Annotated in this window: 41 protein-coding genes and 1 riboswitch (2 of these 42 cut by a window edge); of the genes, 13 read left to right on the forward strand and 28 right to left on the reverse strand. The window is 54.7% G+C overall.

Annotated elements, in window-relative coordinates:
- Positions 1-7,389: the 3' portion of a tandem-95 repeat protein gene (locus tag FYC48_RS15145; RefSeq protein WP_149497556.1), read on the forward strand. 32,145 nt of this gene lie to the left of the window's left edge; 7,389 of the gene's 39,534 nt are visible here — the last part of the coding sequence; its start codon lies off the left edge, out of view; it ends in the stop codon at positions 7,387-7,389.
- Positions 7,390-8,291: 902 nt separating this feature from the next.
- Positions 8,292-8,657 (forward strand): GxxExxY protein, encoded by a 366-nt coding sequence (locus tag FYC48_RS15150; RefSeq protein WP_149497557.1) that lies wholly within the window; start codon positions 8,292-8,294, stop codon positions 8,655-8,657.
- A gap of 220 nt (positions 8,658-8,877) precedes the next feature.
- On the opposite strand, the gene FYC48_RS15160 is transcribed toward FYC48_RS15150, so the two are convergent.
- From FYC48_RS15160 to FYC48_RS15170, 3 genes are all read right to left on the reverse strand, one after another.
- Positions 8,878-9,090, reverse strand: coding sequence for a transposase (locus FYC48_RS15160; RefSeq protein WP_149497559.1), 213 nt, complete (start codon positions 9,088-9,090; stop codon positions 8,878-8,880).
- 61 nt (positions 9,091-9,151) lie between these two features.
- Positions 9,152-9,619, reverse strand: a complete 468-nt coding sequence (locus tag FYC48_RS15165; protein WP_149497560.1) for a hypothetical protein — start codon at positions 9,617-9,619, stop codon at positions 9,152-9,154.
- A 185-nt stretch (positions 9,620-9,804) separates the two neighbouring features.
- Positions 9,805-10,764 (reverse strand): hypothetical protein, encoded by a 960-nt coding sequence (locus tag FYC48_RS15170; RefSeq protein ID WP_160149545.1) that lies wholly within the window; start codon positions 10,762-10,764, stop codon positions 9,805-9,807.
- A gap of 504 nt (positions 10,765-11,268) precedes the next feature.
- Here FYC48_RS15170 and FYC48_RS15175 point away from each other — a divergent pair.
- Together FYC48_RS15175 and FYC48_RS27825 are read left to right on the forward strand one after the other, a co-directional pair.
- Positions 11,269-11,556, forward strand: coding sequence for a GxxExxY protein (locus FYC48_RS15175; protein ID WP_235034266.1), 288 nt, complete (start codon positions 11,269-11,271; stop codon positions 11,554-11,556).
- Positions 11,557-11,745: 189 nt separating this feature from the next.
- Positions 11,746-11,901, forward strand: coding sequence for a hypothetical protein (locus tag FYC48_RS27825; protein WP_160149546.1), 156 nt, complete (start codon positions 11,746-11,748; stop codon positions 11,899-11,901).
- Positions 11,902-12,019: 118 nt separating this feature from the next.
- Here FYC48_RS27825 and FYC48_RS15180 read toward each other — a convergent pair whose 3' ends face one another.
- The 3 genes from FYC48_RS15180 to FYC48_RS15190 form a co-directional block, all read right to left on the reverse strand.
- Positions 12,020-12,487 (reverse strand): hypothetical protein, encoded by a 468-nt coding sequence (locus FYC48_RS15180; protein WP_149497562.1) that lies wholly within the window; start codon positions 12,485-12,487, stop codon positions 12,020-12,022.
- Entirely contained in the window at positions 12,453-13,916 is a 1,464-nt protein-coding gene (locus tag FYC48_RS15185; RefSeq protein WP_149497563.1) for an AHH domain-containing protein, read from the reverse strand. Before FYC48_RS15185 ends, FYC48_RS15180 begins: the two co-directional genes overlap by 35 nt.
- 326 nt (positions 13,917-14,242) lie before the next feature.
- On the reverse strand, positions 14,243-14,995 hold the full coding sequence (locus tag FYC48_RS15190; RefSeq protein WP_149497564.1) for a 3-keto-disaccharide hydrolase: 753 nt from the start codon (positions 14,993-14,995) through the stop codon (positions 14,243-14,245).
- A gap of 244 nt (positions 14,996-15,239) precedes the next feature.
- Here FYC48_RS15190 and FYC48_RS15195 point away from each other — a divergent pair, with 244 nt between their 5' ends.
- Positions 15,240-15,620 carry a DUF3127 domain-containing protein gene (locus FYC48_RS15195; protein WP_149497565.1) on the forward strand — a complete coding sequence of 127 codons (381 nt, stop codon included), beginning with the start codon at positions 15,240-15,242 and terminating at the stop codon, positions 15,618-15,620.
- On the opposite strand, the gene FYC48_RS15200 is transcribed toward FYC48_RS15195, so the two are convergent.
- From FYC48_RS15200 to mutL, 6 genes are all read right to left on the reverse strand, one after another.
- On the reverse strand, positions 15,621-15,968 hold the full coding sequence (locus FYC48_RS15200; RefSeq protein WP_149497566.1) for a P-II family nitrogen regulator: 348 nt from the start codon (positions 15,966-15,968) through the stop codon (positions 15,621-15,623).
- A gap of 376 nt (positions 15,969-16,344) precedes the next feature.
- Positions 16,345-17,778 carry an ammonium transporter gene (locus FYC48_RS15205; protein ID WP_149497567.1) on the reverse strand — a complete coding sequence of 478 codons (1,434 nt, stop codon included), beginning with the start codon at positions 17,776-17,778 and terminating at the stop codon, positions 16,345-16,347.
- 639 nt (positions 17,779-18,417) lie between these two features.
- Complete coding sequence (asnB, locus tag FYC48_RS15210; protein WP_149497568.1) at positions 18,418-20,325, reverse strand: asparagine synthase (glutamine-hydrolyzing); 1,908 nt, start codon at positions 20,323-20,325, stop codon at positions 18,418-18,420.
- A gap of 9 nt (positions 20,326-20,334) precedes the next feature.
- Positions 20,335-21,321, reverse strand: a complete 987-nt coding sequence (locus FYC48_RS15215) for a serine/threonine-protein kinase (protein ID WP_149497569.1) — start codon at positions 21,319-21,321, stop codon at positions 20,335-20,337.
- A gap of 189 nt (positions 21,322-21,510) precedes the next feature.
- Positions 21,511-22,224: a ligase-associated DNA damage response endonuclease PdeM gene (gene pdeM, locus FYC48_RS15220; RefSeq protein WP_160149547.1), complete on the reverse strand. Its 714-nt coding sequence runs from the start codon at positions 22,222-22,224 to the stop codon at positions 21,511-21,513.
- 28 nt (positions 22,225-22,252) lie between these two features.
- Entirely contained in the window at positions 22,253-24,325 is a 2,073-nt protein-coding gene (gene mutL / locus FYC48_RS15225; RefSeq protein WP_149497571.1) for a DNA mismatch repair endonuclease MutL, read from the reverse strand.
- Between the two features lie 222 nt (positions 24,326-24,547).
- Between mutL and FYC48_RS15230 the strand changes: the two genes are divergently transcribed.
- Positions 24,548-27,502 carry a hypothetical protein gene (locus tag FYC48_RS15230; protein WP_149497572.1) on the forward strand — a complete coding sequence of 985 codons (2,955 nt, stop codon included), beginning with the start codon at positions 24,548-24,550 and terminating at the stop codon, positions 27,500-27,502.
- A gap of 93 nt (positions 27,503-27,595) precedes the next feature.
- Here FYC48_RS15230 and FYC48_RS15235 read toward each other — a convergent pair whose 3' ends face one another.
- Both FYC48_RS15235 and FYC48_RS15240 read right to left on the reverse strand, forming a co-directional pair.
- A complete protein-coding gene (locus FYC48_RS15235) occupies positions 27,596-28,492 on the reverse strand; it encodes a lysophospholipid acyltransferase family protein (protein WP_160149548.1) in 897 nt (298 codons plus the stop codon).
- Positions 28,493-28,521: 29 nt separating this feature from the next.
- On the reverse strand, positions 28,522-28,827 hold the full coding sequence (locus tag FYC48_RS15240; RefSeq protein WP_149497574.1) for a hypothetical protein: 306 nt from the start codon (positions 28,825-28,827) through the stop codon (positions 28,522-28,524).
- Positions 28,828-29,002: 175 nt separating this feature from the next.
- Between FYC48_RS15240 and FYC48_RS15245 the strand changes: the two genes are divergently transcribed.
- Positions 29,003-30,358: an alpha/beta hydrolase family protein gene (locus FYC48_RS15245; RefSeq protein WP_149497575.1), complete on the forward strand. Its 1,356-nt coding sequence runs from the start codon at positions 29,003-29,005 to the stop codon at positions 30,356-30,358.
- A gap of 139 nt (positions 30,359-30,497) precedes the next feature.
- Here the strand turns inward: FYC48_RS15245 and FYC48_RS15250 are convergent, their stop codons facing one another.
- From FYC48_RS15250 to FYC48_RS15280, 7 genes are all read right to left on the reverse strand, one after another.
- On the reverse strand, positions 30,498-31,523 hold the full coding sequence (locus tag FYC48_RS15250) for a ribonucleotide-diphosphate reductase subunit beta (RefSeq protein ID WP_149497576.1): 1,026 nt from the start codon (positions 31,521-31,523) through the stop codon (positions 30,498-30,500).
- Between the two features lie 280 nt (positions 31,524-31,803).
- Complete coding sequence (locus FYC48_RS15255) at positions 31,804-34,656, reverse strand: ribonucleoside-diphosphate reductase subunit alpha (protein WP_149497577.1); 2,853 nt, start codon at positions 34,654-34,656, stop codon at positions 31,804-31,806.
- 239 nt (positions 34,657-34,895) lie between these two features.
- A riboswitch (cobalamin riboswitch) is annotated at positions 34,896-35,163 on the reverse strand.
- 214 nt (positions 35,164-35,377) lie between these two features.
- Positions 35,378-36,607, reverse strand: coding sequence for an RNA polymerase sigma factor (locus FYC48_RS15260; protein WP_149497578.1), 1,230 nt, complete (start codon positions 36,605-36,607; stop codon positions 35,378-35,380).
- 36 nt (positions 36,608-36,643) lie between these two features.
- Positions 36,644-37,117: a VOC family protein gene (locus FYC48_RS15265; protein WP_160149549.1), complete on the reverse strand. Its 474-nt coding sequence runs from the start codon at positions 37,115-37,117 to the stop codon at positions 36,644-36,646.
- Positions 37,107-37,490: a YciI family protein gene (locus FYC48_RS15270; protein WP_149497580.1), complete on the reverse strand. Its 384-nt coding sequence runs from the start codon at positions 37,488-37,490 to the stop codon at positions 37,107-37,109. The genes FYC48_RS15265 and FYC48_RS15270 overlap by 11 nt, the downstream gene beginning before the upstream one ends.
- Before the next feature lie 54 nt (positions 37,491-37,544).
- Complete coding sequence (locus tag FYC48_RS15275; protein ID WP_149497581.1) at positions 37,545-38,390, reverse strand: YciI family protein; 846 nt, start codon at positions 38,388-38,390, stop codon at positions 37,545-37,547.
- Positions 38,387-38,797 carry a YciI family protein gene (locus FYC48_RS15280; protein ID WP_149497582.1) on the reverse strand — a complete coding sequence of 137 codons (411 nt, stop codon included), beginning with the start codon at positions 38,795-38,797 and terminating at the stop codon, positions 38,387-38,389. Before FYC48_RS15280 ends, FYC48_RS15275 begins: the two co-directional genes overlap by 4 nt.
- Positions 38,798-39,283: 486 nt before the next feature.
- On the opposite strand from FYC48_RS15280, the gene FYC48_RS15285 reads away from it, so the two are divergent.
- Positions 39,284-41,215, forward strand: coding sequence for a preprotein translocase subunit SecA (locus FYC48_RS15285; protein ID WP_149497583.1), 1,932 nt, complete (start codon positions 39,284-39,286; stop codon positions 41,213-41,215).
- Between the two features lie 37 nt (positions 41,216-41,252).
- On the opposite strand, the gene FYC48_RS15290 is transcribed toward FYC48_RS15285, so the two are convergent.
- Positions 41,253-41,744 carry a ubiquitin family protein gene (locus FYC48_RS15290; protein WP_149497584.1) on the reverse strand — a complete coding sequence of 164 codons (492 nt, stop codon included), beginning with the start codon at positions 41,742-41,744 and terminating at the stop codon, positions 41,253-41,255.
- Between the two features lie 222 nt (positions 41,745-41,966).
- Between FYC48_RS15290 and FYC48_RS15295 the strand changes: the two genes are divergently transcribed.
- Positions 41,967-42,593: a hypothetical protein gene (locus FYC48_RS15295; protein ID WP_149497585.1), complete on the forward strand. Its 627-nt coding sequence runs from the start codon at positions 41,967-41,969 to the stop codon at positions 42,591-42,593.
- Between the two features lie 258 nt (positions 42,594-42,851).
- Here FYC48_RS15295 and FYC48_RS15300 read toward each other — a convergent pair whose 3' ends face one another.
- The 4 genes from FYC48_RS15300 to FYC48_RS15315 all read right to left on the reverse strand — a co-directional run bounded on the left by FYC48_RS15300 (position 42,852) and on the right by FYC48_RS15315 (position 47,329).
- Positions 42,852-43,955 (reverse strand): Gfo/Idh/MocA family protein, encoded by a 1,104-nt coding sequence (locus FYC48_RS15300; protein WP_149497586.1) that lies wholly within the window; start codon positions 43,953-43,955, stop codon positions 42,852-42,854.
- Complete coding sequence (locus FYC48_RS15305; RefSeq protein WP_149497587.1) at positions 43,952-45,274, reverse strand: Gfo/Idh/MocA family protein; 1,323 nt, start codon at positions 45,272-45,274, stop codon at positions 43,952-43,954. The genes FYC48_RS15300 and FYC48_RS15305 overlap by 4 nt, the downstream gene beginning before the upstream one ends.
- Positions 45,275-45,473: 199 nt before the next feature.
- Positions 45,474-46,397, reverse strand: coding sequence for a universal stress protein (locus tag FYC48_RS15310; protein WP_149497588.1), 924 nt, complete (start codon positions 46,395-46,397; stop codon positions 45,474-45,476).
- Between the two features lie 44 nt (positions 46,398-46,441).
- Positions 46,442-47,329 (reverse strand): universal stress protein, encoded by an 888-nt coding sequence (locus FYC48_RS15315; protein WP_149497589.1) that lies wholly within the window; start codon positions 47,327-47,329, stop codon positions 46,442-46,444.
- A 249-nt stretch (positions 47,330-47,578) separates the two neighbouring features.
- Here FYC48_RS15315 and cmk point away from each other — a divergent pair, with 249 nt between their 5' ends.
- Together cmk and FYC48_RS15325 are read left to right on the forward strand one after the other, a co-directional pair.
- Positions 47,579-48,244 (forward strand): (d)CMP kinase, encoded by a 666-nt coding sequence (gene cmk, locus FYC48_RS15320; RefSeq protein ID WP_149497712.1) that lies wholly within the window; start codon positions 47,579-47,581, stop codon positions 48,242-48,244.
- An 85-nt stretch (positions 48,245-48,329) separates the two neighbouring features.
- Complete coding sequence (locus tag FYC48_RS15325) at positions 48,330-49,706, forward strand: sulfatase (protein WP_149497590.1); 1,377 nt, start codon at positions 48,330-48,332, stop codon at positions 49,704-49,706.
- 256 nt (positions 49,707-49,962) lie between these two features.
- Here the strand turns inward: FYC48_RS15325 and FYC48_RS15330 are convergent, their stop codons facing one another.
- Positions 49,963-50,673 carry a helix-turn-helix transcriptional regulator gene (locus FYC48_RS15330; protein WP_149497591.1) on the reverse strand — a complete coding sequence of 237 codons (711 nt, stop codon included), beginning with the start codon at positions 50,671-50,673 and terminating at the stop codon, positions 49,963-49,965.
- Between the two features lie 636 nt (positions 50,674-51,309).
- On the opposite strand from FYC48_RS15330, the gene FYC48_RS15335 reads away from it, so the two are divergent.
- Positions 51,310-53,487, forward strand: a complete 2,178-nt coding sequence (locus tag FYC48_RS15335) for a sulfatase-like hydrolase/transferase (protein WP_149497592.1) — start codon at positions 51,310-51,312, stop codon at positions 53,485-53,487.
- Here the strand turns inward: FYC48_RS15335 and FYC48_RS15340 are convergent.
- Complete coding sequence (locus FYC48_RS15340) at positions 53,471-55,453, reverse strand: hypothetical protein (protein WP_149497593.1); 1,983 nt, start codon at positions 55,451-55,453, stop codon at positions 53,471-53,473. The two genes, FYC48_RS15335 and FYC48_RS15340, sit on opposite strands and share 17 nt — an antisense overlap.
- Positions 55,454-56,314: 861 nt before the next feature.
- Between FYC48_RS15340 and FYC48_RS15345 the strand changes: the two genes are divergently transcribed.
- Positions 56,315-57,671, forward strand: partial view of an ammonium transporter gene (locus FYC48_RS15345; protein ID WP_149497713.1) — the 5' portion only. Its footprint extends 164 nt past the window's final position; 1,357 of the gene's 1,521 nt are visible here — the first part of the coding sequence; the start codon lies at positions 56,315-56,317; its stop codon lies off the right edge, out of view.

A 57,671-nucleotide genomic window follows, 5' to 3' on the forward strand; every position in this document is an offset into this window, starting at 1 on the left:
ACGACCAATCAAAGTCTGACTCGCAATCAGCAATCAAGCTCTGAATCCACCAATGAGTCAACGACCAGTGGCAACGCAGTTTCAGGGCTGTTCAGTTCGCAAACGATCGTCTCTTCAGCCACGCAATCGACGACCCAGCTTGAAAATCAAACCACCACTCAAACCGGGACCACGGAAACTCTGTCGCAATCGACAACCGAATCGTCCACCAACCGGATCACCGGTGCAAGCCAATCGAATCAGGTAACGACATCGACCAGTGAGTCACAATCAGAAACCAACAACCAATCCAAGACCACTCTGCAAACGTCAAATTCGACCACGACGGCAACGCTGGTGAGCACCGGCAATTCGAACAACGGAACCTTCAGCGAATCCCGTTCAGCATCCAGCTTAATTTCTAAGACACTCGATCAGTCTGTGGGAAGTCGCCGAATCACCGGCTCGGAAGCGATCCAATCAAGCATCACTAGTCAGTCGGATGGGAACTCCGTTTCCGGCGTTTACTCCACCGATGAATCGCTTACACAATCATCAATCGCGTCGCAGAGCGAATCGGCACAAACGCTCTCGATCGCAACCGAGTCACAAACCGAGGTCGCAACGACAACGCAGAAGTCAGGGAACTCCGTACTGGGCAACTATACGGAATCTTGGACAACATCCAGCGAATCGGATGAAACACAACTCGTAACCAATCAAACGCGCCGGACTGAATTGACCTCCGCCGGGTCGTCCGATCGTTCGGGAACAGTGACGGGAAACTTGTTGAGCGGCGACTACTCGCGGAATGAATCGGAACAAACACAATCCGTCCGTTCCGATTCGACAATCAACGGACCATTGATCGTTGCCGCTTCGATCGAACTGAACACTGAATCGAGCACTCAGACGGAGGGCAATTCGGTGACGGGGATCTCGAAAACAACGACAAACTTTACAGAGTCTTCGATTCAAAATGACACTTCGACGATCGAGTCCGAATCGAATGTGGTCCAAGTAATAGACACAACCACCGGGACGATGGTGCAATCGAATCAAGAGATCATCGGGACATACAACATCGAATCAAGCACCTCGATTCAGACACTGCGTACCACACAGAAGGAAAATCAAACTGAGTCAGTTTCAAATACGACCGAGGTTTCGATTACCAACGCAACAACCGAAACTGGCAACAAGATCGAAGGGACGTTTTTACGCGACACCGAAACAACCACCGAGTCCGAAACCAACGAAACGATTTCCAATCTGAACTCGACGACTACCGTTGTCGGCACGAAATTGATCGTCGCTGCAGAATCACTTCACGGCAATTTGATCGACGGAAACCGATCGGGCGAATCGCTTTCAACAACCACCGGGATGCTGGATTCGACCTTCGTCAACCAGGCACTGACGGCGCGATCAACGATCGACGAAAAAATCACTGTTGAATCCGAGTTCGAAGGCAACGTGGTCGAGGGAACGTCCGTCTCGACCACCGTCAATCAAGGGGCTCGAACCCGGGACGAGACGGTCGACAACGGAACATTGGACGCATCGATCGAGGAAATCACGCAATTCCAGTCCGTCGCCGAGCGATCCGAAAACGCTTTGACAGGACTCTATACCGAAACGGTCACCGGATCACAGTCTTCGAATCTCACTGGCGATGATATCAACAAAACCCTGAAAGTTGATTACCAAACGGAGGAAGCGACCGTCTATCAAAACGCTTCCGAAGGCAACCAAGTCAGCGGGCATTTTTCCAGCCAGTCTCAATCGGAAACCACACGCTCGCAAACGTCGACACGAATCAACGGCCCCTTGACCAGCCAAGTTGAACTGACCAGCGACGAACAGATGGAAGAATTCATCAGCGGCAATACCATCACGGGAAACAGCGATTCAGAACTGTCGATCGACACCACGTCAACGATTAATCAGACCGATTTGAATCAGACATTGACTGTCACCATCGTCGAACAATCCGTCAGCGAGTCGGAAACGGAATCGAGCAACCACCGCTATCTGGGCACTTTCACGACCGAAACAACAGGGACTCAAACGACGTCTCGAAACGAAGTCAGCGTGAACCAAGGTTACCAGTCGCAGGTATCGTCGACCTTGACCTCGGCAACCCAGTCTCACTCGTCCGGCAACACCTTGACTGGGGACTCTACCGTTTCGGAAAGCGGATCATCAACTGAAGCGGTGAACGCGGAAAGCAGTGTGGAATCCGAGACGATCGAAGAATCCACCACCCACGAAACAACGTGGACTTCCGAGCGGTCCGGCAATCAAATTTCGGGGATCTTCGCGTCCGAGTCGCAGCGTTCGGTTGAGTCCAATTCTTCACAGCGACTGGAAAACCAAACACTCGTTGTTGTATCACAATCGACCAATGCCAGCTCAACGAGCAACAGCGAAACGGGGAATGATGTCTCCGGTGATTACACCTTACATTCGGTGACAAACTCGGCCGGTGAAACAACCTCGCAGGACACCAATCAAGTATTGGTGGTCGATTCAACGTTCTCAGTCGCATCGCAAATCGAAACCGACGAATCAGGAAACGCGATCTCTGGAACCTACGCCAGGACCACGTCGCAAACATCAACTGCCGAGTCGACCGAATCCAACCAGATTGGCCCGGTGTCAACCTTACAGACAACCGATGCAAGCAGCATGACAAGCTCATCGCTGGGGGATCACATCACGGGCGAGTTTACCGCCAGTTCAAGGTCGACCACCGCATCGACTGCCAGTGAGACCTTCGCCTACTTGGATTTATCCTCGTCGGCAACGTCAAGTTCGACATCGGAAACGGAGGCAACTTCGTCGGGCAATGAAATTTCTGGAATGCTGCTCGCCACCAGCGAAACGGTAACCAGCATCGCCGGAACTTCACAAGAGAACAATCAAGACACCGTCTTTGTCGATTCCGCCTATACATCTTCGTCGACATCCGAAGTCAGCGAACAGTCCAATGCCGTCACCGGTTCCTATACAACAGAAACGTTCGTGACGAGCAACGAATCGACGAGCGAATCCAGTCGCAACCAGACGCTCGAGATCGAGTCGATGGGGGCAATGACAACGACAAGCGAAAGCGAACGGATTGGCAATCGAGTCACAGGACAGTTTCAGCAAACCGGCGAGACAACCTCACAGCAGACACTTGAAACAACCAACACCAATCAAACACTGACCACGGTCATTGACGTCGATGTCGAATCGAATCATCAATCGACTTCAACCGGCAATGATCTAACGGGAACCTCACAGTCACAATCGACTTCGTCGACAACGACGACAACGGATCAACGATCGACCAATCAATCATTGACGATTCACACCGTCGTGATGTCGACCGCCCAGACGGTAGCCGATGCCAGCGAAAATGCGATCACGGGGATTTACCAATCGGAATCCTCTGATAATTCCACGTCTTCACTTGAGGAAACACAAACCAATCAAACCGTGACGGAGCAACTTCAACAATCCACGTCGACTTCTGCGACGACCGCTGCGTCCGGGAATTTTCTAACCGGTGATTATGAATCATCGTCGTCGCAAACTTCTAATCTGCAGTCGTCAGGATCCAGTGAAAATCAGACGTCGTTGGTCAGCACGACCGATCAGACGGAAAGCTTCACTTTGAACGTCAACGAAACCGGAAACACGCGGTTTCAAACCTATTTGACGGACGCCGAATCAACTCGACAAACGACGACGGTTCAGGAATCGAGCAACCAAACCCAGGCGACCTTGGCAAACCTGACGGTGACCGAACAATCACAGTCAACGCGTTCTGGAAATCGAGTCAGCGGTGACTACACCGAGGACGTCACCCGATCGTCCACATCGTCCAGCACGGGACAATCGACCAACCAGACACAAGCATCCGGCCACGCCTCAACCGAGACGGTCGACGAAGTGTTCCGGGACATCGGCAACGATCTCACGGGGTTGTACTCATCAACATCAAACAGCACGTCAACCTCCTCAAGCGAATCAACTGAGACGAACACCGATCGCAGCGTCACGGCCATAAACTCATCTACGGCATCGATCGACAACGAACGCAGCGGAAATACGATCAGCGGTGTTTTCTCGGAGAACGTTCAGTCGTCTTTTCAGTCGAATCTTGAGCAAACGGGAATGATCGCCGACCGGTCGTTTACTCTCGAAGAATCATCCTCCGGATCCACCGTCGCTAATACATACGGCAACGAGGTTACTACCGACACAACAACGACGACAGAATTCGATGGCGATTCCAGCTTGACCAAACAGGTGACTTACACCGATGGAAGTGATTCAAAGCAGATTTTGCTTTCTAGTGAGGGGCAATCGACAGCTAGCAGCAATGCGATCACTGGAATCTATCAACATCACTCGTCATTGTCGGATGTAAGCGACATCACCGAGTCAGGCACACGATCGGAAACTTATACCGCAATCGCTCGTTTGGAAACGTCGCATTCGTTTGCCGAAGAAGGCAACTCTATCACGGGAACGTTTGAAAACAGCAGCACCAGTGAAACCGAAACAGAGGCCACTCGGTCGGTGAAAGATGCCACAGGCAATGAACTCTCAATTAACCAATCATTTGATCAACAAACCAGCGTTGATCGGCAAGGCAATCATGTGACCGGTGTTTACTCCAGTGATGAACAAGTCACCGCGGGTGAGTCAACAACGCAAACGATTGTCCCATCTGACCACGCACGCCAAACCACCGTCGTGAACATGATTCAGTCTCAGTCGACAACGGAGACCGATGGAAATGCGATTACAGGCAGCCTGTCGTCGGTATCACAAGCGACGATGGAGGCTACGTTGTCCCAGGATGGAATTATCGATTCAGCGACCGTCGATTATGATTCGATCGCTAGCGATCAGGTCACAGCAAACAGCAATGGGAATCTCATCACCGGTGTCCTGCAAACAACAGCGAACGCGACCCAAAGCTATTCGTTTTCGCATGTCATCGATCGAGGGATCGATGGACGAAGTGAGCTTAGCGGAAACGGAACGAAAATTAGTCAATCGACGACCGACCAAAATGCATTGACCGGGGAAGCTGCCTATTCATCCAGTGGCACAGATACCTACCAATTGATCCAGGTCGGGGAAGACACTAGCGGACTGTTTGAAACAAATTTGACCGGGACCGATCAGTTCACTGAGACGGAATCTAGCAACAGCCAAACCGGCACATTCGAGCGGCGTGTCGACTTAACGGGCGATGTCACTGGGACGCTAACGACCAGTAGCGGAACGACTCCGATAACGGAGGCAATCGATCGAGTTGTCTCGCAAGAGGGTAACCACATCGACGGTGACATCGAGTTCAACGCCTCTGGGGCAAGTCGCTACGATTCGCTGATCGATTTTGTGGACACCTCCGATGCGACAGCTGGAATACCGGGTAATCTCGATCACTCCGCCACCGGTGCCCCGTTGATGTTTGGTCGACCACCGGCCATCCCGACCGGGGGATCCGAAGAAACGGTGAGCACGGCGTCGGCGTCACCGATCGCCTCTACGGCGATCTCCGCCATGTCGAGCATGAACATGGCCGCCTTCCGCGGATCGCAAGCGACACCGGTTGCAGGAGTCGCGTTAGGAAGTGAGTGGTCGGGCAGTTCGAGCGTTGATGCCTATTCCATGTTGGGCGATGAGGCTGCTCGAAAGTATTGCTTCCCAGCCGGGACAGAAGTCCTCTTAGCCAACGGCCGAACCAAGTCGATCGAGACAATTGAAATTGGCGATCGAGTTGCATCTCGATCGGTTTGTTCAGCCGATTCGGGTCAGATTGCGAACAAGGGCACCATCGATTTGCACGATCAGATCGCGACAGGAGTTGTTTTTCAAGTCTTTCGCAATGCTCCGTCGACTTTATTGCGACTGACGATCGGTGACAGCGAACTGCTGACGACCGAGGGGCATCCATTTTTTGTTGTGAACCGTTCGGGCACGGATGCCGGCCTACGAGGTTGTTGGACGCTCGCAAAAAATCTCCGCAGCGGTGATCGACTTTTGGACAACGCGGGACACGCCTTGGTGCTCGACGCAATCAAGACCGATGAAGGTGTCGCGCAACCAGTTTATAACTTTGCCGTTGCCGAACGACACAATTATCACGTGCGTTTGCCGGGAACCAATGCGTTTGTCCTCGTGCACAATGATTCGTTCGGTACCTTCACATACGGCAGCGCACTCGTACCGGTCATTCAAGAGGCTTATCAAAGTAGCGGACTCGCCGACGTCGTCGATCTGACCAGTGCGATGGTCGAATCGGTGGTCAATGCCGCTCAGCCGTTGCTCGATGCCGGGGCGGCAGTGGGGCAGTGGATCACGGCCCCGCTAGAGCCGTTCGAAGACGAGATCTCGGCATTTGCGCAAGCCGTCAAGAATGACGTCGTCGGCTTTCTTGATGCTCTTGGGCGCGGGACAGTCCGGACGGTGAACTTCGTTTCCGATGTTGCTAACACGGTGATCATCGGGGCCGGAATGGTGGCGAATTATTGGGTGGGTGAAAGTGCCGGTCAGTGGCTCGTTGATTATGGAAACGATGGATTAGAGAACAACACGGTCTTTGGAGTCCGGGCCGCGACGGTGGCCGCGACAACCGTGTTGATCGTCGCCAGCACGGCCGCGTTGGTGGCCAGTGGTGGCACGGCCGCGCCCGCCGTGATCGGATTGTGGGCCGGTGCGATTGACGTCTATATCCAAGGCGAATTGTCTGGTCACCCGGCGGGGTTCTGGCAAATGATGATGGGAGCCGGACTGGGGGCGATTGTTCCGGCCGGAGCCGTGGCCGGCCTCGCCGGTGGTGCGTTGGGAGCGGCGGTAGCCAGCGAAAACGGCTGGGACATCGCCAACGGTTACACCGCAGGCAGCATGCTCGGTGGATTCTATGGCACCGGCGCGGTCGCGTACGCCCGCAAGGTCGCGTCGTCATCCAAAGGGGCCGCGCTGCGGTACGCCAGCAAAGCGGTCGGCGTCGATGCCAGTGGCGCCGCGGCCGGTTTTGCGTACGGAATGGCGACCGGCCAAGACTTTCAAACCAGTATGCAATACGCGTTTTACGGCCAGATCGCGACTGGGATGACCGGCGCCATGACCGTCAAGTGCTTCGTCGCCGGCACACCGGTCCACATTCCGCAGTCGGGTGCGTCTCTAAGTCAGTGGTCCGCCCAAACGCAGCTGCTTCCATCTCAAGCGAACACTGTTCACGCCGGAGCAATCCCAGCCTGGGCACCGGGCGTGATCATCGCCATCAGCGGAGTTTTGATCCTCCAAACGTTCAACAAGGAACCTCGCGAACGAACGTATCCCCTCACCGATCAATCATTAAACGTAAGGACAACCAATCCGCACTGGGGCATCGAATAGCTACCACGAGAAGCGTTTCTAAACAACGATAAGATCAGCCGCATGACATTAGCCTTGGTTCCCGAGCAATAATCACGGCTAACGCTCGCCGGCGGAAGACTCGCACCCAATCTATCTTCCTCGACATGTTCGACGATCCGGCGGCGAAGACTCCGAGCCACCAGTTACGCAAGCTAGGGACTGTCTTTCGTCAGCCACTTCAGAACGGCGTTCACTACCCCAAAGACAAGTATTCAGCCGACGCAGGTACGGAGAAGGTACATATGAGTGATGCATTCTATGTGAACGTAGAACGAGGAAACTTCAAACGCGTTGCTGCAGATGCCAAAGACATCACGAAGTACCAGTTGACGTCGTCCGACCTATTGGTGGCTCGTAGATCTCTAACCATTGAAGGAGCTGCAAAGCCTTTCATGACCTCAGAAGCCAACGAGTCTCTGATTTACGAATCTTCATTCATTCGCGTGTCACCGGACCCGGAGTTTTTATCCCCGCTCCACTTATTCCATTTTCCATAGAACGATCGTGTCCGTCGCAAGTTCGTTAATCCGTTTATCACTCAATCAACAATATCGGGGATCAATCAGACGAACCTGGGCAGGTTGCCAACGCGCTGCCCACCGATCCGATTGCCACGCAGTTTTGAGCAGCGTATTGGAACATTCGCGATCATTCGAGAGAGAATAATCGGAATGGAAAAGGCAAATGAAAACCTGTTTGCTTCACTCCAACAACGAGCATTTCGAGTTGAACTGTGATGACGGAGGGCACCCGATGAGCGGCTTTGATTTCCTATCCACCGAGTGGAAAGACTTTCACTCACCGGCTCTGATTAGTGTCCCATTGGTGCCGATCAGTGCTCCCAATTCCCAACCACTAATAAAGCTCGCGGGGCGACAAGCATGTTAAAACAAGAAGGTTACGATCTAATGGGAGCGGCATTCGAGGTGTACAACGTGCTGGGATATGGCATGGCGGAGGAGATCTACCAGCAAAGCCTCGAGATCGAACTCGGCCTCCGCAAGATCCCCTTCCTCAGCAAAGCTGAACACCAGGTCAAATACAAGGACCAGCTGCTGACGACCGTCTATCGTCCTGACTTGCTGGTTTTCAACGAAATCGTCGTTGAATTGAAAGCGACCAAAGCTCTTGCCCCGGAACACGAAGCCCAACTATTCAATTACATGCGAATCAGCAAGATGAGGGTCGGGTACTTGATCAACTACGGATCGTCAGGGGAACTGGAATGGAAACGAATCGTTTTGTAGGGAGGAGGAGGGAAAACCACTAATCTTCACTGATCGAACACTAATGGCCTGGCTGGTCTGCTCGTCTGGATTAGTGTTCCATTAGTGCAGATTAGTGTTCAAGAAATCACCATGAGCAACTTTGATTTCCTGTCCGCCGAATGGAACGACATCCGCGAAACGGCCACGAAAGCCGAGCCGACAGCGATTCCCAACCCGCGACGCCCTGCTTCTACGCTCGTCAGGCTTTGGAATTGGCAGTCGCGCGCAAGCCTTCGACATCGTCTTGGGCGGAGCAGCCAACGGCCATGGCAAAAATACGTTCACGAATCAATTCGTTGATGCGGTATCGAATGCGATCTGAGCGTCTCGGGTCGCGAATGTCTTTGGAAATCGCATCGAACAGCCGAAACTGATGTTCGGTCTCGCGAAGCAAGATGACTGTACGACTCAATCAAAACGTCACATACAATCCTTTTCTGGAGTTTGCAGCGTCTTCCAATAAGTCAACCGCTTCACTTAGTTCTTCGCTCGGATGCATTTTTCGAATGCATTTCCAGACTGGCAAGACTCTCCTGAACTCGTTCCGCAATCTGGAAATAGGAACCTGCTTTTCCAGGATCAAATGGTTCCGATGCAGGCCCAATCGTCAAACCACGAATCGGTGAGATTGGAATCTCGCCGAGGCTTGCGAGTAGTTCCTGGACAACATTCCAAGACGAACCAAGGCCAATGTCTTTTTGGGGAGAATAGTAACGAGTTAAGGAAAAGTCTCCATATTGGTGTGCATCTTCGATTTCGATCATTCTCTTACAGTCATCATCAAGCGGTTCGCCTTCATACGGATCAGACAAAGACTCTTTGTTGTTGCTAATGAACGAAAGCAATGCATCACAGTCACCCGTAGTCAATGCTACTTCCAGCGTCATTCGGAGTTCTTGCTCAAACGATTCGTAGTCAAAAATGAATGCTTTGTGTTCCATGTTTTCCAACTGCTATGGTAAGAATTCATCAGACGTGTGCAGGTCTGTGTGTAAAGCCTCACTCGTTTTTGGAGAGTACCGCTGAATTCCATTCCTACTCGACAGTTGTCGCTCTTTCCATCGAAACACTTCGATACCCCTTGCAACTTCGGGCGATCACTTATGGAACGACATTGAGACAACGCCTATTTGTTTTCCGACAACAAAGGGGCATCGCTATCGCGAACCTGCCAGGACGCCTCAAATGTGTCCTTGAAGGGCGAACGCCAATCCTTTGAGTTTGGATCAATCTTTGCTTGGATTTCTTCCCCAAACTTCCAGTCGAACTCAATTTCCATTTGCAGTTTTGAACTTGATGGAGCAAGAGGCGGATTCACCAACCGTATCGCACTGGGGACATGCAACTCATTTTTCTGCAACCAGTCGACCTCAAGAATGCTCTCAGTCTTCTTTTGCCCACGCAAAACAATTGATCGAACGACTTTGATAGGGAAGTAGTCGCATTGCTTGCTAAAGAGTATCTCCATAGAGAGAGGAAAATTTGACTCAAGACTGAATTTAGCTGTGATGTCTCTGTCTTTGGTAAAAGTGCATTCCAATAGCTCGGCTTTATCGCTCATTAAAAATTCACTTCCACTCGAACTATTGACATCCGACCAGTATGAATAACCGTGAGTCGTTCGTAGCAGGTGCCTCAGCGGTTGTGGCACCGACAGGAATAGCCTGTCCTGCTTCCAGTAGTCCTCGTTGTTCTTCCATTCTTCGCTCGCAATATCGATCGTTACATCACTTTCCAAGCTAGGACGGTACGACGACCTCCCGTCATAACGCAGGAACTGCTTCCACGATTCGATGTACCTCCCAGTTGCATGGCTAACCACAATGCTGCTAGCGTCCAATCGGCGCGCATTTGATTCATGCACGCTGAGGAACCACCGATCCGAAACCGACGTGGCACCTCTTTTGTCACGAACCTGAATGCCTTTCCCAAGAAATGCAAATTTCGACTTGTAAATTTGATCTTGGTTGACTTGGTAGTCTGCCAGCAAGTCAACTAAGCGTCCCGTTTTATCCGGGTCAGTTTCGCACATCGCGCTTGCCGAAAACCGGCACACGATGATCAGGCATAGCGCTATGATTCTCATGGTCGAACTCTTAATAGGGATTGAAGTTCTGTCGCTCCCACAGAGAGAGCGTGTTCTCCCACCATCCTCTCTGCCAATCGAATTTTAACAAGAATTCAGCTCGTCTTTGCCGCAAAATTTCTACAGTGGACGATGCCGCCGAGCCGGATCTCTGCACACTCAAAAAATGCGTGATGTTGGTGGCCACCGACCAATAGCCGAACTGGGAATTCACCATCGTGCACCACCCCGTAATTGATGGTCGATGCAGGCTTGGATCATAGGGGTTGCTTCATCCCTGGATAAAATGGCGGAATTCATAAACCTCTCGGATGGACCTTCTTTTCACTCCAACAACGAGCATTCCGAGTCGAACTGTGATGATGGAGGGCACCCGATGAGCAGCTTTGATTTCCTATCCACCGAGTGGAAAGACTTTCACTCACCGGCTCTGATTAGTGTCCCATTGGTGCCGATCAGTGCTCCCAATTCCCAACCACTAATAAAGCTCGCGGGGCGACAAGCATGTTAAAACAAGAAGGTTACGATCTAATGGGAGCGGCATTCGAGGTGTACAACGTGCTGGGATATGGCATGGCGGAGGAGATCTACCAGCAAAGCCTCGAGATCGAACTCGGCCTCCGCAAGATCCCCTTCCTCAGCAAAGCTGAAATCCAAGTCAAATACAAGGACCAGCTGCTGACGACCGTCTATCGACCTGACTTGCTGGTTTTCAACGAAATCGTCGTTGAATTGAAAGCGACCAAAGCTCTTGCCCCGGAACACCAAGCCCAACTATTCAATTACATGTGAATCAGCAAGATGAGGGTCGGGTACTTGATCAACTACGGATCGTCAGGGGAACTGGAATGGAAACGAATCGTTTTGTAGGGAGGAGGAGGGAAAACCACTAATCTTCACTGATCGAACACTAATGGCCTGGCTGGTCTGCTCGTCTGGATTAGTGTTCCATTAGTGCAGATTAGTGTTCAAGAAATCACCATGAGCAACTTTGATTTCCTGTCCGCCGAATGGAACGACATCCGCGAAACGGCCACGAAAGCCGAGCCAACAGCGATTCCCGATCCTCGCACGTCATGCTTCTACGCTCGCCAGGCTTTGGAATTGGCGGTCGCTTGGGCGTACATGGAGATATGATCATTCCTTCAAAACACCGCTGGTGACGCTGATACAGCTCTCCATCTTGCGCGGCGTTTCTCCTTTAGGGAGAATCCTGCCAAACCCACGAGCCTCCTGGGTTAACCGCGTTCGCCACCTATTTAAGGGGTTTGTCGGAATCGGTGTCGAAGTATTTCACGGGAATTGCAGGCGCCTGTCGTCGGCGTGCCAGTTCCGAGAACGCGATATAGCGTCGATTCAACTGATCTGTCTTCGAGTCGAATTCTTCATCCGATGACTCTTCGACTTCAAGCCAATCTTCAGCGAATTGATTGATCGTCACTTGAATCGTGCATTCACCAATTCGTTGCTCCCCCGCCTCGCCAACCCCGAAGCAGATCAGCCGTCCCGAATCAGCCCATAATTCAACACGAAGGTAATCAATGCGTTCGCCATCAAAGCATGCCGCTACCTTTGTCCAAAATCCCTCAAGGCAAGATTTAATATTCGAGGCTTCGCTCGAGTTAATCGTTGCTGAATAGATCGAGTGACGCCCCGAATTTTTAGTGTCAAAATCCATTGTCTTTACCTCAGTGAAGCATGCTCTCACTTCTTTCCAATCCATTGCGAAGGCGGTTCACGTAGCCACGCAATAAGTCAGCGTATTGTGCATCCGAAAGTCCCGGATTGTTGACCAACAACTCATCTAGTTTCCGTATGATTGCACTGTTGTATTTCGGATGTGACCCCAGATGCTGTGTTCGAGCGAGACTAATGCCATTTTCGACCCCGTTGATGTTGAAGCCGCCTCTTGCCGCACGTTGAATTAATTCATGGCTGCGGGTTTGCCACGGAATGATGTGATGTGCTTGGTTTGGGGCGGAACTTCCTAGGGCACTACGAAGCCTCGCACGGGCGCGATTGTGGCTGATTCCTAGCTGCTCTGAGAAATCGGTGACATCCTTGAGGGCATGCGTGCCGACTGGAGCAGCGGCTTTCGGAGAATGCAGTAACTCATCGTACGCATCGCGATAGACGACGTTGCCGTTGACTTCGTATAGATTGTGGGCGAGCACGCCTTGTTGCCCCACGAAGTAAACGTGCTCACCGTAGACTTCGAGGTTGTAGACGACTTGTGGGCCGGGTCTGGGTAATCGCCCCTCGATGCGTTTGGTCTCGCCCGAATGGGTCTGAACTCGCTCGCCGATTGCCATCTGGCCAATGGGAATGAACCGCTGGCGATCGATGCTCCAAAAGAGATGATTGTCGGTGACGCCGATCGGTTTGCTTTCGCCTTCAAATACAACGTCTAAGATTGGCGTCGTCGATCGATGCGCAAACGTCGCGGTGACCGGCTGCCCTTCGCCTGAACGGATCGGCGGACACGGATTGACCGCCCTGACGAAGGCCGTCCCTGACGCACCCATTTCCGGTAGGTCCACCTGCACCGTCACACCGGGAAAATCGTCGTCGGTGGTTTGGCGTTGAGCCAATGTCAGCGCGATACCGCGAAAGACTGGGCGCAGCGGCGAGAATGGAACAGAGCAATCTTCTTTCGCTTGTGGCAGATCAAGCTCAAGAAGGTGCCACGATTGCTTTTCACCGATTTGCGAGGTCGCTCCGAAATCGGGGCAGGCTCCGCTGAGGTTCCAGTTGTCTGTGGCAAATGAAACACGCCCCAGAACCCAGGACTCGGGGCGCAGCAGCTCGATGTTGACTTTCGATCCGTCCGGCTTGGACATGATCAGACTGAGGTGCAGCCAGTCGGTCCAATCGGGATCATGCCAGTGCTGGCGTTCGGCGTCAGAGACTTCTGGGTTCCTTGCCAGGACTCGGTCACCGACGCGGATCTCTTCGATCGGCTTTGTGCTGGCCGACCGAAGCGTTTGGGGCGCTGTGGCGGAGTGCGCGAGCGAAAGAGACGGCTCGTTTAATGTCGGCGATCGCGAAGATTGCCCTGATCTGAGGAAGATCAGAGAGGCGGCAAAGACCAACCCGGCAATACCGAGAAGTCGAGTTCTGCGATAGAAAGCGGCAGTTCCATTCGATGACATAGTGTCATCAAGATAACTTACAGAGAACTCTCGGTGTAAGCTTGATCCGGGAGGCGACCGGCGAAGATGCCTGCTTAGAAGTGACCTCAGTATTTGGTGTTAGCTAGAATTCCGCAAGCGTAGAGACGTTGCGATTTTAGTCAGTGCTATCCTCAGCTCAGAGGACAGAAGCCGGGGCTTCCAGTAGCATTTTCGCCCAAGCGGTATCGTGGATCCCGGGTGGGATCCACGAAGGTCAAGCAAGTCCAATCACCGACGATTTACCTCGCAGGTGGCCGTCAGACGGGCTGTCGCGGGCCCGAAAAGAGTCCTGACACCTTTTTTGGCTACAGGGTGCGGAGGCGGATGTTTTTGAACTCGGCCCACATCGGTTTTCCGGCGTGCAGTTGAAGGCCTAGGAAGCCTTTGGAGAAGGATTTCTCGGGGTGGTTGTCGGTGAAGTCGAGAACCAGTCGGCCGTTGAGGTAGTGGCGGATGCGGTTGCCCTCGGCGATGATCACGACATCGTTCCACTGGTCGACTTTCATCAACTCCTTGAATTCTTCTTTGCTGATCAACGGTTCGCCGATGAGTTCTTTGCCGTCTTTGTTCCAAACCGCTTTTTCACCGACCAAGCAGATTCGTCCACGCGAGCCTTTCTCGTCATAGATGAACGAAGGGACGTTGGGGAAGTCTTCTTCGTTCCGGATCTCGTGCTGATAGCCACGCAGGACCCATTGGTTGGGAGACGATTTCTTGGTGTCGACACGTTGCGATCGGTACTGGATGCCGGAGTTGTTCGATGCGGTGCAGCGGAACGAGAGACGCAGCTCAAAGTCGGCAAGTTCGTCTTTCCAAATCAGGAACGTGTTTCCTTTGGCGACCTTCTCCTTGGTCGTCTCACCATGGATCACGCCGTCACGGACTTCCCAAAGCGTTGGGTCGCCGTCCCAGCCGTCGAGCGACTTGCCGTCAAACAGCACGGTCATGCCGTCTTGTTCGGCGGGGGCGGCGGTAGCGTTGTTCTCGGCCTTGGCAACCGCTCCGGTGGTGACGGTGGAAGCGGCAAAAAGTGAACACAGGATCAGACGACGAAGCATCGCGGATTCTCCGGGAGGGGGGACATGTGGGGCGGGAATTTTAGATCGAAAACCCGCGAAGGCAATCTTCGAGTTGACCTTCGGCCACACAATCTAATCAGATTTCGGCGTTGCGACCACATTTCCGCGGTCGCCTTCTTCCGGTAAACTGGCGAAGATCGACGGAAAGGAGTCCGCCGCGAAGGCTCGCGAGATTCGTGAGCGAGCCAGAAGTCAGAGTTGCCACCTAAATTGAGCCGTATCTATGAGCGATCCGTCTGTTACGGGCGTCGTCCATCTAATCGAAGAAACAAAAACTTACGGAAGCAAAGGGTTTCGAAAGCGTCTGGTCGTCTTGGAGCAAGACAAGGGCAGCTTTACCAATTTTGTCCCGGTCGAGTTCACACGTGATTCGTGCGACAGTGTCGACGAAATGAACGAAGGCGATGAAGTCGAGATCACGTACCGGCTGAACGGTCGGCGGTGGCAAAAGGATGCCAATAGCGAAGTCCGGTTCTTCGTTAATGTCGAAGCGACCTCGTTTCGGATCACCGGAAACGGCAATTCCAGCGACGGTATGGTCGAGCGTGTCAGTGACGCTAACGATGCGTTTGACGCTGCCGGTGAAGAAGACGCGCCCTTCTGATTAAATCGCTTCACTTCCGCGTTCGCCGGTGCGGATGCGGATGCAGTCATCCATCGGGAGGACAAAGATCTTCCCGTCTCCGATCTCGCCGCTTTCTCCACTGCGGCCACCGGCCAAGACCGCTTCGATCGTCGGACGCACGAACTCCTCGTTGACCGCGATTTGCAGCTGCACTTTTCGCAACAAGTTGACGCTGAATTCGGTGCCACGGTAGTTTCCCGTCTGGCCCTTCTGTCGCCCGAACCCTTGGCAATCAAGCACCGTCAGTCGGTGTACATCGACTTCGGTGAGAGCTTCTTTAACGGCGTCAAGCTTGGAAGGCTGGATGATTGCGATGATAAGCTTCACGGAGTGGGGTCCCTCGTTGCTTCGTCTCAGTTGGATTGGGGGAGCGGTCGCATGGCATGCACCGCGGATGTTCGCCGGAAACCGGGTGCCATCCTGCGGCGGTTCGGGCGAAGCCCTCCGGTTTCGTTGTCAATTTCGGAGCATAACCGAGAACCGCCAACGAAACAAAGCCGGGACCACGATTACGGCGGTCACCGGCTTTGCGTCGCGTAGTGATTAAGTCCCGCGAGAAAGCCCAAACTCGGACGAGCGAGGCGGACACTCGCCCGAGCCGGGCCGCTTCTGGCCCAGGCAAGAGCCGAGAAGTTCTCACGATGTTCGGTTGCCCCGCCCCCGGCAAAGAGACTCCGCCGAGAGCGGGGCAGCGGTAGGTAGACTATGAAACAGCTTGTCCGGCCAAGGCGTCTGACGGATAAGCTTGCATGCCGTGCTCGGACACGTCCAAACCTGCTTGCTCTTCTTCAGCACTGACTCGCAGCATGCCAATCGCTTTGAGCACGAAGAACAGGGCACCCATGGTGATGAAGGCCCAAGCACAGATGACGACGGTCGCGATCACTTGAACGGTGATGAACGCTCCAACGGTTTCGATCCCGTCGGGAAGGTCGCCGAAGATCCCGGTGGCGATCCCGCCCCAGACTCCGCACAACCCGTGAACCGGCCATGCCCCAACCGGATCGTCGATCTTGAGCTTGTCGAGCAACACGATTCCCAAAACAACCAGTGCACCACCGATGCCGCCGATGACAAGCGATTCGATTTGCGAAACACGGTCACAGTTTGCGGTGATGGCGACCAAACCACCGAGGACACCGTTGAGGGCCATGGTGAGGTCGGGCTTGCTGAACAGAGCCCAGCCGACGAGCATGGCAACGATGGCTCCCGCTGCTGCGGCGATCGTGGTGGTCAATGCGATGTACGTAGTTGCGGCAGCGTTGGCACCACCGGCGTAGGTCAGTTGGCTACCGGGGTTGAATCCGTACCATCCCACCCACAGGATGAACACACCAAGAGCCGCGAAAGCGATGTTGTGTCCGGGCAATGGAACGCTTTTGCCATCGGCAGTGTAGCGACCGAGCCTCGGCCCAAGAGCGATCGCACCGGCCAAACCGGCGAAACCACCGACAGCGTGGACGACGACGCTTCCCGCGAAGTCTTGAAAGCCCATCTCGGCCAAGAAGCCACCGCCCCATTTCCAGGAGCCACTGATCGGGTAAATGATGCCCGTCAAAATTGCACTGTAGATCAAGTAAGCACCGAACTTCATTCGGCCGGCAACCGCACCGGAAACGATGGTTGCAGCCGTCGCGGCGAAGGCGACTTGGAACAAGAAGTCGGCAGAGTTACTGAAATCACCGCTAGTCGGGTCGTCCGCACCGACAAATGCCGATGGTGCACCCAGGTAGCCGCCCATGATCCATGAGTCCGGGTACACGCCGTCTTCCGGGGCTCCCGGATACATCAACGCGTAACCGATGAACAAGAACAAGATCACACCGACTGAGATATCCATCACGTTCTTCGCGAGGATGTTCACGGTGTTCTTGGCCGAGTTCAACCCGACTTCGACCATCGCGAAGCCTGCCTGCATGAACAAGACCAAGACCGCACAGACGAACATGATCAAGCTGTTGATCGTGTAGTTGTAATCCTGGGCATCGAAGCCAGCAGCGGCTTCTTCCGCGGGGGCCTCTTCGACGGGGACTTCTTCGACAACTTCCGCCGCCGTCTCGGCCGCATCTTGGGCAAACACTTCGGGGCTGTCGAGCCCGATGACTGTGACTGCTGCGACGAGCAGCGCAAGTGGCATCAACCACTTTCCAAGGTGAGTCATTCTTACAATCTCTCTGGTGAATACGGAAAAATGTTGAGCCAACATTCAGTCGGCACGACAACCAGGTGTTCGAAACCGTCAAACTCCTGGCGATGTCGGTCGGCGTATCTCCATCCGGCCTCGCCAAACCGCATCCAAGCAAACGGCACGACTCCGCTCGTCACCTCTCCTGCCCGGGCCATCCATCGGTTCATTTTTGAGTGGAAACTTGGGAATGCGATCGTCCGCTCGATCGACAGCACTACTTGGCACACTGCGAGCCAAAACCCTCAACGCAACCCGAGTGGCGGACGTAAGTTCAGCATTGAACAGACTTTAAAAAAACCAAAAAGAATTCCGAATGCTCTGATCACAGCAGCGAATGGCGGGCAGCCGACTTGATTTGCCTAGAGAGCGCGCAGGTACTTGCCTAGAAGACGAGCATGTGTGCCCGACGTGTAAATTCAGCGTGATTCGGCAAGGTGAAAGAGCCCTTCACTAAACAGACTTAGTGGCAAGCGAGGCTTGTGATGCGCCATAACCAAAAGCCCGATCACCCTCCTGGCAATACCGCCCGAGCCGAGATTCGCTGCGCCGGTGGTGCCGCGACTGGACCGCCGAGTTGATCGCGACCGCTTAGGTCCACCGTCGCAACCACTGCTCAAGAATAAGCAGATTCCAGAGTCGATAGCCGTGATTGTTCTCCATTCGCTCGTGCTGTCCGACCAATCGTTCGACGGACTCACGATTAAAGAAAGGACCAATCTTGGCGTTGTCGGCTAGCAAGGTATCGTGAACCATTGGCTTGAGTTCCTCGCGGAACCACTTGCCAATCGGTATGCCAAATCCCATTTTTCGCCGGTGAAAAATCGAACGCGGGATAAGCTCGCCAAATGCATTTTCGAGCAGCAATTTGCCGCGTTTGCCACGAAATTTAAGCCCGACAGGAAGCGAGCTAGCGAATTCAACGACACGGTGATCGAGCATCGGTTGACGGACCTCTAGGGCATGTGCCATCGATGCGACGTCGACTTTCGTGCACAAGTCACACGGCAGATACGACAGCAGGTCTGTGATCGAGGCTCGTGTGACGACGTCACGCCCTTCACTTTGCTGCCAGACTGTATCGAGAAATTCAAACGGATCTTCGCCCGGTAACTGTTGCACGAAGTCGTCCGAGTAAAGATCGGCACGCATGCGTTCGGGGAAAATTTGCAACCAGTTCAGGTAACGCCGTGCCTCGGGTTGTTCGAGCGCCTCGAAAAACCGCTTCGCTCGCCGGAGAAGTGAATACTGCTTGTTACTGTCCGGGAGTCGCTGAACGAGGCCGATTCCGGGCATCCGGTGAATGGGGAACATTCGTCGCAAGCGAACGCTTAACCAAAGCGCTCTGTAACGCTCGTAACCGGCAAACAATTCGTCACCGCCGTCACCGGAGAGCGCGACGGTGACTTCGCGACGAGTCAGCTCGGACAGGTACCAGGTTGGGACCGCGGACGAATCACCGAAGGGTTCGTCAAAATGCCAGACAAGCTTTTCGATGATCTCGGCACCACTTGGGTCGACTTCGAAGCGTTGGTGATCGGTGCCGAGGTGCGCGGCGACTTTTGCGGCGTGTTCGGTTTCATCAAAATCGGCGACGGGAAAGCCGATACTAAAGGTACGAATCGGTTCGTCGCGTTGGGCTGCGGCGAGGGCGGTGATTAACGACGAGTCGATTCCTCCTGACAAGAAGGCCCCCAGCGGTACATCGCTTTGCAGTCGATAGCGAACCGAATCGGTCAGCAGTTCACGGAGTCGTTCGACCGCCTGATCACGACTGACTGGACGTTCGAGGGTTGGATCAAAATCCCAGTATTTGTGAACGCTTAGGTTGCCCTTTTCGAGCACGAGATAGTGCCCTGGCGGCAATTTGCGAACGCCTTTCCAAATCGTCCCGGGGTAAGGGACGTACTGATAGGTCAGGAATTCATCGATTGCCGCGGGGTCAAGTTCTTCGCAAACACCCTCGACGGCGGCCAGGCATTTCAGTTCGCTTCCAAAGACAAGACGCTGTCCGTCGAACGCATAGTAAACCGGCTTTTGTCCGATGCGATCTCGGGCAAGGATAAGTCGACTTCGGCGCTGGTCCCATAGTCCGATCGCGAACATGCCGTTGAGCTCGGCAAAGCATCCGGTGCCCAAATCTTCATAAAGATGAACGATCGTTTCGCCATCGCCATCGGTCTTGAAGCGATGGCCGTTACCCTCGAGACGGCGGCGGAGCGTTTTGTAGTTGTAGATCTCGCCATTGAAGACCATTTGCAGGCTACCGCCTTCGTTGCCCATCGGTTGGGCAGCGCCGGCAACATCGATGATCGAAAGGCGGCGAAAGCCGAGTGCAACACCGTAGTTTCTCCCCTGCCCGTCGACTTGCCGGGGATCAATCCAATGACCATCATCGTCGGGACCACGATGCATGATCGCATCGGTCATTCGTGTCAGCAGGGGCGCATCGATCGCCGCACGTTCGTCTAGCCAGACTGCTCCGGTGATTCCACACATTGATACGAATCAGTCCTGGTCAAGCAGTTGGACGATGTCCAGAATCGCGTCGATCAGTTCGCGCATCGTCTGATACCGCTCGGCGGGACGTTTTTTCAGAGCCCGCATGACCACTTCGTCGGCGAGTTTGGGAATATTTCGTTCCGGAGCTTTTTCGCTCGGAGGAGGAACTTCGGCGTGAATGATGTTGCGAAACGTTTGGTCAATGTTCGCTCCGCGGAAAGGCTCGCGAATCGCCAACAATTCATACAGGCAGACGCCCGCATTGAAGATGTCGCTGCGTTCATCGATCGTCCGCGTTCCCTGGATCTGCTCGGGAGACATGTATAGCGGCGTGCCGGGCCGTTGACCTCCCCCGGTCAAGGTTTGTAGCTGTTGTTCTTCTTCAGCTTTTTTGAGCGCCGTAGCGTCATAGCGGACAACCGTTTGATCGTCCATTGATCCCCAAACCTTAGCCGTCCCCCAGTCCAACAAATACACCTCATCAAAGTTGCCCACCCAGATGTTTTCTGGTTTGACGTCGCGGTGAATGACCCCACGGGCATGCGCGTAGGCAAGAGCTTGGCAGGCGCCGCCGAGCGCGGAAACACGCCTGACGGCCGGATAGGCTTTCTCGGTTGCTTCGTCGCCGGTCGCGATCCGTTTTAAGATTTCGAAGAGGTTTTCACCCGAGATTAACTTCATTGTGAAGTAAATCCCGTGCACCAAATCGTTGCCGATTTCATAGACCGGCACGGTGTTGGGGTGTTGAAGCTGGGCCGTCACCCGGGCCTCGCGCAGCAGCCGACGGCGTTCGTTGGGGACCGCATGAATATCAAAGGGCAACATTTTGATCGCAACCGTTCGACCGGTCACCGGATCAAACGCCCCTTCGAGAACACCGTTACCTCCACGGCCGATCTGACGGCGGCCTTTGTACCGACCCAGCCCCGATGGCAGTTTGCGGGGAAGGTCGGGATCCGTTCCGGATAAAATGATGGTCGGTTCGTTTTGCATCGATGCGCCACTTCTAGAAGAACTGCAATGAGAACCTACCCGAAAACTGTGGTTCGAATGCGTTTGCGTCGATCCGGAGTCGCAAAGTCGAGCGAGATACCGGACGCTAGCGCCGTCGGCTCACCGGTTGGGATGCATCCATTTTTGGAAAGGTTCGAGATTCATTGTAGCGCATCCCGAACCCTCCGGTCAGCCCGGGCGAGAGATCTTCGCCGCAGATCGATAGGGGACCTCCAGCACTGTCTCGTCCGCCGCGATCCAGACCCGATCTTCGTCTCGGTCGTGACGGACGGAATGGGTCCCCGTGAACTCCCCAAGGGCGGGCAGGACCAAGCAACCTCGCGAGTACCAGAAGCACGGCAGACGTCCGAGTCGTTCTGTTGCCGATTGCATTGAAAACGATGGGTGCACGTGGCCGGCAAAAGCCAACCCTTCGGCGGCAGACGATTCGATCGGATGATGACACAGACGCACGTTGCCGATTGTGAAACCTTCACCGACCGATTCGATCGCCCACACGTCGGGTAACTTGCAAAACGAAGCATCGTGATTTCCACGGACCAGTGTCATCGCGAGGCGACGGTGGCGATCGCGAAAGGCAACAATCTGCTGATGAAGGTCATCCGAGAGCGCGCTTTTTGCGTGGAACATATCGCCAAGAAAAAACACCTGCTCGGGATCTGTCGCTTCGATCAACCGTTCGACTTTCGCAATCGTCGCCGATGCCGCACCACGAGGTACTGCCAAGCCGTACTTGCGAAACGTGGTGTCCTTTCCCAGATGCAGATCGGCGACAAGCAAGAAGCCTTGGTCACGATGGTAAACACCACCGACGGCGAGCAAACGCAGACGGTGGCCTCGCAGGGTGACGTCAACAGACGAGGACGAAACGGCGGTGCTCACAATGTCGATTCCAGATTGATTGAAGCGATTAAGCTTTGCCGCGTGGTCCTAATCTTCCGAACATACGATCGAGTTCGTCGCGGCTAAAGAAGAGTGCCGTCGGTCGGCCGTGCGGACAATGGTGCGTGTCGTTGTAGAGGTCTTTTTGTTCCAACAACGCCTCGATTTCTTCGGCCGACAATGGGTCGCCCGCCTTAACCGCTGCCTTGCACGCGATCGTCGAGAGCAAGTGGTTCAGTAGCTCGATCGGCTCAGGTTTCTTGCCGCCGCCAAGCACCGACTCCATTAGCGTGCGAAGCATTTCCGCCGGCGGCGATCGCCGCAGGATCGCAGGGTAAGATCGAATCACGACCGTCTCTCCGCCAAAGTCTTCGATCTCCATTCCGATTTGCTTCAACGTCTCTTGGTGCTCCAGAACCGCGGTCCGTTCACTTGGCGTCATTGAAACGGGCTCGGGAACAAGCAGACCTTGTGATTCAAGCGCTTGTCCACTGTCGAGTACCTTCTTTTTGACCCGCTCGTAAAGCACACGTTCATGAAGGGCATGTTGATCGATGACCACCATGCCCTTTTCGTCTTGGGTAACCAAATATCGGTTGTGAACTTGGAATCCCAAGTAGCAAACGCTGGGATGGTTGTTGATGGCACCCGAAGCGGACGCACCGCCGGCGGAGGATTCACCGCTTTCATCGATCTCCCACGGCGCAGTGTTCTCGCCGGGCGCAGTGTTCTCGTCGGAGCCGGTGTTGGGAGTGCCGAAAGATCCCGGCTCTCGTGGTGGCGGCAGCGACGGCGCCGAAGATGGTAGCGATGCCCCCGACGGATAAGGACGAAAGTCGGGAACGCCTCCGGGCCCGGGCATTGAACGTAGCGATGCGGCACTGCCATCGGCGCCGCTCATCAGTGATGGCGTCGCGACAGGTTGGGTGTCACCGCCGCGGCTCGGCGAGACAAACACTTCATCGGGTGACCGGCCAGTCCGCGCCCACTCGATCACCGATTGGCGGTGAGCTTGTTCACCGCGATTGGGCGGTGGCGCCGCCAGCGCCACGTCCTCGGCCGGCGGAGGCGGGCCGACTCGTTGGGTCATGTCGGTGGTCAAGAAATGGTGCCGAAGCGTTTGCAGCAATCGACTATAGACTCGCCCGCCATCGGTGAACCGGACTTCTAACTTGGTCGGGTGAACATTGACATCAATCATCTCCGCCGGCATCGACATCCGCAAAAAACAAACGGGGTGTCGACCGACCATCAACAACCCTCGGTAGGCTTCACCGAGTGCATGTTGAAGCGATCGATCACGGATGTGCCGTCCATTTAGAAATAGATACTGCATCCGCGAATTACCGCGACTGACTGACGGATCGCAAACGTAACCGGACACCTTGATCTGGGCGTCATCGCTGCTGATTGGGATCAAGCTGTCTGCGATCTCGCCACCGAAGAATGCTTCGATACGATCACTCCAGCGTTCTGTGACAGGCAGATCGTAGAGTGGTTTATCGTTGTTATTGAGCACGAAATGAATGTGCGAATTCGCCAGTGCGATCCGGGTGAATGCTTCGACAATGTGCCCCTTTTCGGTGGCCGCCGTTTTGAGGAATCGATGACGAACCGGCGTGTTGAAAAACAGATTGCGGACTTCCATCACCGTCCCGACGCCGCAACCGCAAGGCACCGGCGGTTCGATGACACCACCGCGCACTTGGATCTCGTTGCCCGCGTCTTCACCATCGACGCGGCTGCGAATGGTCAGTTGGGAAACGCTGCCAATCGACGCGAGCGCCTCCCCGCGAAACCCGAGCGTACTGACATGAAACAACGCTTCGTCGGTGGGCAATTTGCTGGTCGCGTGACTGGCCAGGGCAAGCGGCAACTGATCGGAAGACATGCCGCACCCGTTGTCGCTGATGCGAATCAACTCCGTGCCCCCGCCGACGATCGATACCTCGATTCGTGTCGAGCCTGCATCGACGCTGTTTTCAAGCAGTTCCTTCACAACCGAAGCCGGCCGTTCGATGACCTCGCCGGCGGCGATTTGGTTGATCAGATTTGGCGGCAGCTGACGAATGGTCGGTAGTTTTTTTGCGGTAGCATCCATCCCTTCAATCTACCGCCGAAGCGAGCTTCATCCAACCGTTGAATCGAGACGAAAACGTCGAACGACCGAGCTATTCGCTAAGGCTTGCATAATCGGCCCCCGCTCCATCGGATTGGTCGAGAAACCCCAAGTTCGTTTCCGAGGCCACTTGGCTCGGGCTATCATCGTTATTCGTCGAATTCTCGACCTAACCCGACTTTTCCACGCCACGACGACTGCACCATGAACGCTCGCACCGCCCCTTCGTTCGCTCTGCTCAGTTGGCTCGTTTTGACTTCGGTGGCCTCCGGTCAAAGCCATCGCGAAATTGCTTCCAAACCAAACGTCAGCGGATCGACCGAAGGGATCACGTTGCAATCGCCCGAGAACGCTCCGTCGTCAGAGACAGACCAAGTCACCGAAACGATCCCGCCGGGTGTTCGCTCGACAGAGCCGCAGTCGGTGTTGATGCCCGAAACACTTCCGAAATCAAAGCCGCCCGCCCTGGCACCGCCCGCCCCGTCTTTCGAGCAATGCTGCGACGAAGACGGAAGCATGCTCCCAATTGGGGACGAGTCCCGTGGGCTGCCTGTCTTTGGCGGTCCGACCGCCAATACTATGGTTCCGGCGAAGCTGACGCTGACGTCGACGCAACCCCAGCAGGGAAGGCTACACAGTGGAGACCGACCAAGTCGCTGGGCGACCGTGGACTACGGACCGTTGGAATTCACACTTCTGATTCCTCATGTCGATGGCGAGTCGATTGATGCGATTCGATTTTGGCTTAACGGAAACATGATCTCCCCGTCGGCTTTGATCAAGCGTGACGAATCGGTCGTGATCGACCCTCACTCACAACAGGAAGGACTCGTCAATACGATTCACTATGAAGTCTCTTGCCCACCGCTCGGACGTCATCTGCTGCAGGTGACTTACTTGCGAAAGACGCAGTGGAGTCCGATGAGCGCGCCGCTGCGATTTGAAGTGCTCGAGCCTCCAACCCCAGAAATCATCGCCGTTGCCCAAGGGAAACAGACGCCAAGTGCGCACCAGATTCGACTTCCGATCAAAACCAACGGAGACGTCACGTTGAAACTCGCCGGTGTCGATCCTCAAGATCAAGTCGCAGTCGATCTTGATGGGATGGAAATCTGTCAGGTTCAGGTTGATCAACAGTGCTGCGTTGCAGTCGAGCTTGCCAAGCATGTCCCGCCGGGGCGCTATCGCATTCAAGTTCGATCGATCGGTAGCCAAAGCTGCGACCTTTCCAGCCAGCCTTCCAACACCGCGTGGGTTCAATTCCACACGCCGGATCGACACGTTTCAATTGATACTCCGCTTGATGGCAACAAGCTACCGGTGTTCCAAACAGTCGCCCCGCTCCTACCGACACTGCCTTCGCTGGAAAGCCCGTTGCAATTTACAAGTGATCACATCGAATGCCAAAAGCTTCAGCAAGAAAACCAGACGACGTCTGCCGACTTGTTCGACCGAGCCACCGTGCTGGTCGGAACGGATGAATCAAGAGAAGAAGCTCAGAAGAAAGTGGATGCAGGAAAAGAAAAGCTCCGCAAAGATCGTGAGCAACTCAATCGAGCGGTGGAACAGCTCAACCGCAATCGCGAGATTCAAAATCGACGATTAGAGATCATGAACAGGATCGACGAAAATTTGAATCGAGAGCAAGAGCGAGTCAACCGTCTGACAGATCAGCCCGAGGGCGTTGCCCAAACTCCCGCCGGTCAGCCGGAGGAGCCTACAAAATGGGAAGTCGACACAAAATTATCGCATGACATCGGCGAACGATCTCCTGCGAAAGCGGATCCAGCCGAAACGGTTTCGGCGAATCTAGAGAACCTCGAGAACGCCATGAAAGAATGGATCGAGCTGAAGCAAGACATCGATGAGGCTCGAATCGATCTCTTTGCAGAACATCAAAAACTTCGACGCGTTGTCAAGCAATGGAACTGTCGAAACTGTGACGCCAACGTTTGTAAGTTCTTCGCCCAGCGTCACAAGCAACTCAACGACAAGCTGGCCGATCGCGATGCGATGTTAAAGCACTTAGCGTCTTTCCTGGAACGCGAAGGTGTCGAGTTGCTCGACGAAGTGATCAACGGCCTCAATCAAATTCACGGGGTCCTGCAAGTGAAGCAGCCGCTCTCGATTCAATTGCCGCGTCAAAAACCGACGACGCAAGCGCTTGACAACATCGCGAGTGAAGCACTACGAGATCGCTACAAGGAGTTCTTCTCAAAATTCAAGCACTTGCATCAACTGCAAGCTCTTTTTGAAACCCGAGAAGCGATCCAGTGTGATTGCGAAGAAAAGCCGAAGTGCCCTTGCTCGGAAACCGATGCACTCAAGGCTGCGGCGCGGGCCCTTGCGAAGCATGGGTACCTGCATGCCAAGTCGGTCGCGGAGGATCTTGAGAAGCAGTTGGCCTTTGTCGAAGAGATCCAATCTGAAATCGCATCGCTGATTGAAACTTATCAATTCGCCGAAACGGAAGTAGGGTGCAATGTGCTGGCAGAATTAATCGATGCCCGCGCGATCAAACAACAGCAAGACGTGCTGCTTGAGCAAGCCTTGCAAGCTGCCGTACACCGAGAAACTGCCGACCGAGCCCAACGCGATACCGCAAACAAACTTGCCAAGTCTTATTGGAAGAGACGGGAGTATCGAAAAGAAATTCGCGAAGCATATTTGCGCAATGCCCCCGACACGGTCACCTATTTCGATTCCCCGGCAACGTTTCCGATTCCCCGGTTCGGACGCTATGGTGTCGATGATTCGCGGCAGGGCATGATGATTTCAGAGAACATGAAGTGGGTCACCCGGGCCAACGGTTCGTACACACTGCAGTACGAACTACGCCGTGCCGAAATGCCGGCGAAGCTGAGTCTACAACTGCAATTCCAAACCCCGGGAAGTGATATTTGGCACACCATCACGCTGCCCGAAGAGATAGTCCGTCCGGGGACTGCCCAGTACCGTTTGGCGGAGGAATCAGACCTGAATCTGTTGCTAGATGAAAACCAAGTCTGGCGCAAAATCAATCAGACTGGATCTCATCCGGCGCTTGAACGTTCCGGTGGCCGTATCACGAAGGTTCGCCGTAAAGGCTCGGCCCAGTACGGTTACGGATTCGAAGGTCTCGACGTCTATCGAGACTACGATCTTGTTTATCGCCAGTAGCGGTCGGCAGTTTAAATCGAAGGGATGGGGTTAGATCGAGAAACACTCATCGGCACCATTGGAACACGAATGAGCCGGTCGGGAATTTAGACGCTAAGCCGCATCAGCTTCGGGGGGCGATGTGGAATTGGCGTCAGCGCTCGAACCGCTGGCCGGTTGGGCTTTGGCTGCTCGTTGGCTTCGTTTGGCTTTCGCAGTCGCACGAGCCTCGGCAGCTAGGCGGGCTTGTTCTGCTTCCCCCGGATCGGTTTCCTGTTCCAGATCCATCAACGCTTGCTGGATGCGGGCGACATGGTCGCGAACCGATTCGCCATCGATGGGGTAAAGCGGTTCGCCGAACCGGCAATCAATCCGAGAGAACGGCAATGGGATCTGAACCCGATCCCACGACCGTTTGATGACGTAACGAAACTGGGGGATGAATGAAAGCGGCAGCACCGGCGCGCCGGTTTTCTGGGATAGCATCGCGACTCCGGGATGCACCGTTCCACGTGGCCCCTTCGGCCCATCGACGGCCAAATAGGTTGGCTGCCCACTTTGCACATGATGCACCAGTGCCAGCAATGCCGCCGCGCCGCCTTTGCGACGGGCCCCACCGCTGCCACGAATCGGGATGACACCGGTCGTTTCTAAAACTTTGGCAATCAATTCCCCGTCTTCGCTGCGTGACACCAACGCGCCCGTCCCGGGCTCGGCCGGAACGATCGTGGCCAACTGCTGAGCATGTAGGGCGGCAAAGATGTATGTCTGCCCCTGATTGCGGATCTCTTCACGCGGATCGTCGATCGGCCGGACTCGGCACGTCCATCGCAAAAGCTTGACGTACGCGATCAACAGGTGGATGAGGAAACGCTGTAACACCAGACGAGATTCCAATTCTCTTGCTAGCAAATTTGCCTTCAAGCGAAGGCGTGGGGGCAACATTCCATTGATAGACCCGATACGGATACTGAGCAAGGCGGATTTAGAAAATCCGTAAGGCGTGAACACGTGTTGACGCCGTGATCGGCATTGCCTGGTTAGTTTTGCCCGGAAGGTTCATCGATCCAGACTTGGAAACAAGGGGAGCACATTAGCAATCGCCGTCGGCTTTCGACTTGGTTTTCTGCATCCACACGAGGAGTCGATTCTAATTGTTGAATGACCTTCCCCCACTCGGCCTCGATTTCTTCGAGCGACAAAGCGTTGGGAGAATCCAGGATCGGCGGTGACGAGTCGACTCGGGCATGAATGTCGACCTCATAGAACTCGCCTCGGCCACGGTAGAGTTCTTTCAGGCATCGATCGCAAAGCCCGACAGATTCGTCTGGTCGTTCTTCGTGCATAGCATTGACCCGAATATGAGAAGAAGAGAAGTCACCGTTCAGTCTAGCAGATTGCCGGCGAGGACCGGCAAAAAAGCTGGGAACGGCGTGTCGCCGGTGAATCCCGAACCTTTTCCAGGACTTCGCGTTATGATCTCTGTCACATTGACGTGACGTGCCCTTGGAAAACGACGAAATGAGACACCCCCGCAATCGCTGGCATATCTTCAGTCACCTGAAGCCTCGTGTTCATCCGAGATGGATACTCGCGGTCTGGGTGGCGATCCTAATTGCGTTCCCGACCGTGGTGGTTGATGCCCAGTCCGGTGATGCCTCCGGTCCATGGCAGATCGAACGGTGGAAACAGACTCCGGCAATGCGTTGGCTCGATCGTGAAAGCCCGGTTCGATCGTTGACGTACGAACTTGAATCAATTGCTCATCGCCCCGGCGATAAGCAAGGAGAGGATGCTCAGCCGACCGAGGTGTTTGCCTTTTACGCCACTCCGGGGACTGTCAATGGCGATCCGTCGCTGGACAAAGACCTACCCGCCGTGGTGCTGATTCACGGCGGTGGAGGAACGGCGTTTTCGGAATGGGCATGGCTATGGGCGCAACGTGGTTATGCGGCAATTGCGATGGATCTTTCGGGGCGAAGACCGGAGGCCCCACGGTTCAATCCAAAGACGCGCGAACTGATCATTCAGCGTCGTGTCGAACGAACTCGTTTGCCAAGTGGCGGTCCCGAAGCGAACCATCAAGCGAAGTTCAACAACATCGGCGGTGATCGCAGCGACGAATGGCAACCCTACGCGGTAGCCGCCGTCATCCAGGCTCACTCGCTGATTCGCAGTTTCCCCGAAGTCGATGCGGAACGCACCGCGGTGACCGGAATTAGCTGGGGTGGCTACATGACCTGTCTTGTTGCTTCGCTCGATGATCGTTTCTCAGCCGCGGTACCGGTTTACGGTTGTGGCTTTCTTTATGAAGGAGAATCGGTCCAAAAGCCCATGATCGATGCGCTATCGGGCGACCAACGTCAACAATGGATCCGCGACTACGATCCATCGGCATGGTTGCCTCAGTGCGACGTACCGATCTTGCTTGTCAACGGAACAAACGACAAGCACTATCCGCTCGACAGCTATATGAAAAGTTTCCAGGCGGTTGCCGGGCCGAAGCAGTTACGGATCGAAGTCGCAATGCCGCATGGCCATGTCGCCGGATGGTTGCCAAATGAGATCGGACTGTTTATCGATCAGCATGTCAGTGGTGGTAAGCCGTTGCCGAAGCTAGAGTCGCTGCATACGACGAACGGGATCGCCAAAACCAAAATCGATTCGTCGACGCCTATCAAGACCGCGTCACTTCATTTCACGACAGACCATGGCCCGTTAGTCGGCAGGTCATGGGGAACTCAAACGGCGTCGATCGATGGCGATCTTTTAAGTGCCACCGTGCCATCAGATGCGACGCTCTGGTACTTGTCGGTCACCGACGAACGTGACGCGATGATCAGTACCGACGTGCAGTTCTCTGTCGATTGGAAGTGAGGACCGTTCTGAAAACGATGGGCATGAATTTTCGCTGACGGATGTTTGCTGCCTGCAGCTACTGACCGGACATGACAAGAACGATTCGACGATCAATAACTCGGACGCCCCGAACCTTTCTCCGAACCTCGACGACAGACTAATCCCAGCTCAAACTTCCTGCCGATTGATATTCGGTGACCCTTGTTTCGAAGAAGTTCTTTTCTTTGGCAAGGTCCATCGTTTCGCTCATCCACGGGAACGGATTCGATGATCCGTATTGCATCGGAAGTCCGATGCGTTCGAGCCGCCGATCCGCGATGTGCTGAACATAGTCACGGAACAATTCTGCATTCAGTCCCATGATTCCTGAAGGCAGACAGTCGCTCGCATAATCCAGTTCTAGTTCGACCGCTTGCTTGACGCGATCGACCATCGCTTGCTGAAATTCCGGTGTCCAGAGATGGGGATTTTCGGCCTTAATGCCGTTGATCAGGTCGATCCCAAAATTAAGATGAATTGTTTCATCACGCAGAATGTACTGAAACTGCTCTCCGATTCCAGTCATTAAATTGCGACGATGAAATGACAACATCATCACGAATCCGGTGTAGAAAAACACGCCTTCCATGATCAGGTAGTAGCCGATCAGATTTTTCAGGAATGCCTGCGCACCGGCATCGGTCGCGGTCGAGAAATTTTCCGATAACACCTCTGCGGTCAACTCCGTTTCGAAGGCATCCTTCCGAGCGATCGAAGGAACTTCGTGGTACATATTGAAGACTTCCCCCTCGTCGAGACCAAGTGAATCAACGACATATAAGAATGTGTGCGAATGGACCGCTTCCTCAAAGGCCTGTCGCAAAAGGTACTGCCGGCACTCGGCGTTGGTCACATGCTTGAAGATCGCAAGCACCAAATTGTTGCCGACAAGGCTTTCGGCTGTCGAAAAGAAACCAAGATTCCGCATGATCACCCGGCGTTCTGCATCGGATAACCGATTGCTTCGCCATGTTTCGATGTCTTTCGTCATCGGAACCTCGGTCGGCATCCAATGGTTCGCACAACCGTTGGTGTAGTGTTCCCAAGCCCAATGGTATTTTAATGGCATCAGTTGATTGACATCGACTTGGTTGCAATTGATAAGTCGCTTGTCGGTCGCATCGAAGCGCGTTTCAGGATTCATCGGTTCGCCTTGGGGTTCATCAGTAGATCGAGTGTTTGGGTAGAAATTCAAAAGCTAACGCTTGGCAGCTGACAAGACGACGAACTCCGCAAACGCTGCCTTGTGGGACGCTGCTTTCGCCGATGGAAAGGCGACTTAGACAAGTTCACAACCAAGAGTGAAAGGCGATGATGTTTGCCACGCATTTCAATCAGTTGAAAAGTGGCTTACGAATTGCCGTTTCAATCGAATGTTAAAACGCCGACGGCGAGCGTCCTGCCATTCAGGATTGATTGCATGCCTATTGACAGGATTCGCAGTCGGGGTCATCAAGACTGCAAACGGCCGCGGGGGTACGATCGCCGCGGTCGACTCGAATGGCCGACGATTGACTCTGCGACTTCATCCAACGTGGCTGAATGCCATGCCGGTTCACATCGACCGTTGATTTTTCAATCTGGGTGGCCGCGAGTGAACGCAGGTAATACGTGGTTTTTAATCCCATCGACCATGCCAATCGATACATCGCATCGATCGCCTTGCCACTCGGTGCGGACAAATACAGGTTCAACGACTGCCCTTGATCGATCCACTTCTGCCGCCGGGAAGCGGCCCGGATCAACCAAGATGGATCAATTTCGAACGCGGTCGCGTACCGTTGCTTGATCTCACCGGGAAGGTGCTCGATCTCGCCGAGTACGCCATCGTAGTATTTCAACGCGTCGAGGATTTCTGGATTCCAAAGCCCGCGAGACTTTAGTTCGTCGATCAGCAAGAAGTTCGTTTGAGTGAACTCGCCGGACAGGTTGCTCTTTGAGTAAAGCTGTTTATAGGTCGGCTCGATCGATTGGCTGCAACCGACGATGGTCGAGATGGTGGCCGTCGGTGCGATTGCAAGGCAGTTGCTGTTTCGCATCCCATACCGGGCGATCGACTCTCGAACGATTTCCCAGTCCATCGTGGACGATCGATCGACATCGATCGCTTCGCCTCGTTCGCGTTCGAGCAATTCCAAGGTATCGATCGGCAGTAAGCCACGATTCCATTTCGAACCGGAATAAGATTCATACCGCCCGCGTTCCTGAGCGAGTTTCGCCGACGCGTGAATCGCATAGTAACTGATGGCCTCCATTGATTGATCAGCAAACGCGACGGCTTCTTCACTAGCGATGGGGAGGTTGAGCGCACTGAGAGCATCCTGATAGCCCATCATGCCCAACCCAACGGGCCGATGTCGCAGGTTGGCATTTTTTGCTTCGGCCGTCGGATAGTAGTTGATGTCGATCACATTATCGAGCATCCGCATCGCCGTCTCGATCGTGCTCCGTAGCAGGCTTTGATCTAGCTGGCCGTCGACGATGTGGCGACCCAAATTAACGCTACCGAGGTTGCATACCGCGGTTTCGTCTTCGCCGGTGTTGAGCAAAATTTCGGTGCAAAGGTTACTGCTGTGAACGACGCCTGCGTGATCCTGAGGCGAACGAATGTTCGACGGGTCCTTAAATGTGACCCAGGGGTGACCGGTTTCGAATGTCCTTGTTAGAAGCTTACGCCAAAGATCCACCGCCGGCATCGTACGTGACTGACGTAAACGTCCGGCGGCTGCTTCTGCTTCATAGTGCTCATAGCGTTCCTTGAACAGTTGCCCATAAATGTCATGTAAATCGGGCACCTCGTCAGGACTGAACAACGTCCAGTTTCCGCCATCGATCAGCCGCCGCATGAACAAATCCGGAATCCATGCGGCGGTGTGCATGTCATGGGTTCGTCGCCGATCGTCACCGGTGTTTTTGCGAAGGTCTAGGAACTCGATAAAATCTAAATGCCAAGGTTCCAGATACGCACAAACGGCTCCCTTGCGTTTGCCACCCTGATTGACGGCGACGGCGGCATCGTTGACGATTTTCAGGAACGGGATCACTCCTTGACTTTCGCCATTAGTGCCCTTGATTATTGATCCCGTCGCACGGATGTTGGTCCAGTCATTGCCCAGACCACCGGCCCATTTTGAAAGCCGTGCGTTGTCACCGATCGACTTGAAAATGTGATCCAAGTCGTCTTGCACGGTTGTTAAATAGCAACTACTTAACTGCGGATACGGCGTTCCCGAATTGAATAATGTCGGCGTCGCGCTGGTAAAACGCATCGAAGAGAGCAAATCATAGAACTCGATCGCGCGGTCGGTTTTCGACTCGCCAGGTTCGTTGATCGCCAGCCCCATCGCAACACGCATCCAAAAATATTGCGGCGTCTCAATTCGGCGACCTTCTAGATGCAACAAGTACCGATCGTAGATTGTTTGCAAGCCAAGGTAGCGGAATCCGCGGTCTCGCTGAGGCGTGAGGGCTTCGGCAATCCTAGCGAGATCAAAGCCGCGAAGATCATCCGACAAGCGTCCTCCGCGAATGCCTTCGATCACGTAATGCTCGAAGCGGTCGCGGTAAAACGACTCGAAATCAGTAGAGAATTGCGTTCGCCCCAACGCGTGTCGATAAATGATGCTTAGTTGCAGTTCCGCGGCCAATTGGTCATACGCCGGATCACGTTCGATCCGACTACGAGCAGACAAAACCGTTGCCCGCGTGACATCATCCGGCGTCATACCATCAAATGCACCACGCACCACTTCGCCGACGATTTCGTCGACGTTGACTTCGGGTCGCGATGCCGCATCACAGTTCTTGAGAAAACGCACGATGCGTTGCGTGTCGAACGGCACTCGCACCCCGGGTTCAAGTTCTACGAACAACCGTTGCTCTTGTCGCGGCGGAATACTCAAAGAATCCAGTCGACTGTCTTCTCCGCGAATCGCACGGATTCGAGCATGTTCGGTGCGGTAAAGGATGTAGCGACGGGCGACACGAAAGTGTTCCCGCCGCATCAAGCCGATTTCGACGACGTCTTGGATTTGCTCGACAGTGACCGGCTCCACCGCATCGCGATCGGTCGCGACCTCGGCGACTTGCCCCACAATCGAATCAATGTCTTCGCGAATCGCACTATCGAGAGGCTGCTGGTCGGCCAAATTTAGTTCGGCTCGAAAAGCTTTGTCGATTGCCTTCGCCACACACCCAGGCTCAAAATCAACCAGCCGCCCGTCTCGTTTACGCACCACCGCGTGGACGGTCTTTGCAGACTCTGCAGAAGCCCCCATCAGTCTTACTCCTTTCGACGCCCGCAGATAGGACCACGCGGACGCTGCGATCTCTGCAACGCTTCATCGATAGCGCAATACTAGCGACGCAGTATCGGCGCAACGATCGAATATCGGTATGAAGACGTGCAGCTTGACGAGTTGAAACACCCAAACGATACCTGCGGCGTTCCGCTCGAACTTGCAGTAAATCACACGCATACATCGCTTGCAACGATCGCCTCAATCCAGGAAGGCACTCAATCGTCTATCTCGTGGTAGGTCTTCTGACTCACCGCACGCACGCTTGCTGCCTTCTCATCGACAACTCGTCTCGCCGAGCGAGAACGTCGTTGTGGACAATGGCCTTCCTAGAGAAGAAGCGTCGATTGCACCCTTTTGGATGCGGCGGTTCACAGCGGCCGGACCGTCCCGGAATTGCCTTGGAGTAGCCCAAGACTCACCGGAGTTCCCTGTTCACGAGCACGGAAGATCACCGCACTCGTCACCACGAACGCCGGCAATCATACCGGTTTGGGTTTTGCTGTCAATGAAGTTTTCACGGTCTTCGGGATACGCCCCGGGCCGTCAATCCGCTGTGTCAGACAGACGGTTCGTGTTTCGTCTCAATATTTAAAAAGAGGATTTGCCGATCGGCGTTAGGCACGGTTTCCGAGCAATCACCGAGGCTGACTTCGGGCGACGGAAGACTCTCACTTGAATTTTCGATTGGAATAAAATCCTAGCGAAGGGAATCGATCTTGTTCCTTAAGAACCTCAGTTCGGGTTCTTGTTTGGCCAATGAAAAGGCTTTTTCGAACGCCGCGATGGCTTCGTCTTGTTGTCCAAGTCGTCGCAGCAGCTCTCCGCGCGCCGAATGGGCGAGGTAGTACTCTTGCAATTCACCGCGTTTAAGAATGGAGTCGATAATCTCTAGTCCGGCCAAACTACCGTCTCGCATCGCAATCGCGACGGCGCGATTCAGTTGAATGACTGGGGATGAGTCGGCCATCCGCAGAACATCGTACAACGCGACAATCTGCCCCCAATCGGTTTCACCCGCATGCGAGGCTGCGGCATGCGTGGCAGAAATCGCTGCTTGAATCGAATACACGCCGAATCTCCGTGTGCGCAACGCTCGCCGTACCAGCGATTGCCCTTCGCTGATCAAGGCTTGATTCCAACGCGTTCGATCCTGATCCTCTAACAAAATGATGTCGCCGTCGCGGTCTGTGCGAGCCTCCCGTCTTGATTCATGCAGCAACATCAACGCTAACAACCCGATCACTTCCGGATCGGGAAGCAATTCGGATAACAATCGAGCCAACCGTATCGCTTCGTCTGACAAATCCACTCGAGTCAACTCGGTCCCACTCGAAGCGGAGTAGCCTTCGTTGAACACGAGGTATATCACCGTCAGCACGGATTCCAATCGGGACGGTAAATCTTTTGACGACGGAATCACAAACGGAATACCGGCGTCACGAATCTTTGCTTTGCCCCGCACGATTCGCTGAGCCATCGTCGACGGTGTGACCAAAAAAGCGCGGGCGATCTCTTCGGTCGTCAGCCCACAGACTTCACGAAGCGTTAAGGGTACCTGAATCTTGGAATCGATCGCCGGGTGACAACAGGTAAAGATCAAACGCAATCGGTCATCTTCAATTTCATCGGCGTTTGTCGATTGATTTGCCGATTCGATTTCGGCAAGCCGACGAGCCAATTCAGGCTGCAAAGAGTCGCGTTTCGCGCGACGGCGCAGCTTGTCGATCGCCTTGAAATTTCCCGTGGAAATCAGCCAAGCGACGGGATGTTCCGGTACACCTTCGGAGGGCCACTGTTGCATCGCCGCCGTAAACGCCTCATGCATGGCCTCTTCGGCCAAGTGAAAATCCTTCAAACGCCGAACCAATGTGGCAAAGACCTTTCGAGAATCGTTGCGATAAATCGCTTCAATGTCTTCGCGGTGCATCGTTATCCTGCGTCGATCACGACTGTCTGAAGAAACTTAAACGTTACCATCGAACGCCTGTTTGAGCGTTTGAAGATCCAGCTTCTTCATTTGCCACAACGACTGAAACATTCGTTGCAGCGCCGCCGGATCGTCGGCGGCGAACCAGTCCTCCATCAACGCCGGCCAGACTTGCCAACACATACCGAATTTGTCTTTCAACCATCCACATGCGAGTTCGGATCCTCCCCCGGCGAGCAACGCCCCCCAGAGCTCGTCGATTTCCTCTTGAGTCTCACAACTGATTGCCAGTGAAAACGCTTCGGTAAATTTCCAATCCTGACCAGCATTGAGCGCGACAAACTTCATCCCGCAAAGCTCGAAATCGATCGTGAGCACCGCTTGGCTCTCAGGGTTGTAGACCTTTCGAACGATTTTAGAGTCGGGAACGACCGAAACATAGAATTCCACTGCTTCTTCGGCTCGATCGCGATAGGAAAGGAACGGTGTGATTCGCTGTTTAATTTCCATGGTCAACGCGAGCCTCGACAGTTTCGGGAAGTTTGGGCAGCGGAAAAAGAGGACGGATTTCGACGATACCTTTCTTAGCTGGCGGTAGCCGTGCTGCGATGGCGATCGCTTCATCCAAATCCGCAACGTCGACAATGTAGTAGCCGCCGAGTTGCTCGGTGGTTTCGGCGAAAGGACCGTCGGTGATCTGCGATTGACCGCTGCGGACACGGACGCTCGTGGCCGTCGAAACCGAATGTAGCGGTGAGGCGTCAATCCATTTGCCTTGCGTTGCGAGTTCCTCGCTGATTTTCATCGATTCGACCATGCACGCTTCGCGCTCATCGTCGGTCCAGTCCTCTTCGTTCCCATAGATCAAAAACATGTACTTCATGGTTCGTTGATTTGTTGGTGAAATAAATTGAAATAGAAACGGTCGCGTTGAAGACTAGCAGTCGTCTCCCAATACCATGACCATCCAGCCTAAGCCGAACCGGTCGGTGACCATCCCATAACACGGCGACCAAAATGTTTTTGTCAGCGGCATTTCGCGACTGCCACCCTCGGCGAGAGCATCGTACGCCGAATGGGCGGCGGTTTCGGTCGGCAGCGTGAGCGCTAAACGGAACCCATCGAAGTTCGAGCGTTCATCACATCCATCGGACGCCATCAAATTCATCTTGCCAACGGTGAATGACGCGTGCATGATTTTCTCTTCGAACCCTGATTGCAATTTTCCGTCGGGAACTGGATCAGGGCTTTCGCTGAATTTCATCTTCATCGTGACAGTCGCGCCCACGGCTTGTTCATAAAACGCCAACGCTTCTTCACAACATCCGCCGAAGAACAAGTATGGCTGCACCGTTGCCTGCTGCAGTGCCATCGACTGCATAAGCGATTCCTCTTGCTCACGAATGTTTCCGTCAGGATCACTGGGACTAAGATCTTCAATTTCGTAGACCGGCCGAACTTCAATTTCAGAGTCTTCCGGCATCGGATTGGGACATCGTTTGACCCAATCGATCGCCTCTTGTATCGAATCGACCTCCCACAACCAAAATCCTGCGATCAGTTCTTTCGTTTCTGCGAACGGCCCATCGGTGACGGTGCGGTCGCTACCCCGAAAGAGGACTCGCTTGGCAGCAGAACTGGGTTTCAATCCTTCACCGGCCTTCATGATCCCCGCTCTGACGAGCTCTTCGTTAAAGTCGCCCATCGCGGTGAGCAACTCTTCGCTCGGCAACTCGCCGGCCTCAGAGCTTTTGGTTGCCTTTAGAATGACCATCACTCTCATTGATCCGTTCCTTCGATTGATTGGTTAAATGCTTCGTGTCGTGCTGCGACGAGCGCGTTGACTTCTTCATCCGCAGGCCGAATCTCAAAAGGGCCGACTCGAACGCCGGGATGCTGCGACATCAACGAGATCGCATGATTTAGGTCGCGGGCCTCGAGTAGCAGAATACCTCCCAGTGTCTCTTTCGTTTCCGCGTACGGACCGTCGATGACGTCTGCGGCGCCATTCTTCATTCGTAACGTGACCGAATGACGAGCCGACTGGAGGGCTTCACCGCCGATAAAATGTCCCCCGCGACGCAGTTCATCGTCGTACGCAAGGCATTGCTCCATTATTTGCCGACTCTCTTCTTCTGACATCGACTCCCACTTGGTTTCGTCGATGTAGCCCAAGCAAACAAATTTCATCTTTTGCCGTCCTCTCGAAATCGGTAGTTGCTGCCGTTTCAGATGGATCGAATGGTTGACCTACGAATCGACAGGATTCGCATTTTTTTGACCAGTTTCTCCTGGCCCCGCCAGCTCGTCCCGAGTGTGATGACTTCGAAATCGTTTGTGCGACCGTTCGATCGTCATTGCTAGTGCTTCGCCAACATCTGAAATTGAGATTCGCCGCATGGCGTTCGCCACGGTTTCGTCGCAATCACCGGGGCGAACGCCCGTCGCCTGATGAGTCGCCCCAATCACTTGGTCTAGGCGGAGCGTTTGAGCCATTTCCCTCGTCACATCGCGATGTATTTGCACTCGCCCGATTGCAACGATTCTTCGGCTATTTGGCGTTAACGAGCACGTTTCAGGCAAAACTGAACCGGGGAAATTCAGAATCGCCCGGTGACGTACCGAACGACCTAATAGGTGCACCCTTCTCTCCGGTCGGAATGTGATCGATTGCCGATGTTTTTCACCCAACCCTCGCTTGCCGATTATCGCAATCTGATCGGCCGCCCGAAACGCGGCGTTCGCGTGGTTGGTAAACCTGTGTCTGACCAGCTCCGTCAAATCCGTCAACGATGTGAACGGCTGGAACAACTCTCTGAGCCAGAGTTTTCTAACGCAGCGGCGGCGATGCGGTCGCGAGTGCGGAATGAATGCGAAGCGACCCGCGTCCCCAATGTGGTGGAATCGTTCGCGTTGACGGCCGAAGCACTTCGCAGAACGACGGGCATGGTTTACTACGATTGCCAGCTGGTCGGCGGACTGGCACTCGCGGGCGGCACCGTTGCCGAGATTCAAACCGGTGAAGGTAAAACGATCACGACGGCGTTGCCGGCGGCCTTGTTTGGATGGACCGGTTGGGGAATCCACTTGGCGACGACCAACGAATATCTGTCGAGACGCGACTACGAAACGCTTCGGCCTGTCTACGAACGGCTCGGATTATCAGTCGGCCTTTTACGATCGCAAGCATCCAGTGATGAAAAGGCGATCGCTTATGCTTGTGATCTCACGTTCGGCCCGGGTTATGAATTTGGGTTTGATTTCCTTCGCGATCAACGACTCAAGCGAAGCCGGCACAACCAGCGTCTCGGCGATTCTGTTCGGCGAACCCTGCGCGGCGATTCGCCATACGAAGCGGCGCCGATGCAACGCGCGTTGTTCATGACCATCATCGACGAAGCCGATAGTATCTTGATCGATGAAGCGAACACACCGTTGGTGCTCAGTGGCGCCAAAATGTCTACCGCAACGGCATCCGCGATTTTCGAATTTGCCGACCAGACCGCCCTTGGACTAAGCGAAGGCGTCGACTTTGAAATCGATTCAATCGGTCGTGCGATCAATCTGACCGACAAGGGAATTGGCGTTATCTCGGAAACGTGGGTTCAGCGCCCAGCAGGAATGGCAGCTCGCCCGTTCGCCGATTTAGTTGTAAACGCACTGAAGGCTAGGCATCTGGTCCGGCGTGATCAAGATTATGTCGTGCGCGAAGGACGCGTCTTGATCGTCGATGGCAACACCGGAAGAATCCACGACGAACGCAAATGGAGCAACGGCTTACACCAAGCGATCGAAGTGAAAGAAGGATTATCAGTTAGCGATGAAAACGAAGCACAAGCTCGTATCACTCGCCAACGATTCATCCAACTGTACCAGCGGGTCGCGGGATTAACCGGCACTGCTGCGGGAAGTGAAGGCGAACTACGCGAGTTTTACAACCTGCCCGTTGTACGCATTTCACCACACCGACCGTGCCTTCGCCAATCACTGCGGACGCGTTTTTTTGATGGATTTGAATCCAAAGCCAATGCGATCGTCTCCGACATTCGGCAGCGTTCGGATCTCGGCCAGCCCATCCTGATTGGTACACGGACCATCGACGAAAGCCAGCGACTTTCTGTTCAACTCAAAAAACATTCGATTCCGCATGTCGTTTTGAACGGACTCCAAGATGAAGACGAAGCTGACATCGTTGCCCAAGCCGGTCGCTCTGGGAGCGTGACGATTGCGACAAACATGGCGGGGCGAGGGACTGACATCCAACCAGATGCCGCGTCAATCGAAGCAGGTGGCTTGCATGTTATCGCGACCGAGATCAACCATAACCAGCGAGTCGATCGCCAATTGGCCGGTCGTGCGGCCCGACAAGGCGATCCGGGAAGCTGCCAATTTTTCTGTGCGGCCGATGATGAACTGATCGCTACGCGGTCACCGTCACTGTCGGCACAAATGCGGCGTGATGCCGGCCCGACTGGAGAATGCGATCGCGATTTTTCCAATCTCGTCGCAAAACTGCAACGGCAGTCCGAAAGCGATGCTCGCCGCCTGCGCGAACAGATGGTCGCCCGTGACCGCTGGAGCGAATCGATCCGCGAATCACTTTCATAACACTTCACCTCTGCCGCCCGACGCATTTTCGTTGCGGTCAGTCACGAGCCGGAACGACTTCGACACCAACCAAAGTGGAAAGCAAGTCGACAAACAGCCGGCTTTCATATTCCTGGTTGCCCGACAAGTCGCCCGCTCGTTCGCCCCAGTACATCCAATCGGGGAACGGCCCGTTATTGGTAAACGACCCTTCACCATAGAAACGAAAGAGCGTCAGCTCTGAATCGTCGACTAACCGAAGTCCGACGCTGAAACAATCAAATCCGTCGTGAGTAGATGAGAAGGATGATTCCGGCGACAAGTCATGGTAACCATACGCGACCGCTTGAATCTCGGCAAAATAAATAGCCTTTCGAAAATTCAGGCACCAAAAATACCGCGTACGGATTCGGATCGTTGTCATCTTTGGATCAACGATGACTTCGCGAAAGACAGCGTCAAGGGTCACGAGACGGACCCGCCAAGCACTTGACGCAATGACCTTTCCGGATTGTTTGCGTATCCGTGGTCCAACTGTCAGAAGTCGCATTAGGAGTGTTTCACCTGTTTCCCAAGGATCCGTCGACGCTTTTGACATTGCGGGGTAGCGTTCGACCGTGTTACACGGGCTGTCCCAAAACTACGTTCACCGCAGGTAAACCGCGAAACCGGGGCGAACGCTCGTCGGCTGATGAGACGCCCCAAATATTGGGTCTAGCCGGAGCACTAGCATTTTGCCCAACCCCAATCCCACTACCTAAGATTAGTCTCGATGCCCCTTCCATCTACCCGATTGCCAGCGATCGTCAGCCTCGTGCTTTTTGTCGTTTGTCAGTCGGGATGTGCAACTATTTTGAGTGAACGCCGTTACCCCGTTACGATCGACAATCCTCCGGGACCGACGCAATTTTCAGTCATCGATGATCGGCAAAACGTGATCCACCAGGGCGTCACCCCACAGCAAGTGACGCTTGATGCCAAACGATCACTCTGTCTGCCGGCCAACTACTCGGTTGTTTTCTCGGGCCCGAACAACGTTCGACAAACCAAAACAATCAAGGCCAAACCCGATCCTTGGATCCTCGGCAATTTTGTCTTCGGGGGCGTCCCCGGCTTTGTTGTCGACGGTGTCAGTGGTGCGATGTACAAACTTCCTGAAAACGTTCATGGAAACGTACTCTCGCATCATGGAGTGGCCAACACGCAAGCGAGCGGAAGCGTCGTATCGGCAGACGCGAGCAATGGACTGCCGGCGATGCCCGTATCAGCTCAACTCACTGATCAACAAGCTGAGCCGAACACCGTGCTAGTGCCGGAGGCAGCGGCCGGTAACAAGACAGTGACCGTCCCGATCCGAACCGCTTCAGCGATTGATCGTGAAATTATCACCGACAAGTAACGCTTCAACCATCGACGGTCAGAGATGATGCCCCAATTCGCGAGACGGATTTAGACTTGGTTGCCAACCTCCGATTTACGATGCGAGTCGGCGGTGAGCGACGATAAAACCTGCCGCTGAACTCTCGTGCTTTGCTCCAGGTGGAGTTTATCCTCCAAGCACCAAGGCTGGTGCCTGTCGGATCGTCAATCCCACCCAAATGCTACGTGGACAAAGCACTTCGTCAGATCTTCGGTCCACTCGAATCCACCACCGCGTTCACTTACCGGGGGTGAGCTTACCTTCAAGCAACTTGTCGGCGTCGCGTTCTGCTTTCTTTAAAACACTCGCGATCGTAACCGGGTGTCCCCCGTCGGCGTCACTCGCCGCTGCCGCTGCCATAAAGGCGTACAGCTCGATCGTTTCTTTTGGATCGATCGGCGACTGTTTCGTCTCAAAGAATTCGGCAATCTTGACTGCTAGCGGACGATATCCGCCGTAATCGCCGATCGGCCGAATCCCTTTGTCACCAAAAGCGGTGCCGCCGTATCCACGACTACCATTTCGCATCCCATGAAAGGTTCCGATCCGTCCGTTATTCCAGGTACCGACTGCCAACTCACGGTGTTGGGTCGAGATATGCTGAACACTGACGCAGCCTCTTCCCATGCAGGTGTAAAGCGATTCACAACCATGAATACCGTACCAAAACAGTCGCGAATGCGATGGCTCAGTCGCCGCCGGACTAAACGCGTTGCAACCAAGGACGGTACCGACGGCACCGTTCCGAATCGCCTGGGCGCCTTCGCTGTAACGCAACGAAGAACTCGAAAACATGGGCACGCCGTAGTGCTCCGCTGCTCGGTAGATTGCAACTACTTCGGCCAAATTAGAAGCCACTGGTTTATCGATGAACGTTGGCTTGCCAGCACGAAAGACTTGCAACGCCTGCTCTAAGTGCGGCTTGCCATCGTTGGTTTCTAACAGCACACAATCTACGCGGTCGAGCAACGCGTCGATCGAGTCGACGACTTCAACGCCCAACGCCTTGACTTCTTCGGTGTACTTCGGAATTCGACTGTAGCTCGATTCGATTGTTCGGCTGCCATAAGGATACGCGGCCACGACGCGGCCGTTTCTCATTTCAGGATCAGCCGGTTCGACGTTGAACGCTTTAGTAAATGCTGGAACATGCGACGTGTCCAACCCGATCACTCCGATCCTGATTGGGGTGAGCTCTGCGTCCGCGGTTTCTTGAGCCGATACGGTTGCTTGATTAAACACAATCGCCACAGCAGTGACGACAAATGCCAAGTATCCTGCGATCAAGTTGCGACATCTCCGGGCGGGCGCGATCGGCTTGATTCGTTCGATTACGTTCATACCACCGGCTCCCATCCTTTCGCGTACTCTCGAGACCACAAGTCGTTTGCCGCCGGATGATCGATCGGGCGCCCATCTTTTGGGTCGGTCTTGAAGGAGCCTGTCGTACGATAGGCCATGTTCCCGAGATGACACAGCAGCGTGCTCTTGTGAGCGATTTCGATATCTGCGTTCGGTCGACCACCGGTTCGCACGGCATCGATGAAGTCGACGAAGTGATCTTGATCACCCGCATCGCCGTCGCCTCGTGCGACTTCTTTGTCTCGCATGTCATACTGCGTGTAACCATTGCCCCGTACAACGATCGAGCCATCGGTGCCGTGGAAGCTGATCCCAAAGCGTGAATCATGAGGGCCCAAAGGCGACCAACTTAATCCTTCCCACGTAATCGTTTTACCGCCTGGGAAATTAAACGTGGCCATCATCGTATCTGGCGTTTCCTGGTCGTCATCGTGCCGATACTTTCCGCCGCCGACCGAAACGGCCGATGGATAGTCCACTTGCATTCCCCACCGGGCGACGTCGAGCGCGTGGACTCCGTTGTTGCCGATTTCGCCGTTGCCCCAGTGCCAATGCCAGTGCCAATTATAGTGCACTACATTGTCTTTGAACGGACGCGACGGGGCCGGTCCTTGCCATAGTTTCCAGTCGAGCCATTCAGGCGGTGCGGTTTGCTTTCCATGACCGATCGGGCCGCGGCGATTGTTGTACCACGATCGTGCGTAGAGCACCTTTCCGATCGCCCCGCCGTGAACCTTATCAATTGCGGCGACGATCCCCGGCCAAGTCCGGCGTTGCGTTCCCATCTGAACGACGCGATTGTTTTTGCGTGCCGCCGCGACGGCCATCTCGCCTTCGGCCGGTGTGTAGCTACATGGTTTTTCAACGTACACGTGCTTCCCGGCGGTACAACCGAGAATGGTCGCCGGCGCATGCCAGTGATTCGGAGCCGCACAAATGAGCGCGTCGACTGACGTGTCGTCTAAGATTTCGCGAAAGTCGGTCGGCGTCTTGGGAAGCGTCGATTGCTTCTCTCCGACGAGTTTGGCCACTCGGGAGGAGGCACGGCTGTCGACATCACAGATAAAACCGATATCGATTTGCCCGGTTTCCAACATGCCTTTGGCGATCGCGGCCCCTCGACCATTGACACCCATGATTCCGATCGTCAAGCGTTCGCTCGGCGCCGCTTGCTTTGACTTAGCAGAAGCCTCTGTTTCTTGTCCGATCGCCCGGCCGCTACCGGCCAGTGCGGCCGTTGATGCCATCGAGGCTAGAAATAGCCGGCGATCCCGATTCGTTGTGTCCGAAAGGTTCATATGCTGATCTCTTGGAGGAATCCATTGGTCGCATTGCCGATCAGCGATCACCCATCGACATGATGCGAAACATTGAATCAGAGTCAACGAGAACGTATCCCACGGAACGGGACGTCATAGAGTCTGATTCATGAACCCAAGAGTATAGTGGCCACGCCGTCACGATGTTTGCTGACTTCGCATCGACGAAAAAGCATGCTCACTGCCGATGCTGCCGTGAAATCCAAACACTACAACCGGCGTGCCGCAAAACATACTTTGTCGTACTGCCGAGCAGTAAATCGTCGATCAGGCTATGGCCCGCGTCACCGACGACGATCAAATCCGCGTTCGTCTTTTCTGCCTGTTCGACGATCGCCGGCCCCACTCGCTGGTCATGAACGACACAGGAAGTAGCATTCGGTAGCGAGTCGGAAATGTTATCAACCATTTCCTCACAGCGTTGCTGCATCTCCCTAAAGACCAATTCTTCATTTTCGATCGCCGCGGTAGTCAGACCGGTCCCGAGCAGATAGTCGTAGATCGGTGCGACGCTAAGCAACTCGAATTTAGTCGCTTCGTCCCAGCCCAGCCCGGCCATCTCGTTAACCGCTTCCCGAGCCGGTGCCGACCCGTCATAGCCGACGGTCACGTCGGTGATCGGGGACCGCTTCGCATGCGAGACCGCATCTGATTGCGATGCATCGCCTGCTTCACCGGGTGACCTGACGATTAACACCGAACAAGTTGCATGGGTCGCAACACTGTCGGAAACGCTGCCGATCAACAGACGCCCCAAAAACGAATGCCCTTGGGCTCCCATAACAATAAGGTCACAGTGAATCGATTCGGCTTCCGACAAGATGACACGAACGGGATGCCCCGGCCGGGTGACTTTTTCGGCGATTATGAAACGCTCGCCCAAAAGTTTCGCGAGCTCATCCTGGTGCTGCTCGCTGCGCACCCTTTCTTGCTGCAACAGCTGCGGATACCACTGCTGAGACGCTTCGGGCACCGACACGTATGGCTCGGCGAGCGCCGTGATGATCGTCACTTCGATCGGTTCGGAAATCGGCAACGACAACAATGCCTTCGCGGCTTCGTATGCCTGATTCGAACAGTCGGTTGCCAAGAGGACTTTCATGGGACATTCCTTGCACGAATAACCTGATGCGAGAACACCAATACCTAAGATGCGTCCGGCGTTTTATTCCTGGTCACCCAGATGCTACACGGGGCATGCCGCAACACGTAACGCGACGTGCTGCCGAGCAGAAACCGATTGACCGCACTGCGCGGAGTCTCGCCGATCACCAGCAAATCGATTCCATTGTCTTCGACGAACGAAACGATGCCTTCTCCGATATGATCGGTCCGTAGAACATGGGTCTGCGCGTTGGGGGCGACCTCACGCAGCCTCTCCTTGGCTTCCTTCAAGCCCTCTTCGGCGTGCTCGGTTAGATCCAACCCTTCGTCGGCGATACGCTCCCCGATAAAGTCAGACAGGAACGTTTGCACGGTCAGCAAATGAAACTCGGTCCCGGTCTTCCAAGGAATTTGCGAGATCTCCTCGAGTGCGGCGATTGCCGACTGACAAACCTCGAACGCCAAGCAGACTCGAATCGGGCGGGCATGATTGAGCAACTCTGTCGGCCGCACAATCAACGTGCTACATGGGGCATGCGTTGCCACATGATCGCTAACACTTCCGAGCAACAACCGGGCGATCCCGGAGTGGCCCTTCGCACCGACGACGACCAAGTCTGCTTTCCGTTTTTCAGCAATTTCCACAATCGTTTCGCCGACCGGGCCGTCCTTGGCGACATGATCGAGCGTGACGTTGGCGCCGTCGAAGATCTCTTCGACTTCCTGAAATTTCTCTTTCGCAAATTCTTGATCGCGTTCGAATGCCTTCTCCAACAACTCGCCGACGGCATAACTACTGTGAATGTAGGGTCGTTGGACGACGGTAGCGACCGTCATGAACAAACTATCGTTGTGCGGCAAATGAGCAAAAAACTGGGCCGCTTCTAAAGAGGGTTCAGATCCATCGATGGCTAAAACGACGTTGTTCATGGCAGTGACCTCTCGCTGTAAAGTCATTCTTGTCCGGGCCAACTCTCAGCCCATCAAAGTATACCAAATGGCGTTCAATTCCGTGACCGGATGCGACGATCTAACCGGCGCAAAAATGACTGTTCTTGCGATGAATACTCCGGGCGTAGCCAACCGATCGGGTTCATGTTATCACTGAGCGTGTTGGCCCTGGCTGAATGGTTGGCCGTGACAGAATGGCCGTGACTGATCCCTTCCGAGTTGCCCGCCTTGATTGTTACCATCGATGGCCCCGCCGGCGCGGGGAAAAGCAGCATCGCCCATCAAGTCGCATCGCGACTGGGGTTTGAATTCCTCGATACCGGCGCGCTCTATCGCGCGGCAACGCTTGCCGCGATGCGTGATTCGATAAATTTGGATGACGCCGAGCGACTGGCCAGTTTTGTCGGAACGATCGCAATCACGTGGCGAGACAAAGCGGTCTGGATCGACGATGAAAATGTCTCTGAACAAATCCGCACACCGGAAGTAACTCAGTCGATTCGCCATCTAGCCGATGTCCCAGCGGTCCGTGCCGAACTGTCTCAGCTCCAACGACAAATTGCCGCCGGCCGCAACATCGTGACCGAGGGCCGCGACCAAGGTGCCGAAGTCTTCCCGGATGCAGAGTGCAAAGTTTTCTTAACAGCGTCACCGCTGGAGCGAGCCAAACGCCGAATGCGTCAACTTGCCGAATCAGGGCGTTATCTTTCGGTCGAGGACGTGCTCGCGGCACAAAACCAACGCGACCTTGAGGACCGACTTCGCGATGTCGGCAGGCTCCGTGCCGCCGACGACGCCGTCGTCGTCAACACCGACGGAATGCTGCCCGAACAGGTACTCGACACGATCGTCAACTTGGCCAAAGAACGCATGGGCGATAACAATAACGCCTGACAACATCGGCAGGCCGTCGGGCGTTTCTCCACCGAGCTATATTGGGGCATCTACTGATCAACTTACTTGCCCCACGGGATGGTCGATGAGACTTCTACGATTCTTTTTACTGGCCGTATTTTCCCTCGGTGGCATGATGCCGTCCGCGCCCGCGGAAGCAAACGACAAGCCGAATGTGCTATTCGTCGCAGTCGACGACCTGAATCACTGGGTCACATTCATGCAGCGGAACCCCCAAGCAAAAACGCCCAACTTTGATCGGTTGGCAAAGATGGGACTCGCTTTCACCAACGCCTATTGCGCCGTACCGGCCTGTGAGCCTTCACGGTGTGCGCTGATGGGGGGACGTCGACCATGGGTGACCGGCTGCTACCTCAACGGCGACTCATGGAAACAACACCAAAAAGCTGGCGAAGGCCTGTCGGCTCAATTTTTAAAAGCGGGATACCACGTCGCCGGTGCGGGAAAAATTTATCACTCGATGGCGTACCATCAGTCGGAATGGACTGAGTACATGTCCAAAGCAGGGCATTCCCTAAACGGCCCGGGCGTTCAAAAAATGGATGGCTATCACAACGACAAAACGCACCCGGAACTGAAAGACGAAGACCTCATCGATTGGCACACGACCGACTACTGCATCGAACAACTCCGTCGCGTTGACGACAAGCCGTTCTTTATCGCGTGTGGCCTTTACAAACCACACCTGCCGTTCGTCGTGCCACGAAAATACTACGACGACTTTCCCCTTGATTCGATCCAGCTTCCACCTCATCAAGACAATGACCTCGACGACGTCCCGCCGGCTGGGGTCCGTATGGCAAACCCTAAGGGTGACCACGCGAAATTTTTAAAAAGCGGTCGCTGGAAAGCTGCCATTCAGTCCTACCTGGCGTCCTGCGCCTACACGGACATGAACCTCGGACGTCTTCTGGACGCGTATGAGAAGAGCCCACAACGGGACAACACAATTCTGGTCCTCTGGACCGATCACGGTTGGTCGCTCGGAGAAAAAGAACACTGGCGTAAGTTTGCACTGTGGGAAGAGCCTACCCGGACGCCAATGATCTGGGTGGTCCCCGGCTTGACGCAGCCCGGCACTCGCTGCGAAGCCACGGTCGATCACATGAACATTTACCCGACGCTCTGCAAACTCGCCGGCATTGATGTCCCCGAGCACGTCTCGGGTTATGACATGGCACCGCTGCTCGCCGACCCACAAGCCGAATGGAACTATCCGGCGATCACGACGCACGGATTCAACAACCATGCCGTGCGGACGCAAAACTTTCGGTATATCCGCTATGACAACGGTGACGAAGAATTATATGCGTCACAAGAGGACCCTTACGAATGGGCGAACCTCGCGGGTGACCCCCAGTATTCATCCGTGAAAACCGAGCTAGCACAATGGCTACCGAAAGACCAAGCTCCGGCGAGAAAGAGAACAAAGAAGAAATAGACAGCTGTCGCTGGGTGTGACCGGTGGTTCGCCGCTTACCCCAAGTACTGGAAGCGTTTTCAAAAAAGAGAAGTCACTCGCTTCGTTCCGCTCTCCAACTTGGAAAGCTGAGCGACATTGTCGCTCGATCCTCCGACTCACGAGCGTGCCGCATCCCTCACCAACCCCGGATCCGCCTCAACTCCAAAACAGCTTTGACGACCGATCGTCCCGGTAGGCTGAATTGCCAAAACCCCCGGTTACAACTGCCGTCGTTCTACTCCGACTTGGAAAGATCCTTGATCAGCCCACGCTCTTCAAAACGAACGAGCAACTGGACGATTTCGACAGGCCGATCGAGACCGAGCTGAACGAGTGCCCTTTGGCGATGCTTTTCGATGGTCTTTGTCGACACGCCCAACGCACGCGCCGTGGCGCGTGTAGTCTCACCTAGGGCACACAACGCACAGATTCTCTTTTGTGTTGAACTTAGCTGCTGATAGATTGCGAATTGCTTGGCAATGTCATACTTCAACCCATCGCCTTGAGGAACCTGTTTGATCGGGACGCCAATAAACAGAATGGAATATGGTTCATAACCGAAGGCTTCAAGGTTGGTTTTATTACATCGCACCAAGAAACGGTCGCCACTTCGCCCGACGGTAAAATATTCCAGGTGAATTTTCACGCAATTTTCGAGTAGAAACGCGTCGGTCTGGCGTGACAATTCAAGTGTCGAGTCCTCGACGATTTCGTCACTGTGTTTGCCGACGGGCAACTCATCACAATGTGAAAAGAACTCGCGATAGGCAGCGTTAACGCAAGTGATCGTGCGTTTCTTGCTTTTGAGGACCACCGGGATCGAGAATTGGTCTAGATCAGGCGCAACGGATCGGTCGCCATCGAACCACTGAACGACATAGTGTTCAACAGCTTCGACCGTCGCCGAAAACTGATGGTACCCACTGCGGATCTTATCGCGCCACACCGCACTCCCCTTTGATTAGGCATTGATCGGACTCAGTTGTTGCCGTAGGTTCTCGCTCCTCACCAAATGGGCTAGTCCTCTATACCAGCAGTAAACTCAGACGTGATGAACAACCGTCGGGTGTCAGCCGTGGCGAATGCCAGATGACGATGCCTGAGAATTTAACTGGAATAGTGAACTAGAGACCTAGTGGATGCCAGAACTTATCTGCTGAATGGATCGAACGAGCAAACGTCGCCTTAAAAGCACATCGCCGATGAGAGCCTTGCCGAAACGAATTCCGTTAAAGCAACCGCCATCGCGTTCTTGCTCATTCACACCAATCACACGTTAGCGAAACGAGTGGGTTGGGGGCGCTGCCTTCCGCATGCAGTTGGGGCAACAGACGTGCGGGAGCATTTCGATCGCCCCCAACCCCGTTCGCACGTGAGAACGAGCGTCTTCTCACGTCAGTGCATCGAAGCTATCCGGATTTGAAACGGATTGGAACCGGGAATTGGAGAAGATTCCCGCAATTCTTCGCAGTCTGATTTTGTTTTTTCACGGCCCTTCGTCGAACTTCGCCCACCGTCGTTGGAAACCGTAGTGGTTACACTATCGGTCCCCCGAAACTCCTTCCGCTTCGAAAGAATCCCCATGAAAAACGCATGCCTTGCACTGCTCATCGCGGTGGCTTGTTTGCGGGTGACTCACGCGACCGAGCGCCCGAACATCATTTTCTTCTTTGCCGACGACCAAACGACCAGTACCCTCGGTTGCTACGGCAACACTGTCGTTCAAACGCCAAACATTGACCGACTCGCAGACCAAGGCACCCGATTTGACAACATGTTTGTCAGCCATTCGATCTGCTGGGTCAGCCGCACTACGATTCTGTCCGGGCTATATGGTCGAGGCTACGGGACGGCCGGCCAACCCGATGTCGCACGCCCCGACGCGGTGGCCGAGTTGTACTCCGACCTGCTGCGCAACGCACAATACCGCACAGGGTACTTTGGCAAGTGGCATGCCAAGATGCCCAAAGGCTATCGTCCGGCGGACCACTTTGACGAATACGAAGCGATCGGGCGCAATCCGTTTTACAAAACACTTCCCGACGGAAGCCTGCGGCATGAAACCGATTTGATCGTCGATCGAGGCATCGATTTTCTGCGTTCACAACCCGCCGACCAACCCTTTGCACTCAATCTGTGGTTCAATGCCTGCCATGCCGAAGACAGTGACCGTCGCCCCGGGATCGGACAATTCCCGTGGCCTCAGTCGGTCGATGGCATGTACGACGACATCGACATCGCGTCTCCCAAGTTATCCGACCCAGCCATTTTCGAAGCCCTTCCTGACTTTATCGCCACGGCGATCAATCGCGAACGCTTTTTCTGGCGTTGGAACACCGACGAAAAGTATCAAACGAACATCCGTGCCTACTACCGAATGGTGTCAGGCATCGATCATGCCATCGGCAGGTTACTAACGGTACTCGAAGAACGCGGCTTGGCCGACAACACCATCATCGTTTATTCGGCCGACAACGGCTATCACATGGGCAACCGTGGACTCGCCGGTAAGTGGTCCCACTTCGAAGAATCACTCCGCGTCCCGCTGATCATCTTCGACCCACGGGTGTCTTCCGACCAACGCGGCAAGGTCAGCAACGACATTTCGCTAAACGTAGACTTACCGGCCACCTTCCTTGACTGGGCTGGGGTGTCAATTCCAGAGCGTTACCAAGGAGAGAGCTTGCGACCGATCGTCGATGACAAAGCCCCCGATTCGTGGCGCAAGGAATCGTTTCACGAGCATTTTGCGGTTCGTAATCGGATCGCAGCCTTCGAAGGCATCCGCAACGATCGCTTCAAGTACGTTCGCTACATCGACGAAGACAACCATGAGTTTCTGCACGACCTTCGGCAAGACCCCGACGAGCTGATCAATTTGGCGTCCGACCCCAAGCACACCGAAACCCTACGAGCGATGCGTGAACGCACCGATGCTCAAGTTGCCAAATGGGGCGGACCATTAGACGCGTTAAAGCAACCGTTCCAAAAGTCGACCGAGCGATACCCGGAAGCATCCGCGGCCAACGCCGGGATTCTATTTGACGGAAAGTCGCTACGGGGCTGGACCGGCGACCGGGACTACTGGTCGGTCGAAGACGGCGCGATCACCGGCAAAACCGATGGATCGCTGAAGATGAATCGCTTCCTAAGCTGGAAAGGTTCAACGGTGCGAAACTTTGACCTGACGGTAAAAGTTAAAGTCACACCGGGTGGCAACAGCGGTATCCAATACCGTGGCACTTCACGGCCGGACATCGACCTGGATATTGTGACCGGCTATCAGTGCGACGTGGTGGCTAACAACCCAAACTACAACGGCATGCTTTACGAAGAACGCGGAAGACGCATCCTTGCCCATACCGGCGAGCAAGTGATCATTGATCCCCAAGGCCGCAGTTGGATCGTTGATCGCATCCCCGTCCGTGAGTTCGAAGCCGATCAATGGCACGAGTTTCGAGTGCTCGTCCGCGGGAACCACCACCAGCACTGGATCGATGGGCACAAGACCGCCGATCTATTGGACTTTGACGAAGACGGCCGATCGCTCGAAGGCGTCTTTGCCGTCCAGGTCCACGTCGGCCCTGCGATGAAAATTCAGTACAAGGATTTTCAAATGAAGCATCTGCCGGACGACTTACCGCTCCGGCAATTTGCCGACCACCCGATTCCCGATGACGCCGTCGGTGTCCGCCCTCAGGGTCGGCTCCCCAAAGACTGGAAGCCGCCGGTCTATTCCGAAGTCAAACACGACGAATGAACTCTTCGGCATACGAGCGAACTTCCCGGCCATTAAGCACGTGCACCATCCGCAATTGCTGCACCTGCTCGTCGCTGAAAGAGTTCAGCGGGACATGGACGAGTGTTTTGCGATGGCGACGAGCCAATCGTCGCCATCCGCCACCGGGAGGAAGCGTGCTGAGCATCGCGATCTGACGACCTCGGCTGTGCAAACATGCCGCTGCGATCAAACGCTCTTCTAATGTTTCGGCATAGTCCAATCGCGGGTCCGTCCAGATTTCGGGGATCCAAACAGGCGGATAAAGAAACAGGGCGCCACCATAGCGAGCCAACCCGATCCCCGGGCCGACCATCTCCTCGCCAAAATTCGTGGCATAAAACGCCAGCGTCGATTCGTCTTTGTGCTCGGCAAACCACGTCGTCCGCCAAGGATAGTCACGAGGATCAGACGGCGAATCGAACAGCATCACACACGCATCGAGCGTCCCGCGGCTGGGCGGAATGACTTTTACATAGATGTCCTTGTCATACCAATGACGCAATGTGTCTCGGATGTCGATGCCGTCCTTGACGCTCGTCGTAAACTTTTCGGTTCGCGCCAAATCGTTCCCGATGATTGCCTTCGCCCGATCAAAAACGCGTGTGCGAAAGTTCTCGATCCGCTCGTCTTCGGGTGGGTAGCTGCACTGTGAATGCGGATTCCACTGGTACTTCCATCGATGCTTTTCTGGATTCGAGGGATTACGCTTGAGTTCCAGCGTGCGCCAACTGAAGGGCGGACCGGGCAAACGGTTCACCATCGAGAGCACTTCGCCATCGGGCAAGCGGACCTGATCGATCCCCAAACGAACTTCGGAAATCGGTTCATCGGTTTGATCCGCCAACGGAAGCTCTGCGTAGGCATATTGATTGGCCAACTGAGCAACATGCAATGCGTATTGATCCCCCATGATCTGCTTGGCCGCGTTGACGATCGTGATCAAGTCGGGCGTCATCCGCCGCGACATCAGCGAAAGGTTGCGGATGTACTGCAAACATTTCGAAAGATGCAACGGTGTGATGCGACGGGCAAATTGCTTCAATTCATCGCGATAGCTTTGGCGGGCTGCGATCAGCAGTTCCTTCACGCCGTCAATCTGAACATCTTCGTCGTTATCCAGTTCACGTCGCGCTCGTTCGTAGAGGCCCGTGATGTAGGGCAACTCGCCAAACAAAAACATCAACGTCCGTGGGTCGATCGAGTAACGTACCGGCGTCTGAACTTCGTCATGCTGTGGCCTCTCTGGCGAATCGGGCAATTCATTTCGTGACGCCGCGTCGCGCGAGAACCACTCCGTGTAGGCCTCCCGCACCCACGGCCAGTGCATCACGTTGGTCACGTACAAAATGCGTTCGAAACGTTCTTCGAGTTCTGCCAAACGCGATGCCATGTGCAAGATCCGGGCCCGCGTTTGACGGTCTGCCGGTCGTGGCAAACTTGGTAGCACCGCCGCCGCAAAGCGTTCTGCCGATACCTGGCGGACGGCAAAAGGGTCGGGCATCAGCGACGAAAACGGCTGGAACGGATCGGTTTCTAAATCCACATACGCTCGCGCGATGTGCTCCCCCATCGCGGCGCGGATGGCCATGATCACCGGTTGGCAAGGGTCGATCGGAACGTAGCTGGCCGGATCGTCATCGGGATCAATCGTCTCGTCGTCATCAGAGACGCTTGCTTCAGGATCGTAGGACTCGCCAAAGGAGGGGAACTTCGGTGAGGGGGTCTGAATGACAATCGATGGGTGCGGCAAGTCAAGAATTGCAGACTCCACCGGCTCCTGAAACGAAGCAGGCAACGGGACTGCGACGCAATCGAAATCTTGCTCCAGCATCCATCGCCGTACCGTCTGGGAAAACTGTCCACTCCCATGGATCACAGGAAGCACGGCAATTCGATCCCCCAAGCGAAGTAAATCAGGGGGGCTAAATCTCGTTTTACCGGTCATTGGTGGTTTATTTGGCCTTGCAGATACCTTTGGGGCGACATAAGATCACAGCACCTGAGAGAATTTATCTTTTCGTCGCTTCATCTAGCACGGATTCGTGTCGCGACACCCACTCGAAGGTTTATCGGACTTGCGATTGCTTGTCAGTCTAACAGTTATTTTTGAAACGCAGGTGTTTATTCCCACCTGCGTTTCTTTTTTGCGCCGATGTCAACACCTTTTGCTTCCCCGTCTGCTTTGAAGTCCAAATCATCGCGGCCTTGATCGTATAAACCACGACAGCCAAAGCCTGTGAACGTGGCCACCTCAACGGCCGGCTAATCCGTTTTGGGGGAACGCAAGTGGTTGTTCCCATCACCCCGTAATCGAACGTTCTGTTATCGCCGGAACCCATCGCGGAAATCGCTGACGGTTCGTCGATTTAATTAGAAGTGCGACGCCCCCCAGTGCTTCGTCTGGTCCGAATGTTCGAGTTCGGCTACCTGAGAACAAAGACGCCCGGGTTAGGCTCGACGGTCGCCGAATCAGCTCCGGAAAACGTCAACGCCAGTCGACACCAACTGGGGTCGAAGTCGTAGCCAACTTGGACGATTGTGCTTATCTTATGTCCCTGCGCGGATCCCCACCGCACAAATTCCCCATCACTCATCGATTCCCTGCACCGGACGCAGGATCAGCCATACGAAATTGTTGGTCTGAAACCCAATTGCGAAGTGTTTGTTTTAGTGCTTGCGGCAAATTGGGAAGGCGGTCATACCAACATCGTCAGCGGGCTTTCCGCGATGGTGATACCCAAGGTTCTCCCAAGACTTTCCCCACGAGGTGACTGTTGTGAAGCACTGGAAATGTCAACGCACGGCGATGTGGTTGGCGACGTTACTGTTGACGTTGTCAATTTTCGGCGGCGTCACTTCCGTCGCGGCCCAAGAATCGGCTGCGAACCCTGCCACTGAAACCGCCCAATCCGCTTCGACCGAGGGCGCATCGAATTCAGACGCCTCAACAGAGGACACCGCGTCGGATGCGATCGTCGACGAGGCGGGCGCCGAGCCGGCTGGCCTGACCGACGCCGAGATCGCCGACTCCTCTTTGGGTGCTCACAACGCTTGGATGCTGCTTTGCTGTGCGTTGGTGCTGTTCATGACCGCACCGGGCCTGGCGATGTTTTACGGTGGATTGGTTCGCCGCAAGAACGTTCTCAGCGTGATGATGCAGTGTGTTTTCTTGATGGGATTGATGACCGTCATCTGGGCACTCTACGGTTACTCGCTCGCCTTCGGGCCGACCGAACCGGGTAGCTGGATCGGTAACGCCGACTACTTGTTCATGAACGGCGTTGCCCGCCAATGGGACGAAACGCTAAATGCCCCCGTCACACCGATGGCTGGCAGCATGCCACGACTGACACACATGCTGTTTCAAGGCATGTTTTTCATCATCACCCCGGCGTTGATCTGCGGTGCGTTTGCCGAACGGATGAAGTTCAGTGCGATGGTCGTGTATTCGATCCTTTGGGGGACGTTTATTTATTGTCCGCTGTGTCACTGGGTGTGGGCCGAAGGTCCGCTGTCTTACTTTGCCGGTGAAAAGGCGCTCTTCGGTGGGATGGCAGGCGCATTGGACTTTGCCGGCGGTACCGTGGTTCATATATCCAGTGGTGTGTCGGCACTGGTCGCCGCGATTCTGGTTGGCCCTCGCATGGGTTTCCCCAATGAACCGATGCAACCTCACAACCTGACCTACACGGCGCTCGGTGCGGCGATGCTATGGGTCGGATGGTTTGGCTTCAACGCTGGCAGCGAATTAGCGATCGACGGTTTGACCTCCAGCGCATTTGCCACCACGCACTTCTCAGCTGCGGCCGGTGCGGTCGCCTGGGCGATGACCGAATGGATCGTTCTCGGTAAACCGACCGTCCTCGGCGCCAGCTCGGGTGCCGTTGCGGGCTTGGTTTGCATCACGCCGGCGGCCGGCTTCGTCCAGCCGATGCCCGCGTTGATCATGGGTGCGATCGCCGGAGTCGTTTGCTATTGGGCCTGTAGTAAACTCAAGCACACGCTGAAATACGACGACGCCTTGGATGCGTTCGGCGTCCACGGTGTGGGCGGAACCGTCGGGGCAATCCTGACCGGAGTGTTTGCCACGCGCGTCGCCTGGGATGTCTCCGAGGGTCAGCTATTGGGCTTGATCGAATCGGGCAGCCCAACATTGCTAATCA

This window comes from Roseiconus lacunae (assembly GCF_008312935.1).
GTDB classification, from domain to species: domain Bacteria; phylum Planctomycetota; class Planctomycetia; order Pirellulales; family Pirellulaceae; genus Stieleria; species Stieleria lacunae.

Excerpts from the sequence above, each read along its gene's own strand:
- FYC48_RS15250 (WP_149497576.1), bottom strand. The coding sequence starts at position 31,523 with ATGAATCCTGAAACGCGCTTCGATGCGACCGACAAGCGACTTATCAAT.
- FYC48_RS15195 (WP_149497565.1), top strand. The coding sequence starts at position 15,240 with ATGAGCGATCCGTCTGTTACGGGCGTCGTCCATCTAATCGAAGAAACA.
- FYC48_RS15190 (WP_149497564.1), bottom strand. The coding sequence starts at position 14,995 with ATGCTTCGTCGTCTGATCCTGTGTTCACTTTTTGCCGCTTCCACCGTC.
- FYC48_RS15255 (WP_149497577.1), bottom strand. The coding sequence starts at position 34,656 with ATGGGGGCTTCTGCAGAGTCTGCAAAGACCGTCCACGCGGTGGTGCGT.
- FYC48_RS15275 (WP_149497581.1), bottom strand. The coding sequence starts at position 38,390 with ATGAGAGTGATGGTCATTCTAAAGGCAACCAAAAGCTCTGAGGCCGGC.
- FYC48_RS15340 (WP_149497593.1), bottom strand. The coding sequence starts at position 55,453 with ATGACCGGTAAAACGAGATTTAGCCCCCCTGATTTACTTCGCTTGGGG.
- FYC48_RS15230 (WP_149497572.1), top strand. The coding sequence starts at position 24,548 with ATGAACGCTCGCACCGCCCCTTCGTTCGCTCTGCTCAGTTGGCTCGTT.
- FYC48_RS15270 (WP_149497580.1), bottom strand. The coding sequence starts at position 37,490 with ATGAAGTACATGTTTTTGATCTATGGGAACGAAGAGGACTGGACCGAC.
- mutL (WP_149497571.1), bottom strand. The coding sequence starts at position 24,325 with ATGGATGCTACCGCAAAAAAACTACCGACCATTCGTCAGCTGCCGCCA.
- FYC48_RS15285 (WP_149497583.1), top strand. The coding sequence starts at position 39,284 with ATGTTTTTCACCCAACCCTCGCTTGCCGATTATCGCAATCTGATCGGC.
- FYC48_RS15185 (WP_149497563.1), bottom strand. The coding sequence starts at position 13,916 with ATGTCATCGAATGGAACTGCCGCTTTCTATCGCAGAACTCGACTTCTC.
- FYC48_RS15150 (WP_149497557.1), top strand. The coding sequence starts at position 8,292 with ATGTTAAAACAAGAAGGTTACGATCTAATGGGAGCGGCATTCGAGGTG.
- FYC48_RS15260 (WP_149497578.1), bottom strand. The coding sequence starts at position 36,607 with ATGCACCGCGAAGACATTGAAGCGATTTATCGCAACGATTCTCGAAAG.
- FYC48_RS15290 (WP_149497584.1), bottom strand. The coding sequence starts at position 41,744 with ATGCGACTTCTGACAGTTGGACCACGGATACGCAAACAATCCGGAAAG.
- FYC48_RS15325 (WP_149497590.1), top strand. The coding sequence starts at position 48,330 with ATGAGACTTCTACGATTCTTTTTACTGGCCGTATTTTCCCTCGGTGGC.
- FYC48_RS15265 (WP_160149549.1), bottom strand. The coding sequence starts at position 37,117 with ATGGAAATTAAACAGCGAATCACACCGTTCCTTTCCTATCGCGATCGA.
- FYC48_RS15295 (WP_149497585.1), top strand. The coding sequence starts at position 41,967 with ATGCCCCTTCCATCTACCCGATTGCCAGCGATCGTCAGCCTCGTGCTT.
- FYC48_RS15335 (WP_149497592.1), top strand. The coding sequence starts at position 51,310 with ATGAAAAACGCATGCCTTGCACTGCTCATCGCGGTGGCTTGTTTGCGG.
- FYC48_RS15175 (WP_235034266.1), top strand. The coding sequence starts at position 11,269 with ATGTTAAAACAAGAAGGTTACGATCTAATGGGAGCGGCATTCGAGGTG.
- FYC48_RS15215 (WP_149497569.1), bottom strand. The coding sequence starts at position 21,321 with ATGCAAAACGAACCGACCATCATTTTATCCGGAACGGATCCCGACCTT.
- FYC48_RS15165 (WP_149497560.1), bottom strand. The coding sequence starts at position 9,619 with ATGGAACACAAAGCATTCATTTTTGACTACGAATCGTTTGAGCAAGAA.
- FYC48_RS15280 (WP_149497582.1), bottom strand. The coding sequence starts at position 38,797 with ATGAAATTTGTTTGCTTGGGCTACATCGACGAAACCAAGTGGGAGTCG.
- FYC48_RS15205 (WP_149497567.1), bottom strand. The coding sequence starts at position 17,778 with ATGCCACTTGCGCTGCTCGTCGCAGCAGTCACAGTCATCGGGCTCGAC.
- FYC48_RS15240 (WP_149497574.1), bottom strand. The coding sequence starts at position 28,827 with ATGCACGAAGAACGACCAGACGAATCTGTCGGGCTTTGCGATCGATGC.
- FYC48_RS15310 (WP_149497588.1), bottom strand. The coding sequence starts at position 46,397 with ATGAAAGTCCTCTTGGCAACCGACTGTTCGAATCAGGCATACGAAGCC.
- FYC48_RS15315 (WP_149497589.1), bottom strand. The coding sequence starts at position 47,329 with ATGAACAACGTCGTTTTAGCCATCGATGGATCTGAACCCTCTTTAGAA.
- FYC48_RS27825 (WP_160149546.1), top strand. The coding sequence starts at position 11,746 with ATGAGCAACTTTGATTTCCTGTCCGCCGAATGGAACGACATCCGCGAA.
- FYC48_RS15300 (WP_149497586.1), bottom strand. The coding sequence starts at position 43,955 with ATGAACGTAATCGAACGAATCAAGCCGATCGCGCCCGCCCGGAGATGT.
- FYC48_RS15245 (WP_149497575.1), top strand. The coding sequence starts at position 29,003 with ATGAGACACCCCCGCAATCGCTGGCATATCTTCAGTCACCTGAAGCCT.
- FYC48_RS15170 (WP_160149545.1), bottom strand. The coding sequence starts at position 10,764 with ATGAGAATCATAGCGCTATGCCTGATCATCGTGTGCCGGTTTTCGGCA.
- FYC48_RS15180 (WP_149497562.1), bottom strand. The coding sequence starts at position 12,487 with ATGGATTGGAAAGAAGTGAGAGCATGCTTCACTGAGGTAAAGACAATG.
- asnB (WP_149497568.1), bottom strand. The coding sequence starts at position 20,325 with ATGTGTGGAATCACCGGAGCAGTCTGGCTAGACGAACGTGCGGCGATC.
- FYC48_RS15305 (WP_149497587.1), bottom strand. The coding sequence starts at position 45,274 with ATGAACCTTTCGGACACAACGAATCGGGATCGCCGGCTATTTCTAGCC.